Annotated in this window: 49 protein-coding genes (1 of these 49 running past the window's edge); 29 read left to right on the top strand and 20 right to left on the bottom strand. The window is 65.0% G+C overall.

The features are described from left to right. Window positions 1-185 precede the first annotated feature (185 nt). Together BDD21_RS12860 and BDD21_RS12855 are read left to right on the top strand one after the other, a co-directional pair. Entirely contained in the window at window positions 186-674 is a 489-nt protein-coding gene (locus BDD21_RS12860) for a peptidylprolyl isomerase (RefSeq protein WP_120797503.1), read from the top strand. Between the two features lie 20 nt (window positions 675-694). Beyond that, on the top strand, window positions 695-1456 hold the full coding sequence (locus tag BDD21_RS12855; protein ID WP_120797502.1) for a UDP-2,3-diacylglucosamine diphosphatase: 762 nt from the start codon (window positions 695-697) through the stop codon (window positions 1454-1456). 215 nt (window positions 1457-1671) lie between these two features. Here BDD21_RS12855 and BDD21_RS12850 read toward each other — a convergent pair whose 3' ends face one another. The 5 genes from BDD21_RS12850 to BDD21_RS12830 form a co-directional block, all read right to left on the bottom strand. Further along, window positions 1672-1971 (bottom strand): hypothetical protein, encoded by a 300-nt coding sequence (locus tag BDD21_RS12850; protein WP_245969577.1) that lies wholly within the window; start codon window positions 1969-1971, stop codon window positions 1672-1674. Between the two features lie 22 nt (window positions 1972-1993). Next, on the bottom strand, window positions 1994-2464 hold the full coding sequence (locus tag BDD21_RS12845) for a rhodanese-like domain-containing protein (protein WP_120797501.1): 471 nt from the start codon (window positions 2462-2464) through the stop codon (window positions 1994-1996). Window positions 2465-2545: 81 nt separating this feature from the next. Next, window positions 2546-3208, bottom strand: a complete 663-nt coding sequence (locus BDD21_RS12840; RefSeq protein WP_120797500.1) for a response regulator — start codon at window positions 3206-3208, stop codon at window positions 2546-2548. After that, window positions 3208-4824 (bottom strand): histidine kinase, encoded by a 1617-nt coding sequence (locus BDD21_RS12835; RefSeq protein WP_245969576.1) that lies wholly within the window; start codon window positions 4822-4824, stop codon window positions 3208-3210. Before BDD21_RS12835 ends, BDD21_RS12840 begins: the two co-directional genes overlap by 1 nt. After that, window positions 4821-6692, bottom strand: coding sequence for an ABCB family ABC transporter ATP-binding protein/permease (locus BDD21_RS12830; RefSeq protein ID WP_120797499.1), 1872 nt, complete (start codon window positions 6690-6692; stop codon window positions 4821-4823). The genes BDD21_RS12835 and BDD21_RS12830 overlap by 4 nt, the downstream gene beginning before the upstream one ends. A gap of 102 nt (window positions 6693-6794) precedes the next feature. Between BDD21_RS12830 and BDD21_RS12825 the strand changes: the two genes are divergently transcribed. The 4 genes from BDD21_RS12825 to BDD21_RS12810 all read left to right on the top strand — a co-directional run bounded on the left by BDD21_RS12825 (window position 6795) and on the right by BDD21_RS12810 (window position 12394). Further along, a complete protein-coding gene (locus BDD21_RS12825) occupies window positions 6795-7181 on the top strand; it encodes a S24 family peptidase (protein WP_120797498.1) in 387 nt (128 codons plus the stop codon). After that, complete coding sequence (locus BDD21_RS12820; protein ID WP_245969575.1) at window positions 7181-8320, top strand: efflux RND transporter periplasmic adaptor subunit; 1140 nt, start codon at window positions 7181-7183, stop codon at window positions 8318-8320. The genes BDD21_RS12825 and BDD21_RS12820 overlap by 1 nt, the downstream gene beginning before the upstream one ends. Next, entirely contained in the window at window positions 8317-8949 is a 633-nt protein-coding gene (locus BDD21_RS12815) for a hypothetical protein (RefSeq protein ID WP_120797497.1), read from the top strand. The genes BDD21_RS12820 and BDD21_RS12815 overlap by 4 nt, the downstream gene beginning before the upstream one ends. Before the next feature lie 313 nt (window positions 8950-9262). Next, on the top strand, window positions 9263-12394 hold the full coding sequence (locus BDD21_RS12810) for an efflux RND transporter permease subunit (RefSeq protein WP_120797496.1): 3132 nt from the start codon (window positions 9263-9265) through the stop codon (window positions 12392-12394). A gap of 490 nt (window positions 12395-12884) precedes the next feature. Here BDD21_RS12810 and BDD21_RS12805 read toward each other — a convergent pair whose 3' ends face one another. Continuing rightward, the gene (locus BDD21_RS12805; protein WP_120799909.1) at window positions 12885-13724 is read right to left on the bottom strand and encodes a c-type cytochrome; all 840 of its coding nucleotides are present in this window, start codon (window positions 13722-13724) and stop codon (window positions 12885-12887) included. Window positions 13725-13902: 178 nt separating this feature from the next. Next, window positions 13903-14367, bottom strand: coding sequence for a CBS domain-containing protein (locus BDD21_RS12800; RefSeq protein ID WP_120797495.1), 465 nt, complete (start codon window positions 14365-14367; stop codon window positions 13903-13905). A gap of 394 nt (window positions 14368-14761) precedes the next feature. On the opposite strand from BDD21_RS12800, the gene BDD21_RS12795 reads away from it, so the two are divergent. Both BDD21_RS12795 and BDD21_RS12790 read left to right on the top strand, forming a co-directional pair. Beyond that, complete coding sequence (locus BDD21_RS12795) at window positions 14762-18847, top strand: ribonucleoside-diphosphate reductase subunit alpha (protein ID WP_211335043.1); 4086 nt, start codon at window positions 14762-14764, stop codon at window positions 18845-18847. Between the two features lie 232 nt (window positions 18848-19079). Continuing rightward, a complete protein-coding gene (locus tag BDD21_RS12790; protein ID WP_120797494.1) occupies window positions 19080-20486 on the top strand; it encodes an MBL fold metallo-hydrolase RNA specificity domain-containing protein in 1407 nt (468 codons plus the stop codon). A 93-nt stretch (window positions 20487-20579) separates the two neighbouring features. Here the strand turns inward: BDD21_RS12790 and gmd are convergent, their stop codons facing one another. Together gmd and BDD21_RS12780 are read right to left on the bottom strand one after the other, a co-directional pair. Continuing rightward, the gene (gene gmd, locus BDD21_RS12785; RefSeq protein WP_120797493.1) at window positions 20580-21671 is read right to left on the bottom strand and encodes a GDP-mannose 4,6-dehydratase; all 1092 of its coding nucleotides are present in this window, start codon (window positions 21669-21671) and stop codon (window positions 20580-20582) included. 370 nt (window positions 21672-22041) lie between these two features. Further along, window positions 22042-22968, bottom strand: coding sequence for a GDP-L-fucose synthase family protein (locus tag BDD21_RS12780; RefSeq protein ID WP_245969914.1), 927 nt, complete (start codon window positions 22966-22968; stop codon window positions 22042-22044). Window positions 22969-23310: 342 nt separating this feature from the next. Here BDD21_RS12780 and BDD21_RS12775 point away from each other — a divergent pair, with 342 nt between their 5' ends. Continuing rightward, a complete protein-coding gene (locus tag BDD21_RS12775) occupies window positions 23311-23670 on the top strand; it encodes a TusE/DsrC/DsvC family sulfur relay protein (protein WP_120799907.1) in 360 nt (119 codons plus the stop codon). A 350-nt stretch (window positions 23671-24020) separates the two neighbouring features. After that, window positions 24021-24983, top strand: a complete 963-nt coding sequence (locus BDD21_RS12770; protein ID WP_245969574.1) for a serine hydrolase — start codon at window positions 24021-24023, stop codon at window positions 24981-24983. A gap of 263 nt (window positions 24984-25246) precedes the next feature. Here the strand turns inward: BDD21_RS12770 and BDD21_RS12765 are convergent, their stop codons facing one another. Both BDD21_RS12765 and recG read right to left on the bottom strand, forming a co-directional pair. Next, window positions 25247-25648: a hypothetical protein gene (locus tag BDD21_RS12765; RefSeq protein WP_120797490.1), complete on the bottom strand. Its 402-nt coding sequence runs from the start codon at window positions 25646-25648 to the stop codon at window positions 25247-25249. Between the two features lie 225 nt (window positions 25649-25873). Next, window positions 25874-27997 (bottom strand): ATP-dependent DNA helicase RecG, encoded by a 2124-nt coding sequence (gene recG, locus BDD21_RS12760; RefSeq protein ID WP_120797489.1) that lies wholly within the window; start codon window positions 27995-27997, stop codon window positions 25874-25876. A 165-nt stretch (window positions 27998-28162) separates the two neighbouring features. Here recG and BDD21_RS12755 point away from each other — a divergent pair, with 165 nt between their 5' ends. Next, the gene (locus BDD21_RS12755) at window positions 28163-28579 is read left to right on the top strand and encodes a secondary thiamine-phosphate synthase enzyme YjbQ (RefSeq protein ID WP_120797488.1); all 417 of its coding nucleotides are present in this window, start codon (window positions 28163-28165) and stop codon (window positions 28577-28579) included. 151 nt (window positions 28580-28730) lie between these two features. Here BDD21_RS12755 and mltB read toward each other — a convergent pair whose 3' ends face one another. Together mltB and BDD21_RS12745 are read right to left on the bottom strand one after the other, a co-directional pair. Further along, a complete protein-coding gene (mltB, locus tag BDD21_RS12750) occupies window positions 28731-29792 on the bottom strand; it encodes a lytic murein transglycosylase B (RefSeq protein ID WP_120797487.1) in 1062 nt (353 codons plus the stop codon). Window positions 29793-30075: 283 nt separating this feature from the next. Beyond that, window positions 30076-30462: a RidA family protein gene (locus BDD21_RS12745; protein WP_120797486.1), complete on the bottom strand. Its 387-nt coding sequence runs from the start codon at window positions 30460-30462 to the stop codon at window positions 30076-30078. A 322-nt stretch (window positions 30463-30784) separates the two neighbouring features. Here BDD21_RS12745 and BDD21_RS12740 point away from each other — a divergent pair, with 322 nt between their 5' ends. Continuing rightward, complete coding sequence (locus tag BDD21_RS12740) at window positions 30785-31669, top strand: phosphoribosylaminoimidazolesuccinocarboxamide synthase (protein ID WP_120797485.1); 885 nt, start codon at window positions 30785-30787, stop codon at window positions 31667-31669. 102 nt (window positions 31670-31771) lie between these two features. On the opposite strand, the gene narL is transcribed toward BDD21_RS12740, so the two are convergent. Both narL and BDD21_RS12730 read right to left on the bottom strand, forming a co-directional pair. Continuing rightward, the gene (narL, locus tag BDD21_RS12735; protein WP_120797484.1) at window positions 31772-32428 is read right to left on the bottom strand and encodes a two-component system response regulator NarL; all 657 of its coding nucleotides are present in this window, start codon (window positions 32426-32428) and stop codon (window positions 31772-31774) included. After that, window positions 32425-34371, bottom strand: a complete 1947-nt coding sequence (locus tag BDD21_RS12730) for an ATP-binding protein (RefSeq protein WP_147431070.1) — start codon at window positions 34369-34371, stop codon at window positions 32425-32427. The genes narL and BDD21_RS12730 overlap by 4 nt, the downstream gene beginning before the upstream one ends. A gap of 229 nt (window positions 34372-34600) precedes the next feature. On the opposite strand from BDD21_RS12730, the gene BDD21_RS12725 reads away from it, so the two are divergent. The 4 genes from BDD21_RS12725 to BDD21_RS12710 all read left to right on the top strand — a co-directional run bounded on the left by BDD21_RS12725 (window position 34601) and on the right by BDD21_RS12710 (window position 37845). Continuing rightward, a complete protein-coding gene (locus BDD21_RS12725; RefSeq protein WP_120797482.1) occupies window positions 34601-35356 on the top strand; it encodes a Crp/Fnr family transcriptional regulator in 756 nt (251 codons plus the stop codon). A gap of 161 nt (window positions 35357-35517) precedes the next feature. Continuing rightward, the gene (locus BDD21_RS12720; RefSeq protein WP_120799906.1) at window positions 35518-36096 is read left to right on the top strand and encodes a DUF302 domain-containing protein; all 579 of its coding nucleotides are present in this window, start codon (window positions 35518-35520) and stop codon (window positions 36094-36096) included. A 148-nt stretch (window positions 36097-36244) separates the two neighbouring features. Continuing rightward, window positions 36245-37201 (top strand): permease, encoded by a 957-nt coding sequence (locus tag BDD21_RS12715; protein WP_120797481.1) that lies wholly within the window; start codon window positions 36245-36247, stop codon window positions 37199-37201. A 407-nt stretch (window positions 37202-37608) separates the two neighbouring features. Continuing rightward, window positions 37609-37845, top strand: coding sequence for a thioredoxin family protein (locus BDD21_RS12710; RefSeq protein WP_120797480.1), 237 nt, complete (start codon window positions 37609-37611; stop codon window positions 37843-37845). 149 nt (window positions 37846-37994) lie between these two features. Here the strand turns inward: BDD21_RS12710 and topA are convergent, their stop codons facing one another. From topA to BDD21_RS12690, 4 genes are all read right to left on the bottom strand, one after another. Next, entirely contained in the window at window positions 37995-40304 is a 2310-nt protein-coding gene (gene topA, locus BDD21_RS12705) for a type I DNA topoisomerase (protein ID WP_120797479.1), read from the bottom strand. A gap of 377 nt (window positions 40305-40681) precedes the next feature. Next, window positions 40682-41158, bottom strand: a complete 477-nt coding sequence (locus BDD21_RS12700; protein ID WP_120797478.1) for a Smg family protein — start codon at window positions 41156-41158, stop codon at window positions 40682-40684. Window positions 41159-41245: 87 nt separating this feature from the next. Beyond that, complete coding sequence (gene dprA, locus BDD21_RS12695; RefSeq protein WP_120797477.1) at window positions 41246-42400, bottom strand: DNA-processing protein DprA; 1155 nt, start codon at window positions 42398-42400, stop codon at window positions 41246-41248. A 16-nt stretch (window positions 42401-42416) separates the two neighbouring features. Next, window positions 42417-43640, bottom strand: a complete 1224-nt coding sequence (locus BDD21_RS12690) for a LysM peptidoglycan-binding domain-containing protein (RefSeq protein ID WP_120797476.1) — start codon at window positions 43638-43640, stop codon at window positions 42417-42419. 234 nt (window positions 43641-43874) lie between these two features. On the opposite strand from BDD21_RS12690, the gene def reads away from it, so the two are divergent. The 10 genes from def to BDD21_RS12635 all read left to right on the top strand — a co-directional run bounded on the left by def (window position 43875) and on the right by BDD21_RS12635 (window position 54405). After that, window positions 43875-44411 (top strand): peptide deformylase, encoded by a 537-nt coding sequence (gene def, locus BDD21_RS12685; RefSeq protein ID WP_120797475.1) that lies wholly within the window; start codon window positions 43875-43877, stop codon window positions 44409-44411. Window positions 44412-44607: 196 nt separating this feature from the next. Continuing rightward, window positions 44608-45573 carry a methionyl-tRNA formyltransferase gene (gene fmt / locus BDD21_RS12680; protein ID WP_120797474.1) on the top strand — a complete coding sequence of 322 codons (966 nt, stop codon included), beginning with the start codon at window positions 44608-44610 and terminating at the stop codon, window positions 45571-45573. Next, window positions 45566-46933 carry a 16S rRNA (cytosine(967)-C(5))-methyltransferase RsmB gene (gene rsmB, locus BDD21_RS12675; RefSeq protein ID WP_120797473.1) on the top strand — a complete coding sequence of 456 codons (1368 nt, stop codon included), beginning with the start codon at window positions 45566-45568 and terminating at the stop codon, window positions 46931-46933. Before fmt ends, rsmB begins: the two co-directional genes overlap by 8 nt. Continuing rightward, complete coding sequence (locus tag BDD21_RS12670) at window positions 46930-47520, top strand: DUF4390 domain-containing protein (RefSeq protein WP_120797472.1); 591 nt, start codon at window positions 46930-46932, stop codon at window positions 47518-47520. Before rsmB ends, BDD21_RS12670 begins: the two co-directional genes overlap by 4 nt. Then, window positions 47502-49703: a sensor histidine kinase gene (locus tag BDD21_RS12665; RefSeq protein WP_120797471.1), complete on the top strand. Its 2202-nt coding sequence runs from the start codon at window positions 47502-47504 to the stop codon at window positions 49701-49703. The genes BDD21_RS12670 and BDD21_RS12665 overlap by 19 nt, the downstream gene beginning before the upstream one ends. Further along, the gene (locus BDD21_RS12660; RefSeq protein ID WP_120797470.1) at window positions 49700-51070 is read left to right on the top strand and encodes a sigma-54-dependent transcriptional regulator; all 1371 of its coding nucleotides are present in this window, start codon (window positions 49700-49702) and stop codon (window positions 51068-51070) included. Before BDD21_RS12665 ends, BDD21_RS12660 begins: the two co-directional genes overlap by 4 nt. 190 nt (window positions 51071-51260) lie before the next feature. Then, the gene (gene trkA, locus BDD21_RS12650) at window positions 51261-52634 is read left to right on the top strand and encodes a Trk system potassium transporter TrkA (protein ID WP_120797468.1); all 1374 of its coding nucleotides are present in this window, start codon (window positions 51261-51263) and stop codon (window positions 52632-52634) included. 131 nt (window positions 52635-52765) lie between these two features. Beyond that, window positions 52766-53335, top strand: coding sequence for an ankyrin repeat domain-containing protein (locus BDD21_RS12645; RefSeq protein WP_120797467.1), 570 nt, complete (start codon window positions 52766-52768; stop codon window positions 53333-53335). A 123-nt stretch (window positions 53336-53458) separates the two neighbouring features. Next, window positions 53459-53776 (top strand): BolA family protein, encoded by a 318-nt coding sequence (locus BDD21_RS12640; protein ID WP_120799905.1) that lies wholly within the window; start codon window positions 53459-53461, stop codon window positions 53774-53776. Between the two features lie 179 nt (window positions 53777-53955). Beyond that, on the top strand, window positions 53956-54405 hold the full coding sequence (locus tag BDD21_RS12635) for a hypothetical protein (RefSeq protein ID WP_245969573.1): 450 nt from the start codon (window positions 53956-53958) through the stop codon (window positions 54403-54405). Window positions 54406-54526: 121 nt separating this feature from the next. Here the strand turns inward: BDD21_RS12635 and BDD21_RS12630 are convergent, their stop codons facing one another. Beyond that, on the bottom strand, window positions 54527-55885 hold the full coding sequence (locus BDD21_RS12630; protein WP_120799904.1) for an alanine/glycine:cation symporter family protein: 1359 nt from the start codon (window positions 55883-55885) through the stop codon (window positions 54527-54529). 262 nt (window positions 55886-56147) lie between these two features. Here BDD21_RS12630 and BDD21_RS12625 point away from each other — a divergent pair, with 262 nt between their 5' ends. The 3 genes from BDD21_RS12625 to BDD21_RS12615 form a co-directional block, all read left to right on the top strand. Next, entirely contained in the window at window positions 56148-56822 is a 675-nt protein-coding gene (locus tag BDD21_RS12625; protein ID WP_120797465.1) for an inner membrane-spanning protein YciB, read from the top strand. A 1-nt stretch (window position 56823) separates the two neighbouring features. Next, entirely contained in the window at window positions 56824-57126 is a 303-nt protein-coding gene (locus BDD21_RS12620) for a YciI family protein (protein ID WP_120797464.1), read from the top strand. Between the two features lie 119 nt (window positions 57127-57245). Then, on the top strand, window positions 57246-57671 hold the 5' portion of the coding sequence (locus BDD21_RS12615) for a peptidylprolyl isomerase (RefSeq protein WP_120799903.1). 456 nt of this gene lie beyond the right edge of the window; the window shows 426 of its 882 coding nt (coding positions 1-426); it begins with the start codon at window positions 57246-57248; its stop codon lies beyond the right edge, outside the window.

The following is a 57671-nucleotide window of genomic DNA, read 5'->3' as shown; positions in this document are numbered from 1 at the left end:
TCCAGGCCCTTCGTGGGAACGCGGTTTAAAATTTGATCTTTTTGAATACCTTAAACCGCGCCGGCTCCGACATGTGTCGGAGCCGGCGCGGCCGAGCCAATCCAACAAACGACGCATACCGCGCCGGGCGCGGTTTAAACCCGCGTGCGCCGCCGGCGCGCCAGTACAGCCTGCGGAGATCCCCGATGATCAAGCTCACCACCACCCTCGGCGACATCCTGATCCAGCTGGATGCCGAGAAGGCGCCCAAGACCTGCGCGAACTTCGAGCAGTACGTCCGCGACGGTCACTACGACGGAACGCTGTTTCACCGCGTCATCGACGGTTTCATGATCCAGGGCGGCGGCATGACGCCGGACTTCACGCCCAAGCCGACACGCGCTCCGGTGGAGAACGAGGCGAAGAACGGACTGAAGAACCTCAACGGCACGCTCGCCATGGCGCGCACCATGGACCCGCACTCGGCCACGTCGCAGTTCTTCATCAATGTCGCGGACAACGGCTTCCTGGATTATCCGGGGCAGGACGGCTGGGGATACTGTGTCTTCGGATACGTCGTCGAGGGGATGGATGTCGTGAACGCCATCCGCGGCGTTCAGACCGGCTCCCGTCACGGGCACCAGGACGTGCCGGTGCAGGATGTTGTCCTCGAGCAGGCGGTCGTCGCCGACTAACGCGCCGAGGCGGGACACGCGTGCCGACCGAAGACGTCAGCGTCTTCGTCTCCGACCTGCATCTGTCGCCGGATCGACCGGCGACGGTGGATCTCTTCATCGCCTTCCTCGCCGGGCGCGCCCGCGAGGCGGATCAACTCTATCTCCTGGGCGACATCTTCGACGCCTGGATCGGCGACGACGACGACGGCACGCCCAACGCCGAGGTGAAGGCCGCACTCGCCGCCGTCACGGCCTCCGGGGTCCGCTGTCATCTGATGCACGGCAACCGCGACTTCCTGATTGGTCGGGCCTTCTGCCGCGAGACCGGATGCCGGCTCCTGCGCGACCCGACCCTCGCCCGGTTCGACGGCGAGCCCACGCTGCTCATGCACGGCGATCTGCTCTGCACCGACGACGTCGCCTATCAGCGATTTCGGCGCCGCATCCGCAACCCGCTGGTGCAGCGCCTCTTCCTCTGGCGATCACTCGCGGCGCGTCGCCAGGTCGCCGCCGACTACCGCCGCAAAAGCGGAGCCGCGACCGCCGAGAAGGCCCTGGACATCATGGACGTCAACCAAGAGACGGTCGCACACTATCTGCGCCGTTACGGCGCCGCGCGCCTGATCCACGGGCACACCCATCGTCCGGGCGATCATCGCCTGCAGATCGACGGCCGAGAGGCCGTGCGCTCGGTGTTGGCCGAATGGCACCCGGATCAAGGCGAGATGCTGGTCCACGGACCCTCGGGTTGGCACCGAGAGGCCGTACAGTCTTCAGTCGACAACCTCTACAGGCTGTAGACGCGTAGGTCGTGGTGACGATCGGAGGCACAACTGACAACAGCTCTCGTTGTCGTTGTCGTTGTCGTTGTCGTATTCGTGGTTGTCCGGAATCCGATTACGATTACGATTACGATTACGACAACGACAACGACAACGATTAGGGTTGTCGCTTTTGCCGAGACGGGCGAGGCACGACCCACGCCCGACACGTCCGGCAGGCACGCAAAGCTCGATCAAAGGGGGTCGGTTAGGGGATCACGCCCGATCGCCTCGGTCACGCGCGCGTCGGCGGTCGCGAAGGAATAGCCGCATTCCTGCGGCGTCATCTGTTCGGCGGCCACCCTCGGATATTTCCGGCAGCTCGGCGGGCGCATCGCGTAGACCGCGCAGCGGCTCAGACCTTGGTCGTCGAAGCGCAGGAAGGGACAGGGATAGGGCAGCTTGCAGCAGGCGCCGCAACGGTTGCATGCGCCCGTGCGATCGGGATCGACCGGCAGAAGCGAAGTCAACAAGCGCTTGGTTTTATTGAGCATTCGACATGGTTTTCCGAAAGAGTCATCGATCTGCCGGCCGCATCTGCTCCGGTCTGAGGCGCGGTGTAAAATAGCGATCTGCGTCGTCCAGGTCGACCGATTCCCCTGCCGCGTCGACCAGCGGTTGCTCGTAATCCTTCCATCCGCGCAGGCCCGTCTGCAGCGAGGAAACCTCTTGGTAGCCGAGCAGATTCATCGCATGGGCGGCCATGATGCTGCGGTATCCGGAGCGACAGACCACCACGACCTCCCGGTCGCGCGCACGCACCAGCTCCGGGACGGTCTCCTCGTAGTCCCATTCGCAGGCGGACTCAAGGATACCGCGCGGGACGTTGAGCGACCCATCGATATGCATCGCCGCGAACTCGTCCGGCTCGCGCACATCCACCAGCAGCAGATCCGGGTTCGCCGCAAGCCGCTCCTCGAGATCCCAGGGCATGATCTCCTTCACATCGCTCAAACAGTCTTTGATGAGCTCTAAAAAGTTCTTCATCGCTTTAAACCATATACAGAGCGAGATGCTCATTTTCGAGTGGGTTCGACGTTGGGCGCATCCACGGCCCCCGCCTCGGACTCATCCGAGATCGCGGCTCGCTCTGCGCTCGCACAGACCGCGCTCCACTGCAATCACGGCCGCCTCCACGCGCGAGTGCACGTCGAGCTTACGCAGGATCGCCTTCACATGGAGTTTGACCGTCCCGTCGGAAATATTCAGACGACGGGCGATCGCCTTGTTGCTCTGACCCTCGGCGAGATGACAGAGGATCTCGTGCTCGCGGGGCGTCAGATCGGCGATCCGACCCTCGGCCGCCGTACCCGCCGCCTCGCCTTGGACGGCCTTGGCCAGGACGATGGCCAGCTCGGGCGCCACCACCGTACGGCCTTGGACGATCTCGCCCAGCGCCGCAATGAGCGCATCCGGCTCCATGTCCTTGAGCAGATAACCCTGCGCGCCGCTCTGCAGCGACTCGATCACGTCGCGCTCCTCGGCGCTCGTCGTAAGCATCGCGATCGGCATGGTCGGGTGGGCCGCACGCAAGCGGCGGAGCATCTCCAGGCCATCGAGCTGCGGCATGCGCATGTCCAACAAGACCACGTCGGGCAGGGTCTCGGCAACCCGCTTCAGCCCCATCGCGGTATCGCCCACGGCCGCAACCACCTGGATGCCTCGGCGCTCCAACAACTCCTGAAGCCCGAACCGGAACAGGGCATGATCGTCGATCAACAGAACGCGCATCAGGCCGCCACCGATCCTTGGCGCGTGGTGCGCCGATTGCCGTCGAAGATGACCTCCACCCGCGTACCCTCCCCCGCCTCGCTCTCGATGCGCAGCTCCGCACCGATACGCCGCGCACGCTCCTCCATGATGGTCAGGCCGATGTGCTCGCCGGGATTGGATCCCGCCGCCGGGGTGCTGAAGCCGACCCCGTCGTCCTCGATCAACAACACATGTTGGCCGTTGGACTCCCGAGCCAGCATCACCCTCACGGTGTGCGCCTTGGAATGTTTGCGGATATTGGCCAGCGATTCCTGGACAATCCGCAAGATCTGCAGCTCCTCGCTGGCCGAGAGCTCGAACGGACGACAGTCGTTCTGAAAGAGCACGTGTGCGCCTGTCTCCTGGCCGAATCGGTGGGTGAGTTTCTCGAGCGCCGGCACCAGACCGCGTCGGTCCAAAGGGGCACGGAAGCTCGCCAGCAGCTCGCGCAGCTCGGTGTGGGCCTCGTCGAGCCCGTTGCGGATGCGGCTCAGATCATTGCGCGCCTCGAGCGAGATCGCACTGCCGCGCAGCGAGTCGGTCAGCATGCGGCACTGAAAGCGCAGGCTCGCCAGGGTCTGGGCGAGCGAGTCGTGCAGCTCGTGCGCCAAGGAGTTGCGCTCCTCGACGATCGAAAGGCGCCGCGCGTCGGCGTCCGAGCGCAGCTTGGCGATGGCGACCCCGAGGTGATGCCCCACGGTGGCGAGCAGATCCAGAATGTCCTCGCGGGCCTTCAGCCCGGGCCGGTCGACGAAGACGGTGTAGACGCCGAGCAGCTCGTCGCGATGCTCCAACGGCACGGTGACGACCTCCATCTCGCTGCTGGCGAACATCCGCCGGCCGTAAATCCTGGAGCAATAGCGCGCGTCGTTCCCGCAGAGGATCTCGCCCGGTGTGAGGACGCTCCCGCACAGACACAGATCCACCGGGCCGATGTCCTGCTCGCGCACCAGGTCGTCGTCCAGACCGATCGCCCCGACCAAACGCCGCGAGCCGTCGGGCATGACCAGACGCACGGTGGCGGCCCGGCCGTTGATCATTTCCTTCAAGACCCGTAGGAAGCGCAGCAAAAGCTCGTCGACACTCTCGGCCTGATGGATGCCTGCAGCCACGTCGTAGAGGATCTTCAGCGAGGCCGTCTTCTGGGCCAGCCGCATGGTCTGGCGTGCGACGCGGTTGTCCATCTCCTCGTAGAGGTCGGTGAGCTCCTCGTTGAGGCTGCGGATGTCGCGCGCCACCTGAGCCAGAACACCGGCATCGTCCAACGCATCGCTCGCGCCCGGCTCGCCTTGACAGACCCGCGAGAGCGAGTGTTCCAGGCGCACCAGAGGCAGCAGCAGTTGGCTACGCAACCGGCTCCAAATGAACAGGCCGGCGAGCGAGGCGCCGACGAGCGCGGCCATCGCGAGCGGTGCCGTCCAGCCCAGATGCGGCCGCGCACCCTGCAGGGTCAACAATGCGATTGCCGCGGCAAGCGCCGCCCCGAGCACGACCAAGGGCATGGCGAGCCCGGCCGCGCGCAGGACCTCGCGAACCCGCGACGCCTCGATCTCCTCGCCCCGCTCGGCGACGATCCGCGCTTGACTCAGGCTCACGGCGACACCTTCGGGGCCGGAGGCGTCGCGACGCGCACGTCCGTCGTATCGACCGGGTCCGGACCCGTGATCGGCACCGGCGCATCCGGCCCCTCGCGCTGCTGCAGATCCCACATGGCGGCATAGTGCCCGCCGGCCTCCAGGAGCGCGCGATGCGTGCCCTGCTCGCGGATGCGACCCTGCTCCAAGACGAGGATCAGGTCCGCGTCCACGACGGTCGACAGACGATGGGCGATGACCAGGGTGGTATGGTTCTCCGCGACCTCGGCCAGCGTCTGCTGAATCGCCTGCTCGGTGTGGCTGTCGAGCGAGGAGGTCGCCTCGTCGAAGACCAGGATCCGCGGCTGCTTCAAGATCGCCCGCGCGATCGCCACACGTTGCTTCTCCCCGCCCGAGAGTTTCAGGCCGCGCTCCCCGACCATGGTCTCCCAAGCGTCGGGCAGACTCTCGATAAAGGTCCGGATGTGCGCCATCTCGGCGCAGCGCTCGACCTCGGCGCGGGTCGCCTCGGGCCGTCCGTAGGCCAGGTTGTAATAGATGGTGTCGTTGAACAGGACGGTGTCCTGGGGGACGATGCCGATCGCCGCGCGCAGGCTCTCCTGGGTGACCTCGCGCAGGTCCTGTCCGTCGATCAGGATCCGCCCGCCCGTGACGTCGTAGAAGCGAAACAGCAGACGCGCCAGGGTCGATTTGCCGGCGCCGCTGTGACCGACGACGGCGAGGGTCTGGCCGGGTGCGATCCGGAAATCGACGTCCCGCAGGATCGCCCGTTCGTGCTGATAGTGAAAGTCGACGTGCTCGAAGCGGATCTCGCCCTCGCGCAGGCGCAATGCCTTGGTGTCCGGGGTGTCCTGGATCTCGGGTCGACGCTCGAGCAGCTTGAAGACCAGATCCATGTCGGCGAGCGCATACTTGATCTGCCGATAGACGATCCCGAGGAAGCCCAGCGGGATGAACAACTGGAGCATCAACGCGTTGACCAGGACCAGGTCGCCGACACTCATCTCGCCCTGCACGACACCGTTGGCCGCGAAGGCCATGATCAGGGTGACGCCGATCGCGATGATCGCGCCCTGACCGAAATTCAGCAGTGACATGGAGGTCTGACTCTTGACCGCCATCTCCTCCCACTCCGCGAGGGTGCCGTCGTAGCGGTCGAGCTCCATGCGCTCGTTGCCGAAATATTTGACCGTCTCGTAGTTGATGAGGCTGTCGAAGGCCTGATTATTGGCCTCCGAGTCCAAGCGGTTCATGCGATGCCGGTAGTCCATACGCCATTCGGTGATGGCGAAGGTGAAGGTGAAGTAGACCGCGACGGTCCCGAAGACGACCAGGGCGAAGGCCGGGCTGTACTGCTTCAAGAGGATCACCGCCACCAGGGTGAACTCCACCAGCACCGGCAGGACGCTGAAGGCGACATAGTTCAGAATGGTCGAGACCGATCGGGTGCCGCGCTCGAGGTCGCGGCTGATCGCGCCGCTCTGACGCCCCAGGTGATAGCGCAGCGAGAGCCGATGCAGATGGTCGAGCACCTTGGTCGAGAGCCGGCGCATGGCGCGATAACGCACCCGGGCGAAGACCACGTCGCGCAGCTCGTTGAAGAGCGAGGAGCTGAGCTTGAGCGCCCCGTAGACGACCAGAAGCGAGACGGGCAACACCAGCACCTGATGCGGCGTGGCCTCGAAGGCATCCACGATATCGCGCAGCACCAAGGGGACGCCGACATTGGCCACCTTCGCCGCGATCAGACACACCAACGCCAGCATGGCACGCCCGCGGAACTCCCACAGATAAGGCAGCATTCCGCGGAGGTTGTGCCAATCGCGTCGGTCGGAATGGATGCGCTCGGTGGCGGCGATTCGGTTCATGCAATGTCGCTCTGGACGCGATTTAAAGGTGTCGCCCGATCGTTACCCGGTCGGCTCGCCGCGACGAGCCGCCCGACCAACCTATAGAAATGAGGACGCATCATGGCAGATCCCACGATGGACAGCACGGGTTGCAGCATGCACGAGCCCTACGCCTTGCAGGTGCTCGGCGACCAGATGGAGCCGGAGTTCCCCGATCGCTGTGTGGTGATCGTCGAGCCGACGGACAACCGTCAAAACAACAGCTTCGTGTTCGCCGAGGTCGAGGGCGTGCGCTGGTTTCGCAAGTATGTCCGCGAGGACAACGGCACCGAGCGGCTCGTCGCGGTGAACCGCATCTATCCCGACATCGATCTCAACGGACTGGACTGGCACGTCCTGGGCGTCATCATCCAACGCAACATCCGCCGTAAGATCAAACACTACGACTACTCCCAAGAGCCCGAGACCTCCCCGACGGTGGCCATGAAGGATCTGACCGGCCGGTGATGACCCACGACCCCGTACCCAAGCCGATTCGCGCCCCCGGCGCGCCCGACACAACCGAGCCCGTCCGCCCCCGCCGCGCGGGGCCGCGGATGCCGCTTTTGCTCGCTGCTGCGCCGATCGCAATCCTGGCTGCGACCCTGATCGCCTGCTCCCCCGGGGGGGACCCGCCGTCGAGCGCGAGCCGCGAGCGCGGTGCGCTCGATCACCTGGTGGCCACGGTCGTCGTGGAACGCGCCGCGACGACCAGCACCCACGAGCGTCCGGGCTCGCTGCGTCATCGCCGCCAGGTGCGCCTCTTCAGCCAAGAAGAAGGACGCATCACCGCGCTGGACGTCTTCGAGGGCGACATGGTCCGAGAGGGCGAGGTCCTGATCGCGCTCGAAGACGACATCCTGCAGGCCGAGCTCGACAAGGCGCGTGCGACCCTGGCGCAGGCCGAGCTCGACGTGGGGCGACTCGAGGATCTCGTCCGCAAGCGCGCCGCCTCGGACGCCGAGCTGTCGCAGGCCCGCACCGCCGTCGCCGTGGCGCGAGGCGATGTTCGACTCCTCGAGACCCGGCTGGACTTTACCCGGATGACGTCACCGTTCGACGGCGTCGTGACCGAACGGCTGGTCGAGCCGGGTGATTTCGTCTCGAGGAATACCCACCTTCTCACGATTGCCGATCCGGAGTCCTTGGTTGCGGAGGTCTTTGCCTCCGAGCTGATCCTGCCGCGGATGACTGTCGGCGACCCGGCACAATTGCGCATCGACGCCCTCGGCGTGGCGAGTTTCCCGGCACGGATTCTGCGCATTCACCCGAGTTTGGAGCAGACCAGCCGACAGGGCATCGTGGAGCTGACGCTCGAGGATCCGCCGCCCGGCGTGAAGGCCGGACAGTTCGTGCGGGTCACGCTCGAGACCGCCGCGGTGGAGCGTCTGCTGATCCCCTTTCGTGCCCTGCGACGCGATCGCGACGGCGAGCTCGTCTGGCTGATCACGGACGAGGGCCAAGCCTCCCGCAGAAAGGTCAGGAGCGGGCTGCAGATCGCCGATCGCATCGAGATCCTCGAGGGTCTCGCACCGGGCGATCAAATCATCACGCGTGGATTCCTCGGCCTGGCCGAGGGTAAAACAGTCAAGGTGGTCCCGGAATGAATCTCGAACACCTCTACACGGCCGTCGAGCTGGTGCGCAGCGGCTGTTATCGCGAGAACCCGCGCGAGGCGACACGTCTGCGCACCTACCCGATCATGCTGACGAGCGCCGCCGCGCCGGCAGCGAGCCCGACTGAGGCATTTCTGCGTGCGGCCTGTCTCGCCTACGCCTGGATGCCCCAGCGGATGCGCATCGAACAGAGCCATCTGGCCCCCGCCGTCGATGCCTTCGAGGCCGCACGCGCCGCCCCGCTGGCCGGCTCGGATGCCGAGCGCGCCGCCCTGCGAGAGCGCGGCATCGACGCCATCGCCGCCAGCTTAAGCTCGGTCGTCGGGGCCTCGATGGTGCTTCACCTCGCCGCACCCGGCGTCTTCCCGATCTGGGATGAGCGCATCGAGCGCTTTCGCCTGGAAGAAGAGCCATCGCCCTACCACATGGGCCAGGCCCGTCACTATCTGGCCTTTATGGACGACATTCGCGACCTCACGGCTCACCCGCTCTTCCTCACCTTTCACAACGATTTCTGCACCGCCTACCAGGCACGCCTGCAACGCTTGCGCATCTCGCCGTATCCGCTGACCGAGACCAAGGTCGTGGAAGCGGCGATCACGGAGCTCACGGGCGAATAAGTCACGTGTCAGAGACGTTGAGCACCGAATCCAATCGTTGTCGTTGTCGTTGTCGTTGTCGTTGTCGTTGTCGTTGTCGTTGTCGTTGTCGGATTCCGGACGACAACGAAAAATGCTGCAACGGTTTGCTCAAGACTGATGGCGCAGCACATCCGATCGGACGGAAACAACGTCGGCGTCACTTCCGGCCGATCGTCTACGCAGTTGGGATGTCGATTCCCGGACATCGCCTTAATCGACAACGACAACGACAACGACAACGGGCTGTAGCACAACCAACCGTCGGCGGGTAGCGTTTTCCGGAAATCACCTTATGTCCGCCAATATCTCCACCTGGTCGGTCCGCCATCCCATCGGCGTCGTTGCGCTGACGCTCGCGGTGATGGTGCTCGGCGGGGTCTCACTCACCCGGCTCAACATCGATCTGCTGCCGAGCATCATCTACCCGGACATCCAGGTGCGCGTGCTGGATCCCGGCGTCCCCGCCGAGGTCATGGAGAACGAAGTGACCCGCGAGCTCGAGGAGCAGCTCGCGATCACCGAAGGTGTCATCGCCATTCAGTCGCGCACCACAGAGGGGCGCAGCGCGATCGACCTGTCCTTCCGCTACGGCGAGGACATCGATCAAGCCTTGCGCGACGCCAGCTCCCGCCTAGACCGCGCCAAGCGCTTCCTCCCGGACACCGACGATCCTCCCATCATCTTCAAGCGCGACCCCTTTCAGCTGCCCGTCGCCGAGTATGTCGTCGGCTCGACCCTGCGCGACCCCGTAGAGCTGCGTACCTGGGCGGACTACACCCTGGGTCGCTCGCTGGTGACGCTCCCGGGCGTGGCATCCGTCGAGATCGGCGGCGGGCTCGAGCGCGAGGTCCAGGTGGTGGCCAACCAGTTCCGGTTGGCCGGACTGGGGATCGACATCCTGGATCTGGAGACGCGCCTGCGTTCGGCCAATCAGGATGTCGCCGCCGGACGGCTGCGCATGCCGGACGGCGAGATCGGGGGCCGCACCGAAGGACGCTTCAGGAACGTCCAGGAGATCATCGACCTGCCGCTCAAGCCCGAGGCCGGCGACAACCCCATGGCCCAGATGCGCATCGGCGAGATCGCGCAGGTGATCGACGGGGCGAGCGAGGAGCGTCTGCGGATCCGCCTCGACGACCGGCCCGGGATCAAGCTCGCGATCCAAAAACAGCCGCTCTCCAACACCGTCGCCGTGGTCGATACCGTGGATCGGGAGTTCGCGCGTCTCAAGGCGCAGGGCCAGCTCCCCGAAGACATTCAGATCCAGCGCGTCGACGACCAGGCGCGCTATATCCGTCACTCGCTCAACAATGCCGTCACCGCCGCACTCAGCGGCGCCCTGCTTGCGATGGCCGTGGTCTACATCTTTCTCGGGAGCCTGCGGCGGACCCTGATCATCGGCGCGGCCATCCCGATCGCCGTCCTGGTGACCTTCATCCTCATGGCCGCCAACGGTCTGACCTTCAACATCATGACGCTCGGGGGGCTCGCGCTCGGGATCGGCATGCTGGTGGACAGCACCATCGTGATGCTCGAGAACATCTATCGCCATCAGCGCATGGGCCAAACCACGGTCGTCGCGGCGGACGCCGCCAGCCGCGAGGTCACGGGCGCCATCATTGCCTCGACCTCGACCAACCTGGCCGCCGTCCTGCCGTTCCTCTTTATCGGCGGGCTCGTCGGACTGCTCTTTCAGGAGCTGATCTTCACCATCTCGGCGGCCATCCTCGCCTCCATGGTGGTCGCCTTGACCCTGGTCCCGGCGCTCGCGGGCCGGGTGCCGGCGGGCCGGGAGGGGGCGTTGCGGGCACTGGTCAATCGCGTGATGAAGGCCCTGCAGGACGGCTATGCCCGGGTGCTCGATCGGCTTCTGCGGTTCCGCTGGCTGGTCATCCTGGCGTTCGTCGCCGGGCTGGTCTGGACGGCGCCTTGGCTGATCAACGCCAAGCAGGAGTTTCTGCCCGCGCTCGACGAGGGCGACGTGCGCATCACCCTGACCGCGGACGCCGGCATCGACCTCGAGGAGATGGACCGCCTGACCCGCCGGATCGAGGGGCTCGTCTCCGAGCAGCCCGAGGTCGAGGCGATCTTCACCACGGTCGGCGGCTTCGTGTTCGGGCGCTCGTCCTTCGAGAGCGCCAATCGCGCAAGCCTGCAGGTCTTGCTCAAGCCGGCGGCGCAGCGCGATGTCGGCAGCAGGGAGTGGATCGCGCGCGTGAGCGGGCTGATCCGCGCGCTCGAGATCCCGGGCTTGCGGGCCTCGCTCGTCACGCGCGGGATCCGCGGGATCCGGTTCAGCCAAGGCGACGACGACGTCAGTCTGCGCATCGCCGGCGAGAACCTAGACACACTCGCGGATCTTGCCGATCGGGTCGTCGAGGCGCTCGCCACGGTGGAGGGTCTCGGCAACCTCCAGCACAGCAGTCAGGACGTCACGCGCGAGATCTCCATCCGGCTCGATCCGCAGCGCGCCGCAAGCTTCGGTCTGGCCATCGAGGACATCGGTGCCGTGCTGCGGTTCGCCTTGGAGGGCCGCATCGTCACCGAGCTGATCGACGGCGACCGCGCGGTCGATCTGCTGCTGCGACTGGATCGCATGGACATCGCCGCGCCGGGCGATCTGGACTCCATCGTGCTCTTCAGCAAGACCGAGCCGCGACGCCCCCTGCGACTCGGCGACGTCGCGACCGTGGAGATCCTGGCCCAGCCCTCGACCATCCTGCGCGACCGCCAGCAACGCACCGTCGAGATCACCGCCTCGGTCGGCGAGGGGCTGGCGCTTCAAGAGGCGATCGAGTCGGCGCTCGCCGCGGCGGCGCAGGTCCCGCTCCCCGCGGGGTATCGCCTCTACGAGGCCGGGGGGCTCGAGACCCTCAAGCAGGGTCAGGACATGAGCCGGATCCTGCTCGGGCTTGCGCTCTTTCTGGTCTTGGTCGCGATGGCGGTCCAATACGAGTCGGTGCGCAATCCGGTCATCATCCTGATCTCCGTGCCCTTCGCCTTGATCGGCGTGGTGCTCGGTCTGCAATGGACCGGGCTGCCGGTCTCCATGCCGGTCTGGCTCGGGCTCATCATGTTGGCCGGGATCGTCGTCAACAACGCGATCGTGCTGGTGGAGTTCATCGAGCTGCAGCGCCGCGCCGGTCTGGATGCGCGCACGGCCATCCTGGAGGCGGCACGTCTGCGTCTGCGCCCCATCCTCATGACCACGCTCACCACCGTCGTGGGCATGCTCCCGCTCGCGCTTGCGCTCGGGGAGGGCTCGGAGATGCTGCAACCGCTCGCCGTCACCATCGTCGCGGGGCTATCCTTCTCGACACTGGTCTCGCTCGTGCTGGTGCCCGTGGTCTATCGGGTCCTGGCAGCCCGGACAACGGAGGAGACCACGACGGGCTCGGCAGAACTTAAACCGCGTCCGGAGTGAGATGTTCGTTTTCGAGTGAGATCGACATTTGGCGCATCCACAATCCTTTGCGGGGACGCGGTTTAAGTTGATTTCCGGAAAAGGATCTACCGGCAGAGCCGCAAGCAGGAAAAGTGGTCGAACGCTCTACTCGTTGTCGTTGTCAGCCTCGATCATCGTTTCGGCCACATCGGCAGTGTCCAGGTCGCCGCTTGGGTACGCCGACTTTAGTCGGCCCCCCGAGCACGCCCGCACGGCGGACTGAAGTCCGCCTCCCCGGGGGCCGACTGAAGTCGGCGTACCCGGGTGTGGGGCCGAAGTCTTGCGTCCGGTCGGGGAACCCAAGAGGCATGGACGAGAGGATGACCAAAGCCTCGTTGTCGTTGTCGTTGTCGTTGTCGTTGTCGTTGTCGTTGTCGTTGTCGTTGTCGTTGTCGTTGTCGTTGTCGTTGTCGTTGTCGTTGTCGATTACGACGACGATTTGGCTCCGGGTGGGCGAATCAATTCGCCCCTACCGAGCGGGCGGGACGGAGGGATAGGCGGGCGGCTCCGGCAACGCGGGGGCGTCCATCAACCCCGCGGGCATCGGGGGCATGGGCGGCACACCCATCGGGTCGCGCACGTAGGACGGGAAATCCGGATTGGTCCAGCCCGCCTCGGCCAGCTTGCTCTCGGGCGGACGTAGGCGCGCGGTGTAATCGAGCACGGCCGCCTGGTGACGCGGCGTGAAGCCGTCGATCTGCTTGACCATCTTGGGGTCTGAGTTCTTGCGTCGCCCCATGCGGATCGCATCGAACTGGCGCATCAGATAGAGGTAGTGCTGGCCCGCGATCGCGGGGATGTGCTCCGCCTCGTTGCCCTCCCCGTGATCGCCGTGGCATTTCGTACAGTGCTCCGCGTAGACCTCCTGTCCCAACGCCAAATCCTCCCCCGACCCGACCCCATTGTCGGGCGTCATGGGAAGCTGCGCCACATAGGCCGCCACGTCGGCGACGCTCTGAGGACCGCCGAGGATGCGCGGGACCGAGAAGGGATACATGAGCGGGTTGTCGCGATTGCGCGCCCGGATATCGGCGAGCTGTTTGATGATGACGGTGCGCAGCTGTCCGGCAATCTGCGGATAGGTCCCGTCGGGCGCGCCCCAGCCTTCCGGACGATGACAGACCGCGCAGGTCAGATAGACCTTGCGCCCGTTCTCCAGATCGGGCGTCAGCGTCATCACCTGCTCGTATTCGAGCCGAGCGGTTTCGGCCGGGGTTTCGGCCGGCGCGGGTTCTTGGGCATAGGCCGCTGTCGAGACGAGGCCCGACAGGGCGATTGACAGACCGATCGCAAATACGGGTCCAAACATCTTGACCTCCAATCCTAGACCAGGGCCGGGATCCGAGCGTTGGTTTGCCGACCCCGTGGCGCGACGGGGATGCTCCGCACGCCACGGGGTCGGCAAACCGTCACGAGCCCGGCCTGAGCAGTGAAAAAACGGACCGCGCCACCGCGGTCCGGCAAGGCGATGCCCGATCGACGGGGACTCAGAGACCTTTCAACCCGCTCGTCACATTGGCCTGGAAGATGGCCTTGTGCACGTCGCCGATGCTGAGCATACCGACCAGCCGCCCCTCGTCCGCGACCGGGATGCGCCGGAAGTTATGCCTCACCATCACGGTCGCCGCGCGCAGCACGTGCATCTCGGGATCGACCGTCACCGGATTGGGTGTCATCAGCTCCCGGGTCTTCAGGCCCAGGATCTCCGAGTAGCGCGCCATCTCCTTGTCGAGGTCGACCGAATGCATCCCCTCGGCGATGAGCTTGTCGAGCTTCGGAAAGAGGCTATGCAGAAGATCCTTCTCGGCGATGATCCCGATCAACTTCTCGTTGTCGTCGACCACGGGCAGACCGTGAAAGCGATAGAGACACATCAAGGACGCCACCTCGACGATCCGGGTATCGGGATTCACCGAGCGGACCGATCGACTCATCACATCTTTGACTTTCATCTAGGCCATCCTCCGTTGTGTTGTTGTCGGCCGCATTCGCGAGACAGAGGCGCACGTCTCGCAACGGCCGTCCGCGCATTATAGACGAGCATCCGTGACGTCCGCTCGTCGCGCCCCGCCGAGCCTCCGCCGACACCCGTCAGCCCTCCTCCGAACCCCCGTCAGGCTTGGCTCCACCGCTTTTATCCACAGGTCGCCCACAGCCTGATCCACCGCTTTTACACAAGATCTTGTGGTTGACGGATCTCCTAAACAACATATATTGTGCCTGCTATCTAGTGCAGCTCGGCAGATGTGTCGAGCCCGCACCGCTCCGCTAGCGCCCGCTCGGCCGCCGAGACCAGGGACCATCCACTACACCTTCCCGCCGTCACACCGCATCCCAGGAGGAGCCATGTCCACCGAGAGCCCGTCGTTGGTCGAATCCACGTCCGTCGAAGACGCCGTCGCCCGCCCCGGACAGGCCGCGAAGGTGGCCCCGAGCCCGGCCCGGCACAGCGACTCGGCTCCCGAGATCACCGCCCACACCCCGGGCAAGGTCCAGGTCATTCGGCGCAACGGCAAGGTCACCCACTTCGACCCGAACAAGATCATGGTCGCCATGACCAAGGCCTTCCTCGCCGTGGAAGGCGGTTCGGCGGCGGCCTCCAGCCGCGTCCACGACCGGGTGCGCGAGCTGGCCGAGCAGGTCAGCTCCGCCCTCACACGGCGCCTGCCCGGCGGAGGCACCGTTCATATCGAAGACATCCAGGATCAGGTCGAGCTGGCCTTGATGCGGGCCGGCGAGCACAAGGTCGCACGCGACTACGTCCTTTACCGCGAGGCCCGCGCCCGCGAGCGTGCCGAGCGCGCGGCGGCGAGCGCGCCGGCCGAGGCCGCGCACCCGCTCTCCGTGACCCTCCCCGACGGCAGCACCCGCCCGCTGGATGTCGCGCGCCTGACCCGTCTGCTCGACGAGGCCTGTCGCGATCTCGAAGCCGTCGATGCGCAGGCGATCCTGACCGACACCCTGCGCAACCTCTTCGACGGCGTGCGCGAGGCCGACGTCGGACAGGCCCTGGTGATGTCCGCCCGCGCCAGGATCGAGAAGGATCCTCAGTACAGCCAGGTCGCTGCCCGGCTGCTGCTCGACGTGCTGCGCCGCGAGGCGTTGGGCTTCCTCGGGCTGGCCGTCGGGGTTGAAACCCAGGCGGATCTGGCCGAGCGCTACAGCGACTATCTCGCGGCCTACATCAAGCGCGCCGCTGACCTGGAGCATCTCGACCCGCAGCTCGCCCGCTACGACCTCGTTCGCCTCGGCGCCGCACTCAAACCCGAGCGCGATCTGCAGTTCACCTATCTCGGCCTGCAGACACTCTACGACCGCTATTTCATCCACACCGCCGACGGCATCCGCTTCGAGCTGCCTCAAGCCTTCTTCATGCGCGTCGCCATGGGGCTCGCCATCAACGAGATCGACCGCGAGACCCGCGCCATCGAGTTCTACGAACTGCTCTCGAGCTTCGACTTCATGAGCTCGACCCCGACGCTGTTCAACTCCGGCACGCTGCGCCCCCAGCTCAGCTCCTGCTACCTGACCACCGTCCCGGATGATCTCGACGGCATCTACGGTGCCATCAAGGACAACGCGCTCCTGTCGAAATTCGCCGGCGGCCTGGGCAACGACTGGACCCGCGTGCGCGGCATGGGCGCGCACATCAAGGGGACCAACGGCAAGAGCCAGGGCGTGGTGCCCTTTCTGAAGGTGGCGAACGATACGGCGGTGGCGGTCAACCAGTGCTTCGCACCGGAGACCACCGTCTTCACCGCCGACGGCCCCAAGCCGATCGCGGACGTGCGGGTCGGCGATCTGGTGCTGGGTCAGCGCGGACGCTATCGCGAGGTCACGGAGCACTTCGTCTACGACCAGAAGGATGCTCCCATGGTTCGGGTGGCGGTCAAGCATTCGGTCAATGATCTGGACGTCACTGCCGGTCATCCCTTCTGGGCCATCCAGGGCGTGCCGATGGAGCAGTCCATCGAGCGCACGCTCGGCCAGATCGAGCAGGCCCGTTTCCGGCCCGCGTGGGTCGAGGCCGGCCAGCTGACGCGCGGAGACTATGTGGCGCAGGTCATCCCCGCCGAAGTCGTTCCGGTCCCCGAGCTCACCCAAGCGGATGCACGGTTCTACGGCATTCTGCTCGGCGACGGACACCTCACCCGCGGCTGCGAATTCGGTGTCTCGGGCAACCCGAGCCGGGATACTGGTCATCTCCGGTTCGTCCGCGACTATCTCACCGAGCGCGGCATCCACTTTTGGGAGAACGGGCGGGGCAATGAATACATCCAGATTAAGTGGGCTGTCGGACGGGGCCTGGCCCGCTGCGCGACCACCGGCCGCTTTGTCGGACTCGACACGGCTCATCTGCCCTTCAGCTACGAAGACCTCTACGACGCAAGCGCCAAAAAACGCATCGCCCGACGCTTCAGCCACCTGCCGCACGATCAGGCGCTGGCGCTCGTCCGGGGACTTCTGGAAACCGACGGTGGGGTGAGCCGCGGCAAAGAGATTTATTTCACCAACACCTCCGCCGCGCTCGCCGAGGGCTTGCGTTATCAGCTGCTGCGACTCGGCATCCCTTGCGCCGGTCAGTATCGCGAGCGCGACAATGCCCACACGGGCACACGCGGTGACGGCACGGTGGTCTCCTTCACCGGCATCACCCGCGCCTTCGATCTGCGTATACCGGCCGTGCCCGAGATCGCCGAGCTGGTCGGCGTCCCGGCACTCACCAAGCGGAACTGGTTCCGCTTGGGCAACTGGATCTTTACACGGGTCAAATCGGTCACGCCCATCGCGCCGGTCGCCAAGGTCCACGACCTCAAGGTCGAGGGCGACGAGACCTACATGACCGCCGCAGCGCTGGTCCACAACGGCGGGAAGCGCAAGGGTGCCGTCTGCGCCTACCTCGAAACCTGGCACGTCGACATCGAAGAATTCCTCGACCTGCGCAAGAACACCGGCGACGACCGCCGCCGCACCCACGACATGAACACCGCCAACTGGGTGCCGGATCTCTTCATGAAACGGGTCGCCGAGGATCAGCACTGGACCCTCTTCTCGCCCGACGAGACACCGGATCTGCACGACCTGACCGGACTGGCGTTCGAGCAGGCCTATGTCGGCTACGAGGAGCGTGCCGCGCGCGGCGAGCTCAAGGTCTCCAAACGGATCAAGGCCGTGGATCTCTGGCGCAAGATGCTCGCCATGCTCTTCGAGACCGGACACCCCTGGATCGCCTTCAAGGATCCGTGCAACCTGCGCTACACCAATCAGCATGTCGGGACCGTGCACAGCTCTAACTTGTGCACGGAGATTACTTTACACACCAATGACTTGGAGATCGCCGTCTGCAATCTCGGCAGCGTCAATCTGGCCGCGCACGTGACCGAGAAGGGGCTCGACACCAAGCGTCTGCAGAAGACGGTCAGCACTGCCATGCGGATGCTCGACAACGTGATCGACTACAACTTCTACAACGTCCCGCAGGCGCGCAACTCCAACCTGCGGCACCGTCCGGTCGGACTCGGCATCATGGGATTCCAAGATGCGCTTTATCAGTTGCGCATCCCCTACGCGAGCCTGGAGGCCGTGCAGTTCGCCGACCACAGCATGGAGGCCTTCAGCTATTACGCGATCCGCGCCAGCACGGATCTCGCCGAAGAGCGCGGGCGTTATCAGAGTTTCGCGGGCTCGCTCTGGAGCCGAGGGATCCTTCCGGTGGACAGCATCAAGCTGCTCGCCGAGGCGCGCGGCAGCTATCTGCAGATGGACACCGGCACCACGCTGGATTGGAACGCCTTGCGCGAGCGCGTACGCAGCGTCGGCATGCGCAACTCCAACTGCATGGCCATCGCACCGACCGCGACCATCAGCAACATCGTCGGGGTCAGCCAGTCGATCGAGCCGACCTACCAGAACCTCTTCGTCAAATCCAACCTCTCGGGCGAGTTCACCGTCGTCAATCCCTACCTGGTGGTCGATCTGAAGGAACGCGGTCTTTGGGATTCGGTGATGGTCAATGATCTCAAATACTACGACGGCTCGATCCAGCAGATCGACCGCATTCCGGACGATCTGAAGGAACTCTACGCCACAGCCTTCGAGGTCGACGCCCGCTGGCTGGTCGAGGCCGGCAGCCGCCGCCAGAAGTGGCTCGACCAGGCTCAAAGCCTCAACCTTTATATGCGCGAGCCCAGCGGCAAGAAGCTCGACAACCTCTACAAGCTGGCCTGGGTGCGGGGTCTGAAGACGACCTACTACCTGCGCTCCATGGGAGCGACCCACGTGGAGAAATCCACGATGGACGACGCCGCAAAGGCCAACCGCCTCAGCGCGGTCGGGGGCAACTATCTCACGATGGACAAGGCAAAAGGCAACGGCGCCGCCGCGCCCGCAGCCTGCTCCATCCTCGACCCCGAGTGCGAAGCCTGCCAGTAGGGGCGATTTCAATCGCCCCGTGTTCGCGGACCGACACTTGTTGCTACTCGCTCCCACGCTCCGCGTGGGAGTGTAGCCGCGACGCTCCGCGTCGCGACCCCGCAGGCCGGGAAACCGGATCCGATCGAGACGCCCACGCATTCAAGACGCGTCGGATGCGGAGCGTCCACACCACACTCCCACGCAAAGCACGGGAGCGAGCTCACGCCCCAACACGGACGATGGAGACGACATGACCAACGCAACACCGATCGCACACCACGGCGCCGTCGACGGCGTCACCGGCTCCTGCCACGAGCTCATGCTCGGCGATGGCCGCTCGGTCCTGATCGACTGCGGGCTCTTCCAAGGTGCGGAGACCGCCTCCGACGGCTCCGGTGCCGACCGCCCGAGCATCGGCTTCGCGGTCGATCCGATCCAGGCGCTGATCCTGACGCACGTGCACATCGACCACGTCGGGCGCCTGCCCCACCTCCTGGCAGCCGGCTTTCGCGGACCCATCCTCTGCAGCCAAGCCTCGGCGGAACTTCTCCCGCTGGTCTTGGAAGATGCACTGAAGGTCGGCGTCACCCGCGATGCCGCCCTCATCGAGGCCGTCCTGCGCGGGCTGCGGGCACGCCTGGTCCCGTTGCGGTACGGGGACTGGCACCCCTTGATCACAGGCGATCCCGCGCTGCGCATCCGTCTGCAGCAAGCCGGTCACATCCTCGGCTCCGCCTATGTCGAATGCGACCTGACCCGCGCCGGGACCACCACACGCGTGCTCTTCTCGGGAGACCTCGGTGCGCCGCACACCCCGCTTCTGCCGGATCCGACCCCACCGGAATCCGCCGATGTCGTCGTGCTGGAGAGCACCTACGGCGACCGCATCCACGAGGACCGCAGCTCACGTCATCAGCGCCTGCGGGCCATGGTCGAGCACGCCTTCGAAGACGGCGGCACCCTTTTGATCCCGGCCTTCAGCATCGGACGCACCCAAGAGCTGCTCTACGAGCTGGAAACCTTGGTGCACGAGAACCGCGGCACCAAAGGTACCGGAGACAAGTGGCAATGGGGGGATCTCGCGGTGGTGCTGGACTCACCGCTGGCGGCGGATCTGACCGCCGGCTATCGTCGGCTGCGCACACACTGGGACCGCGAGGCCAAGGCCCGCCTTGCGTCCGGGCGCCACCCGCTGGCCTTCGATCGGATGCTCACGGTCGACGATCACGCCGCACATCTGCGCATGGTCGAGTATCTGGCCCGCGAGCATCGTCCCGCCATCGTGATCGCCGCGAGCGGCATGTGCGCCGGCGGGCGGATCGTCAATTACCTCAAGGCCATGCTCGGCGACCCGCGCCACGACGTGCTCTTCGTCGGCTACCAGGCCGCCGGCACACCGGGCCGGGACATCCAACGCTACGGACCCCGCGGCGGTTATGTCCAGCTCGACGGCCGCCGCTACGACATCCGCGCCCGCATCCACACCATCGGCGGCTACTCCGCCCATGCCGATCAAGCCGACCTGCTCGATTTCATCGGGGCCATGTCCCCTCCACCACGGGAGGTGATCCTGGTCCACGGCGAGCAGGGTGCAAAGACCGCTTTACAAGAGGCATTGCTGCAGCGCTTTCCCGGGACCGAGGTCAGCATTCCCTGAGCAGGCTTCGGCGATGACACGAGCGCGACAGGATGTCGTCGCGAAGGCCGGAGTCAGTCATTCGGATTGATCGGGGGGCGAGAGAGGGCGGACTTACTCGTGCCGTTCGGCCACGTTGAAGCCTTCGCGTCGGCACAGGGCGTCTTTTTCGGCTTCTTTGAGGTCTTCGCGCATCATCTCGGCGACAAGGGCTTCGAAGCTGATCTCGGGGGACCAGCCGAGGCGCTCGCGGGCCTTGGTGGCGTCGCCGAGGAGGGTTTCGACCTCGGTCGGGCGGAAGTAGCGCGGATCCACGGCGACGATGCAGGCGCCGGTGGCCTCGTCGAAGCCTTGTTCGAGCTGGCCGGCGCCCTCCCAGCGCATCCGGATACCGACCTCGGCGGCGGCGGCGGCGACGAAGTCGCGCACGGAGTATTGATGACCGGTGGCGATCACGAAGTCCTCGGGGGCGTCCTGCTGGAGCATCATCCATTGCATGCGGACATAGTCCTTGGCGTGGCCCCAGTCGCGCCGGGCATCCAGGTTGCCGAGATAGATCCGATCCTGCAGGCCGAGTTTGATGCGGGCGAGCCCACGGGTGATCTTGCGGGTGACGAAGGTCTCGCCGCGCCGCGGGCTCTCGTGGTTGAAGAGGATGCCGTTGCAGGCGTAGATGCCGTAGGCCTCGCGGTAGTTGACGGTGATCCAGTAGGCGTAGAGCTTGGCGACGGCGTAGGGTGAGCGCGGGGAGAAGGGCGTGGTCTCGCTCTGGGGCACCTCTTGGACCTTACCGTACAGCTCGGAGGTGGATGCCTGGTAAAACCTGGTCTTGCGCTCGAGGCCCAGGATGCGGATCGCCTCGAGCAGGCGTAGGGTTCCGATGCCGTCGGAGTCGGCGGTGTACTCGGGCTCCTCGAAGGAGACGGCGACATGGCTCTGTGCGGCGAGGTTGTAGAGCTCGTCGGGTTGGACCTGCTGCATGATGCGGATCAGGCTCGAGGAGTCGGTCATGTCGCCGTGATGCAGGATGAAACGCCGTTCGCTCTGCTGCGGATCTTGATAGAGATGGTCGATGCGATCCGTATTGAAGAGCGAGGTACGCCGCTTGATGCCGTGCACCTCGTAGCCCTTGGAGAGCAGCAGCTCCGCCAGGTAGGCCCCGTCCTGTCCCGTGATGCCGGTAATCAGCGCCTTCTTGATGGTCATGTCCTTACCCCGATGTCGATATGCAATCTGTTGTGTTGCCGTTGCGTCGGCCTTGGACGATGCACGCCGAAACAATCGGCCCCGCCCGATCGTAAGGCGATTTCCGAGAATAGGCATCCCGACTGAGCATGCCTGAAAGGCATTTTGCTCCTTACACCCTAAGTCTTGAGCAAACCGTCGCAGAATTTTCGTTGTCGTTGTCGTTGTCGTAATCGGATTCCGGACGAACACGACAACGACAACGACAACGACAACGAGTAGAGTTTTCGTCCACTTTTTTGAATATCTTAAACCGCGCCGACTCCAGCGGTCGTCAAGTCTGCCGGGGCCGATCCCATTCAAAAAAATCGCATACCGCTCTGGGCGCGGTTTAAGTCCTGAGCGCATCCAGATGCTCGAGGAACCAAGCGTAGGTCTGTGCCAACCCATCCGGAAGACGGGTACGCGCGCTCCAGCCGAGTGCAGCGAGACGGCCGACGTCGAGGAGCTTGCGCGGGGTGCCGTCGGGTTTGTCGGTGTCGAAGCGGATCTCGCCGCTGAAGCCGACGACGTCGCGAATGGTCTCGGCGAGCTCGCGGATGCTCACGTCTTCCCCCACGCCTGCGTTGACATGGGAGCACATGGGCCGGGTGTGCGCCCGGTAGGTCTCGGGCGCGAGCCCCATGAGGTGTATGCAGGCGTCGGCGAGGTCGTCGACATGCAGGAATTCCCGACGCGGCGTGCCGGTGCCCCAGACGGTCACCGCGGGTGCGCCTTGGGTCTTGGCCTCGTGGAACTTGCGCATCAACGCCGGGATGACGTGGCTGTTCTCCAGATCGAAGTTGTCGCCGGGGCCGTAGAGGTTGGTCGGCATCAGACTGCGGAAGTCCGTCCCGTATTGCCGGTTGTAGGACTCGCAGAGCTTGATCCCGGCGATCTTGGCGATGGCATAGGGCTCGTTGGTGGACTCGAGCGTCCCGGTCAAGAGCGCCTCTTCGGTGATCGGCTGCGGGGCGAGGCGCGGATAGATGCAGGAGCTGCCGAGAAAGAGCAGGCGCTCTACACCGTTGCGCCAAGCGGCATGGATGATGTTGGCCTCGATCATCAGATTTTGATGGATGAACTCGGCCGGGAAGCTGTTGTTGGCCTGGATACCGCCGACCTTGGCCGCCGCCAGATAGACCCGGGACGGCCGCGTCTCGGCAAAGAAGGCATCGACCGCCCGGGTATCCGTCAGATCCAGCTCCCGGTGGGTGCGCGCGAGGATGTCAGAGACGCCCGCGGCCTCCAACCGACGCACGATGGCGGCACCCACCATGCCGCGATGTCCGGCGACATAGACCCCCGACCCGACCTTGTCCTGCTCGCTCACGCCGATCTCCGTTGTGCATGCTGTGTGTTCGGGAGTGCATAGGGTAGCGCCGTCGTGGGTCGACTCACCAGTCTTGTAAGCCGAGAATCGACGAATCGCCTGCCTGCGCGCCCCGACACCCCGGAGAAGCGGTTGACGGAACATCGCTCAGGTTCGACACTCATGCCCTACCGTGCGCGACATCGGAACGGCCTCTCGGCTGCCCGGGTCGCAGCATCGGGCACAGTGCTGCCGACGGCTGCAGCGCTGCAACGACGATCGATCATTCATTCTCAGGAGGTAACGATCGTGGCACAAAGCATGGGTGAGATCATGAATCCGGGCTCCGTCGTGCGCGACGCGGAGTTTCCGGACGCCCCGGACGACTGGACGCGCGAGCAGGCGATCGCTGCGGCTCAGACCGACGCGGTGACGTTGAGCGACGATCACTGGGACATGATCAAGGCGTTGCAGGACTATTTCGCGCGTCACGAGAAACCCAACGTGCGGGATCTTCACGACGCGCTGGAAGAGGCGTTCCATGGCCGCGGGGGCCTGAAGTACCTCTATGGGATCTTCCCGGGCGGCCCGGTCGCGCAAGGCTGTCGGTTTGCCGGACTCCAGGCCCCGTCGGGCGCGGTGGACAAGTCGTTCGGAAGCGTCCAGTAAGGAGCCTCCAGTCAGGGGTTTTCGAATCGCGGTGCGCGCTCGCGCCCTGCCGCTGCGGTGTCGGTCGCCCGGCCGACATCGCAAAAGAGGCCGACGGAGTCGATCCGAACTCTCATCAATAACGGGCGCAATCCGTCTGACATATCGGGTCTTTTCGTCGGCGTTTTCTTGCCAATCCGGCAGGACCCGCCTATCCTTGCGCTCGAACTGCTACCGCCTTTCGCTTGGGGACGTCCGAGGCTGAAGCGTGTTCCGGACGCGTCGCGACGCCGGCCGGGGATGCTCCGAATCACTGCTCACCCGGACCGGCGGGCGGCCGCAGGCCGAATCCGGATCACGGGGGGGAACCGATGATGTACGAGCGCAATCACGTCGACGAACAGCCGATCGCCGAAGACGGGCACCCGCTTCGTCCCGATCGACGCAACTTTCTTGCGGCGCTTGCCGCGACCTCTGCGGGACTCTTGGTCGGAGGGGTGCCCGGCCTTGCCGAGGCGGCCTCGAACCGATCATCCCTGCAGCGCCAAGTCGTCGAGATGGTGACGAGCATGCGCCGCCAGGGCCTGCTTCAGCCCAACGAGAAGACGTCTTGGTCGGTGTACGATTTCACCGCCCGCAAAAAGGTCGTCTCGATCAACGAGGGCGTGCCGCGACAGGCCGCGAGCATGATCAAGCCGCTCGTCGCGCAGGCCTATTTCTTCCAGATGGACGGCAACCGCAGCCAGGTGCGCTACACCGACGAGGTGCGCACGACCATGGAGCGGATGCTCCAGCGCAGCAGCAACCCGGACACCAACAAGATCATGGATCTGGTCAGCGAGCACCAGTCCCGCCGCGGCCCGCCGGATGTCGAGCTGGTTCTGAAACAGCGCGCACCCGCCATTTTCCAGGAGACCCGCATCGTCGAGAGGATCCCGACGACCGGCCAGACCTATCGCAACCAGGCATCGGCGCACGACTACAGCCGGTTTCTGATCTCGGTCTGGGAAGGCCGCATGCCCAACAGCAAAGAGCTGCTGCGCATGATGGCATTGCCGGGCGGCGACCGCTTGTCCAAGGGCGTGGCCGGCTTACCTCCGGCGGCTAAGGTCTACAACAAGACCGGCTCCACGGCGATGCTCTGCGGGGACATGGGCGTGATCGAAATCCCGGATCAGCGCGGTCGCAATCACGCCTACACGGTCGTCGGGATCATCGAGCGACCGAGCCGGGCCGAAAACTACGGCGCTTGGATCCGCAGTCGGGGGGACATCATCCGGCGCGTGTCGAACCTGATCTATCAGGACATGAAGAACAATTACCGGCTGGTCTGACGACAGCGCGGAGCCGAAACCAAGAAATCCGGGAGAAAGGGCTGCTCGTTGTCGTTCTCGTTGTCGTGGTCGTCCGGAATCCGATTCCGATTCCGATTCCGATTACGACAACGACAACGACAACGACAACGACAACGAAAAATTTTGCGACGGGTTGTTCAAGGCTTGCAGCTTAAGGGACGACGACCGCGTCCCCGCTAACGGCCGCGGATGCACTAAACGTCGCACTCACTCGAAAGTGAGCATCTCGTTCCGGACGCAGTTTAGATCCGCTTCAGGAACCGCCCGCAGATCGGCCCCAGAGGCCCTTCCTCCATACGGCCGCACAACTGGGGAGTCAGAAGCAGCAGACCGACGGCTGTCACGAGCGGCATCAGAAACAGCGACAGGCCGTCCGGATCGCCGAGAATGGCGCGCTGAATCAGAACGGTCAGCAGCTGTATCCAGACCACCCCGAGGATGGTGCGCAGCCGTGTCGGACCACGCAGAAACCACACGATCACCGACAGGATGAGGTAGGGGATCATCCAAGCGGCCAGCATCAAAGGCTCAAGCCGATAGGCGCCGTTGAAGTGAGGCACCACGGCGATCAAAAACGACAAGGCAAACCCCACCACCAAGGTCAAAAAGACCCAAATCTCTTGGCTTTCACCTTCGCGATACATCGAAACACCCCGGCTTAGAATGATCTCGGAGCGTCGATGATATACCGATGGCGCGCCTTGGTCGTCACTGCGGGCACAGGGCCACGTGGCGCGGTGCGCCAGGGGCATGCGTGACACCGCGGAGCGGTGTCACGCGTTTCCGTGGAGTTGGGTGGCCGGCGGGATGAGGGAGACCCTTCGAGATCCTGTTTCGGATGGTTGAGGCGCTCCCGAGAGCCCGAGGGCTTACACGCTCCCGTATAACTCGCGGGATCCGAGCCAGCGTTGGATCAGGGGCTCGACACGGTCGGGATAGCGCGCCAGGATCAGGTCGGCAGCCCGTTGGGCGTCGGCGACCAGATGCTGGTCGCGCAGGGGGTCGGCGACGCGAAATTGCACGGTGCCGGTCTGGCGCGTACCCAGAACCTCCCCCGCTCCGCGCATGGCCAAATCGCGCTCGGCGATCTCGAAGCCGCTCTCGGCGGCGCGGATGATGCCCAGACGCTCGCGCGCCGCGAGCGACAGGGGCGGATGGAAGAGCAGCACGCAGTGGCTCTGGACGGACCCGCGCCCGACCCGTCCACGCAGTTGATGCAGCTGTGCAAGACCGAGCCGCTCGGGGTTCTCGATGATCATGAGGCTGGCGTTCGGGACATCGACGCCGACCTCCACCACCGTGGTTGCGACCAAGAGGTCTAGGTCGCCCGAGGCGAAGGCGGCCATCACCGTCTCGCGCTCAGGCCCCTTGATGCGCCCGTGCACCAGACCGATGCGGATGCCGGGAAGGCTCTCGGCCAACTGACGCGCCGTCTCTTCGGCGGCCTGGCATTCCAACGCCTCGGATTCCTCGATCAGGGTGCAGACCCAGTAGGCTTGTCGGCCCTGCGCACAGGCCTGCTCCACGCGCGCGATCACCTCCTCGCGACGGGTGTCGGGGACCGCCACCGTGACGATCGGCGTGCGCCCGGGCGGAAGCTCGTCGATGACCGACAGATCAAGATCCGCATAGACGGTCATGGCGAGCGAGCGCGGGATGGGCGTAGCGGTCATGATCAACTGATGCGGTACACCGCCGGCACCGCCGCCCTTCGCACGCAGGCGCATGCGCTGATGCACGCCGAATCGGTGTTGCTCGTCGATGATGACGAGACCCAGCTCGGAGAAGACCACATCCTCCTGAAAGAGCGCGTGGGTACCCATCACCATACGCGCCCGGCCGCTGGCGATGGCCTTGAGCAACCCGGCACGCTCGCGGCCCTTGTGTCGCCCGACCAGCCAGACGGGCTCGATGTCGAGCGGGGCGAGCCAACCCGCGAAGCCGCGTCGATGCTGCTCGGACAAGAGCTCGGTCGGCGCCATCAAGGCCACCTGGGCACCGGACTCGATCGCTTGGAGCGCAGCCAGTGCGGCGACCAGGGTCTTGCCGGCGCCCACGTCGCCCTGGAGCAGACGCTGCATCGGGCGATCGCCCTGCAGATCGGCGGCGATCTCGGCGACGACGCGCTCCTGCGCCGCGGTCATCCGAAACGGCAGGGCGTCGAGCAGTTGCCGGCGCAGGGTGCCGTCGCCGGCGAGTACAGGCGCTAGGATCGCCCGCTGGGCGGCGCGCAGACGTCGCAGACTGACCTGATGGGCGACCAGCTCCTCGAAGGCCAAGCGGTGAAAGGCCGGATGACGGCGCTCGATCAGATCGTCGGGGTCGGCCTCCACCGGCGGACGGTGCAAATAGACGAGCGCCTCGACCAGGCTCGGCAGACCCAGGGGGAGCAGGACCTCCTCGGGCAGGCACTCGCGCGGCGCCTGTTCGGCCAAGAGCGCCAGCGCCTGATCGGTCAGACCGCGCCAAGAGGATTGCTGCAGGCCCTCGGTCGAGGGATAAAGCGGGGTCAAGCGCGCGTCGATCGCGCCCGCCTCTTCGGACTGGATGCGATACTCGGGGTGGACCATCTCCAAGGCGCTTGGTCCTTGGCGAACCTCGCCGTAACAGCGCAGCCGAACACCGGGCTTGAGCGCGTCGATCTGCTGCCGGGAGTAGTGGAAAAAGCGCAACAGGAGCCCGCCGAACGTGCCGTCCGACACCCAGACCTTCAAAGAGCGGCGTCGCCCGCCCGAGAGGTCGACCTCCTGGATCTCGCCCTCGATCAGGGCCTCGTCGCCCGGTCGCAGCCCGCTGATGTGGACCAAGCGCGTGCGGTCTTGATAGCGGTGCGGCAGATGGAAGAGGAGATCCTGGACCGTGCGCACACCGAGCTTGCCGAGACGCTCCGCCACGCGCGGACCGACCCGTTTGAGCCGCTCCACGGGGATGCTGTCGAGCGAAGGGGTCGGAAGCGATGGATTCGCAGAGGATCCCGAGGGGGTATCGGTCACGGTTTGGGGGTGTCCTCCGGGGTGCGAGTACGTCCGCTGCCAGTCATGCCCTTCTCGCGCGCATTTAAACCGCGCCAGCTCTAGCGGCCGTCAAGTCTGCCGGGACCGATCCATCCAAAAACATCGCATACCGCGCCGGGCGCGGTTTAAGTCCTACGAGGCGCTATGATCCATCAAGAATCACTTTCGGTCACCACCCAAGGCCGCGGCACCTACGATATCACCCGGACCGTCCAGCAGCAGGTTCGGGCCTCCGGAGTCCGGATCGGACTCTGTCACGTCTTCGTCCATCACACCAGCGCGTCGCTGATCCTCTGCGAGAACGCGGACCCGACGGTGCGAAGCGACCTGGATGCCTTCATGGCCCGATTGGTCCCGGACGGCGATCGGCTCTTCGAGCACAGCGACGAGGGTCCGGACGATATGCCCGCCCACATCCGGGCGATCCTCACGCAGGTCGAGCTGACGTTGCCGATCCGCGCAGGGGTTTGCGACCTCGGGACCTGGCAAGGACTCTATCTCTACGAGCACCGCACGCACGGCCATCGGCGCCGGATCACCTTGACCATTCAGGGCGAATGAGGCCGGTTAAACCGCGCCCCCGCTAAGGGCCGTGGATGCACCACACGTGGCACTCACTCGACAATCAGCATCCCGATCGGGACGCGGTTTAGGCGCTTTGGATCCGTGACGCCGAGTCGAGACCCGGGAGACGAGGCCCGCACATCCCGCGCTACCTGCCCTTGCGCTCCGCGATTGCGCGGGCGAGCTGATGCACGGCCATGGCGTAGTAGCTGCTGTGGTTGTAGCGGGTAATGGTGTAGAAATTCTGCGACCCCAGCCAGTAGGCGTAGCCGGTGCCGACATCGAACTCCAGCAAACTCACCTGGGAGGCGCCGCCGAGGGAGCCGGCCGGGGTGATTCCACGGCCTGCCAGCTCGCTTAAGCTGTAACGCGAACCGAAGCCCGACTTCATCGCGCGCGCAGTCGCCGGGTTTTGCACGTTCGCGCGCACGGCCACCGGCACGCCGGACTGCCAACCGTGTGCTTTGAAGTAGTTGGCGACGCTGCCGATGGCGTCCGTCGGATTCCAGAGATCGCGATCGCCGTCGCCGTCGAAGTCCACGGCATAGTCACGGAAGCTCGAGGGCATGAACTGCCCGAGGCCCATCGCACCGGCATAAGATCCGCGCGGACCGAAGGGGTCGATACCCTCCTCCTTGGTCATGACCAGGAAGGACGCCAGCTCGCCGGAGAAATAATCCGCGCGGCGCGGATACGCGAAGGCCAGGGTCGCCAAGGCGTCGACGATACGGGTCTTGCCCAGATAGCCGCCGTAGCGGGTCTCGACCCCGATGATGGCGACGATGTACTCGGGCGGAACCCCGTAACGCGCGCTGGCCCGGTTGAGCGCGGCCTCGTTTTGCTGCCAGAACCGCACGCCGTTGGCGATGTTGTCCGGGGTCAGAAACTTGGCACGATAGCGTGTCCAGGCCCCGGTCGGCCCGGTGCTGGGGCGCGGGGCCTGGCGATTCATCGCGTCGATGATCCACTGCTCGCGCTTGGCGCCGGAGAGGACGGCTGCGACCTGATTCGGCGCAAAGCCCTGTTGCTGCATGCTGCGGATGAAGGGCTCGACACCCGGATACCCGGCGAAATCGCCGGTTACCGTTGCGGAGCCGGAGGTCGGAAAAGGGGATCCTTCCGCGATCTCGCCGGGGCGAGTGGACTGGGAGCCGCAGCCCGCAACCAGGGTCAAGCACAGCAGGGCGGCGATCGAGCAAACAACACGCATGGGCAATCCAGGGCAAAAATTCGATGACGGTTATAGTAAAGCAGTTTTTCAGTAAAGCAATTCAACCGATGAATTTGGCTCGCGATTGCGTCGTTAAACCGCGCCCGGTGCGGTCTGCGATGTTTTTGGATGGGGTCGTCCACGGCAGACTTGACGAGCGCTGGAGTCGGCGCGGTTTAAGAGATTAAAAGATTTATCATTTTAAACCGCGTCCTCGCGAAGGGCCGTAGATGCATCACACGTCGAGCTCACTCGAAAATGCGCATCTCGCTCTGGACGCGGTTTAATCACCCAAGACCATGATCGCGTCCATCTCGACTCGCGCCCCTTTGGGCAGTGCCGCGACGCCGATCGCCGCCCGCGCCGGATAGGGCTCCTCGAAGTATCCGGCCATGACCTGATTGACCGACGGGAAATGGGCCAGATCGGTGAGAAAGACGTTGAGCTTCACGACATCCGCCAGACTGCCGTTCGCCGCATGCGCCACCGCCCGAAGGTTGTCGAAGACGCGCCGAATCTCCGCCTCGATGTCGCCCGAGACCAGCTCCATAGTCTCGGGCACGAGCGGGATCTGGCCGGACAGATAGACGGTGTTGCCGACGCGAACCGCTTGAGAGTAAGTCCCGATCGCCTCGGGGGCCTGATCGGTCTTGACGATGCTCTTTGCCATGCTGTGGTGACTCCGTTACGTATGGTTATTCGACGCCATCGGCATGAGCCTAATCCAGCACGGGTCTCACGCCAAGACGATCGGGTCACGGATGAAGGCCGTAGCTCGGGCCGAGAGCGATCACCGCCCCAGAATTTTTCGTTGTCCTTGTCCTTGTCGTTGTCGTTGTCGTAATCGTAATCGTAATCGGATCCCGGTCGACCACGACCACGACCACGACCACGGACAAAACAACACCGTCGTCCCCACACCCAGACAGGTTGGCATGCGTCCTTGCGCAACGGGCTATACTCTCGCGCTTGGAAATTCCGGATCACACGCCATGAACGCACTCCATCAGTCCAACCTCGCCAAGCTGCGCCTGATCGGACGCGGCAAGGTCCGCGATCTCTACGAGATCGACAGCGAGCATCTCTTGATGGTCGCGAGCGACCGTCTCTCCGCGTTTGACGTGGTGCTTCCGCAGCCGATCCCCGGCAAAGGCGAGGTCTTGACGCGGGTCTCGCGCTTTTGGTTCGCGCGCACGGCGCAGCTGGTGCCGAATCATCTCGCCGAGATCCCGGTCTCTGCCGTGGTCGAGGACCCCGAGGAACTCGCGCAGCTCGGCGATCGGGCGATGGTGGTGCGCCGCCTGACGCCGCTGCCGGTCGAGGCGATCGTGCGCGGCTATCTGATCGGCTCGGGTTGGAAGGACTATCGGCAAAGCGGTGCGGTCTGCGGCATCGCGCTCCCGCCCGGTCTGCGTCAGGCCGACCGGCTGCCCGAGCCCATCTACACGCCGTCGACCAAGGCCGAGATCGGCGGACATGACGAGAACGTCGACTTCGCCCACACCGAACGGTTGCTCGGCCCCGGGCTGGCGGCGCAGGTGCGCGACATCAGCATCGCCGTGTATCGGGATTGCGCGGAGTACGCCTTGGCACGCGGGATCATCATCGCCGACACCAAATTCGAATTCGGCCTCGACAGCGAGGGGCGGCTGCATCTGATCGACGAGGTGCTGACACCGGACTCCTCGCGTTTTTGGCCGGCCGATCAATACCGGCCCGGCACCAGCCCGCCGAGCTTCGACAAGCAGTTCGTACGCGATTATCTGGAAACGCTCGACTGGGACAAGACCCCGCCCGGGCCGATGCTGCCGCAGGAGATCATCGACCGGACCGCCGCCAAATACCGCGAGGCCGAGGAGCGGTTGACGCGCCCCTGATCCGCACGCGACGTAGGGGCGACGTAGGGGCGACTTCAGTCGCCCACACCCCGTCGACCAAACGCCCCGGGGCGGCTGAAGCCGCCCTTTGGATGTTGCGGTTCAGAGATCGTCGGGCGCGGTTTGTCGGACGGCCCAGACGGCGGCTTCGACGCGGGTTTTGAGCTTGAGTTTCTTGAGAATGTGTTTGACATGGACCTTGACGGTCCCGAGTGACAGGTCAAGCTCGCGGGCGATCAGCTTGTTGCTGAATCCCTCGGCGAGCAGCGCGAGCACTTGGCGCTCGCGCGGGGTGAGGCCGGCGTCGCCCGGCCGAACCGGACCGCTGTCGTCGCGGAGCGCCCGCGCAATCAACTCGGTCAGGCGTTGGCTGATGACCAGGCGACCCCGGCCTGCGGCGAGGAGCTGCTCGAGGATATCCTCGGGCTCCATGTCCTTGAGCAGATAGCCGTCGGCACCCGCCCGCAGGGCGGCGACGACATCTTCCTCGCTGTCGGAGACGGTGAGCATCACGACCCGCGCATCCAGATCGGCGCGGCGCAGACGTTCCAGGGTCTGGATGCCGTTCATGCCCTTCATGTTGAGGTCGAGCAGGATGAGGTCCGGGCGGCACCCCACGGCGACGCGCATGCCCTCCTCCCCGTCGCCGGCCTCCCCGACCAGGATCAGCTCGGGTGCCATCGCGATCAGGTCGGACACGCCCTTTCGAAAAAGCGGATGGTCGTCGATGATGACGACGGCGGTTCGGGTGTCGGTCATGATGATACCTGCATCGCGCCGGTGTCTCGGGTTCGCCGACTCGGGAAGGTCAGACGCACGCGTGTCCCGCCGTGCGGGCCTGGCGCGATCTCGATGTCGCCGCCGAGGCCGGCGGCACGCTCGCGCATGATGCTCAGGCCGTAGTGACCGCGCGGGACGGCGTGCGGGTCGATGCCGCGACCGTCGTCGTCGAGGGTGACGCGGATCCCGGCGTCGCCGGCCGCCAAGCGCAGCAAGGCATGGGGCGCCCCGGCGTGACGGATAACGTTCGACAGGGCCTCGCGGACGATCTGCAGCACATGAACCTCCTCGTTCGGACTCAGCAACAAGGCGGGGAGCCGGTTGTCCAGGCGAATCTCGGTGGTCCCGTGTTCGCGAAACTCGGCCACCGTCGCCTCCAGCGCCGCATTGAGGCCGCGATCGTCCATCTTGAGCCGAAAGGTGGTCAGAAGCTCGCGCAACTGACGATAGGCGTTGTTGGCGCCCTCGCGCAACTCGGCGAGCACGTCACGCGCGCGCTCGGGCTCCGCACCGGCGCGGAGGAGTGCATCCAAGCGTGACGCCTGGATCTTGAGGTAGGAAAGCGACTGCGCCAAGGAGTCGTGCAGCTCGCGTGCGATGACGCCGCGCTCCTCGAACAGCGCGAGACGCCTCGCGTCGCGCTGGCGCCGATGCAGACTGAGTGCGGTGCCGATCAGCGTGGCGAGCGAGGACAGGAGCCGTCCTTGCCAGCGCGGGAGCGATTGATCGCGATCCAGCTCCACGACCAATACACCGAAGGGCCGATCCTGATCCGCCACGGTGAAGGACACCGGGGCCCGACGCTCGCCTCGCCCGAGCGTGCGCAGCAATGGATGATAGGGCTCGGCCTCGCGGCAGACCGTGCATGCCTCGCTCAAGCAGGCAAAGCGTTGCTCGCCCTCTGCTCTCGCGGTCATACAGGCAGGGGCGTCCTTTCGATGGGGATCGAGATCTGAGCGCAGATCCGGCGCGTCCTCCAAGCAGAGTGTAACGGCCCGAAGCCGCAGCTTGACCCGGATCTCCTGCAGGACGCGCTCGAACGTGGGTGTGGAGATCGACGACTCGTGCAGCGCCTGGCCCACGCCGTAGAGCAGCTCCAGGGTGTGATTGGTGCGTTCGAGATCGCGCGTCTTCTCGGCGACCCGACCTTCCAGATCCGCGTAGAGATGCGACAGGTCTGCGGCCATGCGGTTCATGGCCTCGCCGAGCCGACCCAGCTCGTCGCTGCCGGTGAATCGGGTGCGTCGCGTGAAATCGCCGCGCCGCGACCGATCCGCACACTCCAGGAGCTCGGCGAGCGGTTGGATCACCCGGCCGATAACCAGAACCATGGTCACGAGCACCACGATCACCGTCAGGATCAAGGCGACCGCCTGAACGACGCACAGCATGGCCAAACGCGCCTCCGTGATCCGTTCCAGCTCCCCGACCAGCGCGTCGATCTGCTCGACGAAGCCGTCGACATCCGCCAGATAGGCCATCGTCGGGGGATCCCCGGAGCCGCCCCGATCGAACGCCCGCAACCGCGCGATGTCCGCCGACACCAGCGGGCGCATGCGCCCGTTCCAATCGGAGCGGATACGCTCGTAGCCGGCGCGAATCTCCTCGCCGGCACGCCGCGGGATAATATCGGCAAGGCGCGGACTGGCCAGACGCTGCTCGAGTTCCTCGGCCAGTGCCGCGACCCGATCGGCGCGCAGATCGGCCGGGCCGCGCGCATCGGCCAACGCCATCCCGATGCGATACGACTGCATGCGCAGCGAACCGGACTGGTTCACGGCCGCGGCAAGCCCCTCGGTGGCCCGGCCCACGCTGCCGCTGAGCACCATGCTGAGGATCGCCAGAACGACGACGACCGCCATCAACAGACCCACGCTGAGCAGGATCGAATGATGGAACGAACGCGGAAGAAAAGAACTCATATCGATCACCCCCGCATTCCAGCCCAGACGCGCCCACCGCGAAAGGGGATACCTCCAAAGACTCCGGACCGACTCGAAGCCGGCACGGCAAGGTCTCGGATCGGAACAACCACAAGGAATCTCAATGTCTTGACACGCTACCACCCCTACCCCTCGGGAGGTATTTCAGGGCAGACCCGTCAGTAGTTCCACGTCTTGTTGTGAATCCCTCGGTCGATAGACTTCAGCTATGAACGACATCGACCGCGCCTTCAATTTCCTGCCGTTCCTGCGCGACGTTCCTGCCTTTGCCGCACTCGGCGACGAGCCGGCCCGCTTCATCGCCGGCGGCAGTCAACTGCGCGTGGCGACACGGGGCCAGATCGTCTGCGAGAAGGGTAGCCGTCCGAGCGGTTTCCAGTGTCTTCTGGAGGGGCGGATCAAGCTCGCCGCACTCTCGCCGCTGGGGGCCGAGCGGGTGCTGGACATCCTCCAACCCGGCCGCGTCTTCGGAGTCGCGGCCATCCTGCTCGACGCGCCTTGCCCGGTCTTCGCCGAGTCGATCTGCGACAGCCGGATTCTCGTCGTCGGTCGCGACCGTATCCATGCGGCTATCGCCGAATGGCCCGAGGTCGCGGCCGTTATGCTCAAGCTGGTTGCCGAGGATGTCCATCGGCTCGTCCACGACCTGGAGGCATGCTGCCTGATGAGCGCGCGTCAGCGTCTGGCGGACTTCCTGCTCCAGCAGGGCCGCTGCAGCTCGGACGCTGTTGATCGCGCGGTTGTCGTCCTGCCGGCGGCCAAGGCGCTGGTTGCCTCCAACCTCAACATTACCGCCGAGACCTTCTCGCGCGAGCTTCATGAGCTGGCCCATCGCGGTCTCGTCGAGATCGAGCGACGGACGATTCTGATCCCCTCGCTGGATCGCCTGGCGGCCTTCGTGTTCGACGACCCGATGACCGGGCGGGAACCGGCCCAACTCAGCGCGGTGCCTGTGCCGAGCTGACATCGCCCGCGATCGGACGGCGAGCGGATCGCGGCGTCGCCCGAGACGCAAGGGATGGGTACAATCCCCGAGTCATGCCTCGACGGCGTGCGCAACCGCGCCGCAACATCACGGATCGAGCCGCTCGAGAGGCGGCCGACATCATCACAGGGGGATTTGCCGTGAAGATCGTTCGCAACCTGCTGGCCGTCATCGGCTTCTTGACCATTCTCGGCATCGGCGTTCTCTATTGGCGGGTCGCCCCGATCCTCGACGAATTCGACCCCGGGTTTACGGGCGTCTACGGCGAGTTCGCCTCGCGCCTGCTCACGACCGGCGATCCCGGCGTGGCCATGATGTGGGCGATCCCGGTCGAGGACGGGCTGAGCCCGGACGACGTCATCGAGTCCATGAAGAGCATCGCGGTCTCGCGCAACCTGCTCTTTGTCGGCGAATCGCCTTTCTACAAGCAGATCGAGGCGATCACGGGCGAGCCCTATCGCTACGTCAACTTCATCTCCTTTTGCGATGCGCAGGTCGGTCGACAGATGCTGGAGTATCGCAACGAGTACAGCGGCTTCATGCCCTGCCGCATCGCCCTGGTCGAGGACAAGGAGGGACGTCTGACGCTCTACAGCATGAACCTCGACATGATGATCCACGGCGGCCGGGAGCTTCCCGAGGAGCTCAAGGCATCCTCGCTGAAGGTCCGCGACACCATCCGGGCGATCATGGAGGGCGGTGCGGCCGGAGAGCTGTAATTTCCGGAGCCCGAATCACGAAGGCTGGAACCCCGGAGGCACGATGCGGAGAGCTGTTTTACGGCGGCTTGTGATATCGCGCAATTCAGATATACGGAAGATCGTATATAGTAGGCGCCATTGATCAAGGCCGCGGAGGCGCACTCAGGTGTTCGATACACTCGGCGATCTCGTTGTCTACCGTGTGCTGGGCATCGACCCGGCGAGCCATCTCGGGGCGGCGCTGCACTTCTTCGTCATGGACACGGCGAAGATCTTCTTCATGCTGGTCATCATCATCTATGTCATGGGGCTGTTCCGGGCGCTCCTCTCGCCCGAGCGCGTTCGCGCGTATGTGCGCGGTAAACCCAAATGGGCGGCGCGCTCGACCGCGGTCGGTCTGGGCGCGGTCACGCCGTTCTGCTCCTGCTCCTCGGTTCCGCTCTTCATCGGCTTCGTCGAGGCCGGCATCCCGCTCGGGGTCACCTTCTCGTTCCTGATCGCCAGCCCGATGATCAACGAGGTCGCGGTGGTCATCTTGCTCGGGCTCCTGGGTTGGGAGCTGACCTTCATGTATGTCGCCGCCGGGTTGACGGTCGCCTATGTCGGCGGTGTCGTCATGGAGCGCTTCAAGCCCGAGCGCTGGGTCGAACCCTACGTCTGGCAGATCCACATGGGCGAGCTGAAGATGCCCGAGCCGGACACTTCACTGATCGGTCGCCATCGCTATGCCGTGAGCGAGGTCCGCGAGATCCTGCGGCGTCTCTGGAAATGGGTGCTGCTGGGCATCGGCGTCGGCGCGCTCTTCCATGGCTATGTCCCGGAGGAATGGGTCGTCGAGCACCTGGGCGGCACCGACAACTGGCTGGCGGTCCCGGGGGCCGTGCTGCTCGGCATCCCGCTCTATTCCAACGCGACCGGGGTGATCCCGGTGGCCGAGGCCATGCTTGGGAAAGGGGTCGCGATCGGCACCACGCTGGCCTTCATGATGAGCATCGCCGCACTCTCGTTGCCCGAGATGATCATCCTGCGCAAGGTGATCCGCTGGCCCGGACTGGCACTCTATGCGAGCGTGCTGGCAGTCGCCTTCATCCTGGTGGGCTACGGCTTCAACCTGCTGGCGTAGAATGGAGACACGATGACCTTTGTCACGCGTCGGAAATAAGTCAAGCACCGAACCCAATCGTTGTCGTTGTCGTTGCCGTTGCCGTTGCCGTTGCCGTTGCCGTTGCCGTTGCCGTTGCCGTTGCCGTTGCCGTTGCCGTTGTCGTTGTCGTTGTCGTTGTCGTAATCGACAACAATTGTAGCGCTGTAGCTCGATCAAGCCCCGTAGGGTGGGCAAGCGCAGCGCAGTCCACCAGCGTCGGCGCGGGATTCGGCGGACTTCGCTCCCGCTCATCCACCCTACCGGGCAGGCTTATGACCGACGTCTCGATTACGATTACGATTACGACAACGACAACGACAACGACAACGACAAGGGTGGCGAAGGGACTTTTCCCGGAATCGGGACCAAGCTATACGAGAGCCGATATGAAAGAAGTCAAGATCTTGGGGTCAGGTTGTGCGAACTGTAAAGCCACCTACAAGGTGGTCGAAGAGGCCGCGAAGGCGAAGGGTGCCGAGATCGCCTTGGAGAAGGTCGAGGATCTCGGCCGCATCATGGGCTACGGGATCATGTCGACACCCGGCGTCGTCATCGATGGCCAGGTGGTGCATGCCGGCGGGGTTCCGGATCGCAAGACGGTGGAGGGATGGTTCAGCGGATGAGGTTCTGCGCCGGCCTCCAGCGGCCTCGGCGCAGGCAACGCCCGGAACCAGCCTCGAAGCCCGATCAAGACCGCCGCGGGTTGTGCTGACGACAGGACGCACGACACTGCGCCGGCGGTGTGTCGTGCCTCGCTCCGGCTCGGCGCCCCCTACGCCGACTCGGCCGTGTCCTCGGCCGGATCCTCCACAATCGCCTCGCGGAAACCGCACTCCTTTTGCGGGCACACCTTGGATGCGCCTTTGGTCTTTGTGGTCTTGATCGTCAAGACCGCCCAGCCGCACTTGGGGCAGGGCTCGGCGATCGGCTCGTCCCAGACGGCGTAGTCGCACTTGGGATAGGTCGAGCAGGAATAGAAGATCTTACCCTTGCGTGACTTTTTCTTCTGCAGCGTCCCCTTGGTGCATTTCGGGCAGGTGACGCCCGTATCCTCGGGCTTCTCCAGAGGCTCGATGTGTTTGCAGGTCGGGTAGGCGCTGCAGCCGATGAACTTGCCGTAACGCCCGCGCTTGATCTCGAGCGCGGAGTTGCAGAGCGGGCAGGTGCGGCCCTCGATCAGTTCCGGGGCATCCGCCTCGGCCTTGTCGGGGTTCAGATCGCGCGTGTAGTCGCACTCGGGATAGTGGGTGCAGCCGATGAAGCGCCCGTTGCGACCGAGCCGGATCGACAACTGACCGCCGCACTTGGGACAGGTCTCGTCGATGCGCTCCTGGGTGACATCGCTGCGCTTGACCGACGCCTCGGTGTGATCGACTCGCTCCTTGAAGGGCTTCCAGAATTGCTCGAGCAAGGGGATCCACTCGCCCTCGCCGCGCGAGACGGCATCCAGGTCGTCCTCGAGACGTGCGGTGAAATCGTAATCCACGTAGGACGTGAAGTATTCGGTCAGGAACCGGTTCACCACCCGCCCGACGTCGGTCGGCAGGAAGCGCTTGGTCTCCAGAACGACGTATTCGCGATCCTGAAGCGTGGAGATAATGGAGGCGTAGGTCGACGGACGGCCGATGCCGTATTCCTCCAGCGCCTTAACCAAGGACGCCTCGGAGTAACGCGGCGGCGGCTCGGTGAAATGCTGCTCGGGGCGGATGGCCAGCAGCTCCACCCGATCTCCGGCCTGCATCTCGGGGAGCATGCGCTCCTCGTCGTCGTCGGCGCTCTTGGCATCGTCGCGCCCTTCCAGATAGACGCTCATGAATCCTGGCTCGGCGACCGTGGAGCCGGTCGCACGGAAGAGATTGCCCTCTCCGGCGCTCAGCGAGATCGCGACCTGGTTGATGAGCGCATGGGCCATCTGGCAGGCCAGGGTCCGCTTCCAGATCAGCTCGTAGAGCTTGAACTGATCGGCGCTGAGATGGGCGCGGATCTCCTTGGGGACTTGATAGACCGAGGTGGGGCGAATCGCCTCGTGGGCCTCTTGGGCGTTCTTGGCCTTGGTCTTGTAGAACCTCGGTTGCTCGGGCAGATGATCGGCGCTGTAGCGTTCCGTGACATAGGCGCGAATCTCGTCCAACGCCTCTTGGGCGAGATTCACCGAGTCGGTGCGCATGTAGCTGATGAGCCCGATCGGCCCGCCGCCGACATCCACACCCTCGTAGAGCTGCTGGGCCACGCGCATGGTGCGCTGGGCCGTGAAGCCGAGCTTGCGCGCGGCCTCCTGCTGGAGTGTGGAGGTGATGAAAGGCGGCGCGGGGTTGCGCTTGCGCTGCTTGCGCTCGACCTCCTCCACCTTGAGCGTGCCGGCGGCGGCCCGCTCGAGTGTCTCGTGAATGGTCGCGGCGCGCTCTCCGTCGACGACGGTGAACTGCTCGACCTTTTCGCCTTCGAATTCGACCAGCTTCGCGGTGAAGCGACGTGCGTCTTTGGCGGCATCCGCCTCGATCGACCAATACTCTTGGCGGACGAACGCCTCGATCTCGTCCTCGCGTTCGCAGATCAGACGCAGGGCCGGGCTCTGCACACGCCCGGCGGAGAGACCGCGCCGGATCTTCTTCCACAGCAGCGGCGAGAGATTGAAGCCGACCAGATAATCCAGCGCACGACGCGCCTGCTGGGCGTTGACCAAGTCGTAGGATAGCTCGCGCGGGTTGGCGACCGCCTCCTGCACCGCCCGCTTGGTGATCTCGTTGAAGACGACCCGGAACACCGGGCGCTTGCCGATCTGGCGGCGGCTCTTCAGCAGCTCGTAGAGATGCCAGGAGATCGCCTCGCCTTCGCGGTCCGGGTCGGTCGCGAGATAGAGTGCGTCGGCCCCCTTGAGCTTCTTGGCGATCGCCTGAACGTGCTTCTCGTTGCGATCGATGATCTGGTACTTCATCGCGAAGCCGTTCTCGGTATCGACCGCGCCCTCCTTGGGCACCAGGTCACGGACATGGCCATAGGAGGCGATCACCTCGAAGTCGGGTCCGAGGTACTTCTCGATGGTCTTGGCCTTGGCCGGAGATTCGACGATAACGAGATTCATGATGTCTGCAAGCGATACGGAAGCGAACGATTCGGGGTCTCTAGGGTAAACCCGGTTCGCATCGGCGCGTCAAGGGGAGTCGAAGAGATGGTCGGCGCCGAGAGCGGCCGTCCCACATGATTTCGGCAACGGAGGTTGTGCCGATCTTTGCGAGGCACAACCAGCCACGGCGCTTTTTGCCATGGTTGTCGATTACGACAACGACAACGACAACGACAACGATTGGATTCGGCGCTCGATTTCGTTTCTGATGGGTTACTGAGAAATCATCGTCTTATAAAAACTTGAAACGCGTCGACTCCAACGCCTGCTTGATCGTGAGACGCCGCGCCGACTCGACAAGGCAGCAGGTCATGCCTGACGCGGTTCGATGCGATTCAATGGAGGTAGACCGGCTCGTCGTTGTACACCAGATCCTCCATCTGCGAGAAGGCATCTTCGCGACCGGGGCGATTCATCAGGACCAGCAGGACGACCCACTTGACCTCGTCGAGCCCGACCAAGGCGTGATCGATCGCGAGCAGGCGGTCGATCACCAGCTCGCGGCTGACGGGGTCCAGAATCCCGTTCTGCTCCAAAAACAGCAGCAGGCCGCGTGCCTCGACATCCAGCTTGCTCGACTCAACCTCGTTGTAGACACGGATGGAGCCGAGGGTATGGGCGTGATACTGCGGCACATCCACACCCGCCGCCAGCTCGTCGAGCCACAGCAATGCCTTTTCGATCTCGGTCGGGGTGAAGCCGGCCTGAGCGAGCTCGTCCTCCAGCGCACCTTGATCGGCCGGGGGCTGACCCTCGCCGTCCATGTAGTTCTCGTAGAGATAGATCAGCACATCGACCATGTTTTCGTACATCAGCCAACCTCGTGGGCGGCGTCAGCCCGAGAGCTGACGGGAGCGGACGTCACCTGTGCTCCGTTCGGGACACCCGGACGTCTCCGCTTAAGAACCGAGCCGGCAAAAGCGGCCTCCAGGGGCCGATGATACATGACCCTCCAGCTCCAGGACCAACAACATGGACGAGACCTCCCGGGCCGAGCGGCCGCTGCTGGCGATCAGCTCGTCGGGCGCCACGGGATCGAATCCCATCGCATCGAGTAAGGCGCGATAGTCCGCATCGAGCGCCGCGGCCCCGCCTCGAACGGCCGCTGAGGAGGCCTCGTCGGATGCCGCAGACACCTCGCCGGGCCAGGCCGCGAGCAGGTTGCGCAGCATCGGGGCCAGCTCGAGGAGGATCTCGCCGGGATCCTCGACCAGCTTGGCGCCGTCGCGAATCAGGGCGTGGCTGCCGCGCGACAGGGGATTGCGGATGGAGCCGGGTACGGCGAAGACGTCGCGGCCTTGCTCGAGCGCGAAGCGTGCCGTGATCAAGGAGCCGCTCTTGAGCGCCGCCTCGGTGACCAGGACACCGACGGAGAGTCCGCTGATGATCCGGTTGCGCCGCGGAAAATTCCGCGCCGACGGCCCCTGACCGGGCGGAAACTCGCTGACCAGCGCACCGCGCTCGGCGACGCGTCGGGCCAGATCGCGATGGGTCGCGGGGTAGACCAGATCCGGACCCGTGCCGAGAACGGCGATGGTCCGTCCCGTCTCCAGCGCGCCGGCGTGCGCGGCACCATCGACACCGAGCGCCAAGCCGCTGGTGATCAGCAGGCCGTCGGCGGCGAGCCGCCGGGCAAAGTCGCGGGTGATCTCGAGGCCCGACGGGGTTGGATTGCGGCTGCCGACCACCGCGATCTGCGGCTCGCCGAGCAGCTCGGGATCGCCGCGCACGTACAGCAGCAGCGGGGGATCCGGGATCTCGGCGAGCAGAGACGGATAGCGCGGATCGGCGCGCGTCAGCACGAAGGCGTCGGGTTGCTCGGCCCAGGCGAGGATGCGCTCGAGCGCCGCGACGTCGGGCTGTTTGAGCGCGGCGATCGCCTCGGACGCGATCCCGGCTGCAGCGAGATCCTGTCGCGATGCCTCCGCGACCGCCCGCGGCGTGCCGTAGCGTTCGAGCAATCGGGTCGCCGTGCGCGATCCGATACCCGGGGCGGAGATGAGGACGATCCAGTCCGCAACCGAGTCCGCAACCGAGTCCGAGGAGGCGGTCAAGAGGCGCTCGAACCCGTCATCGGGTTGGAGGAGGGGCGACCCGATCGCCGACGCTCATGGCCCGGTCGGCATTGAGCACGAGCGCGAAGCTCACGCGATCGAAGCTTCGGAAGACCATCAGCAGACCGGCGCGTTGCATCGGGCGGATATAGGTCGCGCGATCGCGACCGATGTCTGCGTGCAAAGGGATGGGTGCGCTCGAGCCCGTCGGACTCTCGCTCCAGCCCTTCACCGAATACTCGTTGCCGAGCCAGAAGGCACCGGTCAGGGGTCCATCGCTCTTCCAGTTCCAATTCACGCCGCCGTCGCGGACCCTGTCGCGCACCTCCTCCCCGCCGCGAAAGACCTCCAAGACGTGGCCGGGCTGCAGCCGGTCGTGCGATCCTCGGTTGATGGTCACGATGTCGTACTGACCGATCTGGGAGATTCCGTTCATCACCGAGAGGATCTGTCCGCGCATGCCGGCCGGCGCCGGACGCGGGAAGAAGTTCTCCAGAGGCGCCTCGAGCGAGGCCGGGATGACGCGATCGCCGATCGCAACCTCGCGGTCGGATCGCATGACCCGCAGGATCGCGGGATCCCCGACGCGCTCGAGCACGGCATTGGCCACGAAGGTGGCCTCGTAGCCGAGGATGCGGTTGGTGTCCGGGTCGCGCAGCGCATCGCCGGGGCGCAGGATCTCGAACTCGCTGACCGCGGTCGTATCGATGCGACGCACGAAGACGTCGTCCGACGGCGCGGCGACGGTGCGATCGTCGGCAAAACCCACGACATAGGGTGCGCGTTTGATCGCGTCGGACTCCGCCACCCAGGGCTGAGTCAGGAAGGGCGCGATCGAGGCGACGGGGATCATCGGCACCGGTGCCTCGAGTGCGCTGACCCGCACCCGCGGACTCAAACGCACGACGCGCATCTCGCCGCTCGCGCCGGCGGCGGTGTCGCGCACGACCCGCGGCCGGCCGTCGACATGAACCAGACGCAGCCGTTCTCCCGGGTAGATGAGATCGGGATTGCCCTGATCGTCGTTGGCCTGCCAGATCTCGGGCCAAAGCCAGGGGTCGCGCAGATAACGCCCGGCGATCGACCAGAGCGTATCGCCGGGGCGCACCTCGTAGACCTCGGGTGCACCCTCGGCAAGCTCGAGCGCACGCACGGCCGTTGCCGGGGTCATCGCGACCAAACCGACCAGGACGCCGAAAAACAGGTTTCCGAGGGTATAGCGAAGGGTCAAAACACGCATCGGACCTCCCGGATGCTCGAAACGGATTCACCCGGCCCCATTTCGAGGTGTAGTATTCATGGGATACTAGCGCATGCGGCCCGACCCCATCTACTCGGCTCCCGACTCGACACCTCTCTTGCCGGTCGCTCGAGGGACGAGATCCCCCGAAATCCACGAGAGACGTATTCACGCAACGTCGAGATCCGGCGAGAGCCGAGATCCCCGAGAACAGATTTTCCAGACGACATCCCGATGGCAAAGCTCGATATCCTGACCTTCCCGGACCCAAGACTCCGCCGCAAGGCGATTCCGGTCGCACGCGTCGATGCCGACATCGTGCGGCTGGTCGACGACATGCTCGAGACCATGTATGCCGCACCCGGCATCGGCTTGGCCGCCATCCAGGTCAATGTGCCGCGCCGGGTCGTGGTGATCGACGTCTCGGAGAACCACGATACGCCGATCTGCTTGATCAATCCGGAGATCCTCGCGCGCGAGGGCGAAGAGCAGATGGACGAAGGCTGCCTCTCCGTGCCCGGCTTCTTCGAGACGGTCAAGCGCGCGGAGCGGGTTCGGGTCCAGGCGCTGAATCGCGAAGGCGAGTCCTTCACGCTCGACGCCGACGGCCTGCTTGCGGTCTGTATCCAACACGAGATCGATCATCTCGACGGCAAGCTCTTCGTCGACCACATCTCGATGCTCAAGCGCCAACGCATTCGCCGCAAGCTCGAAAAGGAGCAGCGCCAAGCCGCAAGCGACGCGCCCGAGCAACGTCGAGGTGTGTTGTGACCCGGATCGCAACGGTAGCCGGGCCAAGTGCCGCAGGTTGGACAAGCGCCGTAGGGTGGACAAGCGACGCGCAGTCCACCGCCGTCGGCGCGGGATTCGGTGGACTGCGCTCTCGCGCGTCCACACTACCAAGCGCGTCCACCCGACCGTCCGGTCTTAAGGCGCAGGCCGCCGCTCCGAAAGGCGATCGGGCGCGATGACCCCCCTGAGCATCATCTTCGCAGGAACGCCCGACTTCGCCGTTCCGACCCTTGCCGCGCTCCTCGACGCGCCGGTTGCGGATCCGCGACGCCCGCCGCTGGAGGTCGTTGCCGTCTACACCCAACCGGACCGACCGGCCGGACGTGGTCGACAGCTTCAGGCAAGCCCGGTGAAGGCGCTCGCCCTGAAGCGCGGCCTGCCGGTGATCCAGCCCGAGAGCCTCAAGAAGGATCCCGACGCGGTCGCGCGTCTTGGCGCCTTCGAGGCCGATTTGATGGTGGTCGTGGCCTACGGGCTGCTTCTGCCGGTGTCCGTGTTGGAAGCACCCCGCTTGGGCTGCGTGAACGTCCATGCCTCGCTCCTGCCGCGTTGGCGCGGCGCGGCGCCGATTCAGCGCGCGTTGCTGGCCGGCGACACCGAGACCGGTGTCTGCATCATGCAGATGGAGGCCGGGCTGGATACCGGCCCCGTCTATCACCGCGTGACCACACCGATCGGAGCGCGCGACACCGGCGCGGATCTGCATGAGCGACTCGCCGCGCTGGGCGCGGGTGCGCTGATCGATGCCTTGCCCGGCATCGCCGACGGATCGCTGATTCCCGAGCCGCAAGCCGAGGATGAGGTCACCTACGCACACAAACTGACAAAGGACGAGGCCATCATCGACTGGCACCAACCCGCCGAGATCATCGGACGCATGATCCGCGCCTACAACCCTTGGCCTGTCGCGCAGACGCGCCTCGACACCGAGACCCTGCGGGTCTGGGACGCCGAGATCGACCCCGACCGTGAAACACAGGCCGCGCCCGGGAGCGTGATCGGCGCCGGCAAATCGGGCATCGAGGTCGCCGCCGGCCGAGGGATCGTACGCATCGTCCGTCTCCAGCCACCCGGCAAACGGGCGATGGCGGCCGCCGATTTCCTCAACGCACGTTCGATGGACGGCGTTCGGCTTGGCTGAGCGCCGGCCGCAGGCCCCCGCCGGCGCGACAGGCCCGGCAAGACATCCCGTCGGCGCTGAATCCCGTGCGGCCGCCGCACTCGCACTCTTCGGCGTGCGCGGTCGTGGTCAGTCGCTCACGCGCGTGCTCGAGAACACCCGACTCGCCTCGCAGGCGCCCGCCGAGCGCGCCCTCACCCAAGAGATGGTCTACGGCGCGCTGCGCACCCTGCCGCGCCTGGAGGCACTGGTCGCGCGTCTGCTCAATCACCCGGTCAAGCCCGCGGACAAGGATCTCGAATCGCTGATCCTGATCGGCCTGTATCAGCTCATCGCGATGGACACGCCGGACCACGCCGCGGTCGCCGCCACGGTCGAGGCCAGTCGACTCATCGGCAAGCCCGACAAGGCGGCCTTGGTGAACGCACTGCTGCGTCGCTTTCTGCGCGAGCGCGAGACCCTCCTGGCCGAGGTCGATCAAGAGCCGGCCGTGCGTTGGCTCTTTCCCGAGTGGCTGCTCGATCGCCTGCGCGAGAACTGGCCGGAGGATTGGGAGCAGATCGTGCGGACCAGCAATGGCCGGGCGCCCATGAGTCTGCGCGTGAACCGCACCCGGACCGACCGGCGCGCCTATCTCGGCACGCTCGCTGCCGCCGGCATCACGGCGCGGCCCATCCCGGGCTGCGACATGGGCCTGACGCTCGATCAGCCGCGCCCGACCCATGAGCTGCCCGGCTTCGCGGAAGGCCTGGTTTCGGTGCAGGACGGCGGCGCCCAGCTGGCGGCCGATCTGCTGGATGCGCAGCCGGGACAGCGCGTCCTGGACGCCTGCGCAGCACCCGGCGGCAAGACCGCCGGCATCCTGGAACGTGCCGAGAACCGGCTCGATCTGCTGGCGATCGACAACGCCCCGACACGGCTCAAACCGATCCGCGACACGCTCGCGCGCCTGGGCCTGAGCGCCGAGGTCGCACTCGGCGACGCGGCCGAGCCCAGAGGCAGTTGGACCGCCCGGCCCTTCGATCGCATCCTGCTCGATGTCCCCTGCTCGGCCACCGGCGTGATCCGTCGCCATCCCGACATCAAATGGCTGCGACGCAACGCGGACATCCCGGCGTTGTGCGCCTTGCAGGATCGGATCCTGGAGGCAGCCTGGCCGTTGCTCGCCCCGGGCGGGCGGCTGCTGTATGCGACCTGCTCCCTGATCGCGGACGAGAACCAGCACCGCATCGCCGCCTTCCTGCAGCGCCATCCGGATGCGCGCGAGTGTGCGATCACGGCGACCCGGGGCCGCGCGCTCTCGCACGGCGTCCAGCTGCTTCCGCAGGACGGGGCGAACGACGGCTTCTATTTCGCGTTGATCGAACGACCGGTGTCATGACCCGGCAGCCCGCTGACCACTCGGGGAGATTGTTTCTGGCTGCGTTGCTTCTCGTGCCCGTGCTCTTGCTGGTGAGCGTCGAGGCGGGCGCGGCCAAGGACGGACTGCAGGTCGAGCAGGTCGAGACGCGACTCGTCGACGACATGTTTTTCATGAACGCCTTGCTGGACTACCGTTTCAGCGCCGAGGCGCTCGAAGCGCTCGAGAACGGCGTGCCGCTGACCATCCTGGTGCAGATTCAGGTCCGCCGGGTCGGGGCCTGGCTCTGGGAGGACAGCCGGGTCGATCTGCAGCTGCGCTACGCCATCCGCTACAAGCCGCTCTCGGAGCGCTACGAGGTCTACCGACTGCCCGGCACCGAGGGCCGCAGCTTCGTCAGCCGTGATGCGGCGATTCGCGCGCTCGGCGAGATCGCCGATCTGTCGTTGATCGGCGCGTCGAGTCTCGACGAGGACACGCACTACGAGGTCCACATCCGGGCCTCGCTCGACATCGAAGAGCTGCCGCTTCCGCTGCGTCCGATGGCTTACCTGAAACCGTCCTGGAAACTCTCCAGCGGGTGGAGCAAGTGGCCTTTAACGCCTTAGCACGTCTGCGCGGACTCGGCACCTTGCCGGTCGCGGCATTGATCCTGGCGCTCTTCGTCGTTCTGGTGCTGATGCGCGATGCGGTGGAGAACTCCGAGACCCTGAGCCGCGCCTTCGTGCCGCTGCTCTCGGTGGTGTTGGCCGGTCTGGGCGCGCTCGCCATCCTGGTCATCGTCAACATCGTGAAGCTGGTTCGCCGCTATCGCCGGCAGGCCGCCGGCTCACGCCTGACCGGGCGGATCCTGGTGCTCTTCGTGCTGGTCTCGCTGCTGCCCGTGGGCGTGGTCTATTACTTCTCCCTCGGGTTCCTGCTGCGCGGGATCGACAGCTGGTTTGACGTGGAAATCGGCCAGGCCATGCAGGACGCGCTGGTCTTGAATCAGGCCTCGCTCGATCTCAACCAGCGGGTCCTTGCGCGGTACACCGAGCAGCTCATCGCCGGGATCGAAGATCGCTCCTCGACCGCCATCGCGCTCAGTCTGAACAATCTGCGGCGTCAGGCCGGTGCCATCGAGCTGACCGTCTACGCCGACGGCGGTCAGGTGCTCGGCAACGCCAACGAGGATCCGACCCAGTTGGTTCCGAATCAGGCCGAGCGCGAGATCCAGCAAAGCGTGCGCGCCGGCAACAACTATGTCGGTCTGGAAAGCGACCTCAACGGCGAGCTGATCGTGCGGGTATTGGTGCAGGATCCGCGCGGACGGGGGATGCAGATGCAGGCGATCTTCCCGACCTCGGCGCGCATCACCGAGCTGTCCGAACGCCTGGAGGACGCCTACAATCGCTACACAGAGCTGGCGTATCTGCGCCAGTCATTGAAGCTGAGCTTCTCCCTGACCCTGTCGTTGGTGCTCCTGTTCGGCGTGATGGCCGCGGTGATCGCCGCCTTTCATATCGCTCGACGTCTCGTCGCGCCGGTGGCGGACATCGCCCGCGGCACCAGCGCGATCGCAGAGGGCGACTACGAGCAACAGCTCCCGCTGCCCAAGCACGACGACGAACTCGCCTTCCTGGTCGCCTCCTTCAATGCGATGACGCGACGGATCGCCCGGGCACGGGATGCCGCGAACCGCAGCCAACAGGCGGTGGAGACCCAACGCAACTATCTGGAAACGGTCCTGGGGCGACTGTCGTCCGGGGTCATCGCCTTGGATGCCGATCAGCGGCTGCGGACATCCAACCCCGCGGCGCGTCAGATCCTGTCGCTCACCTTCGCCGAGGACGAGCAGCCGGAGCTCTCGCGCGTGGAGCGCGAGCTGCCCTGGCTCACACCCTGGACCGAGACCGTGCGCGGCCATATCCTCGCCGGGGTGGATTGGCGCGCAGAGATCGAGCTCGATCGCGGCGAGACGCGACAGACCCTGATGTGCCGCGGCAGCCCCTTGCCGCTCTCGGACAACGAGCAGCGGGGTCACGTGGTGGTCTTCGACGACATCACCTCCCTGATCACCGCACAGCGCAACGCGGCCTGGGGCGAGGTGGCCCGGCGGCTGGCCCACGAGATCAAGAACCCCTTGACGCCGATCCAGCTCTCTGCGGAGCGCCTGCGCCATAAGCTGCTCGCCAAGGCCGACGAGGCGGATGCAAAGATCATCGATCGCTCGACCCGGACGATCGTCCAGCAGGTCGAGGCGATGAAGGCCATGGTGAACGACTTCTCCGACTATGCCCGGACACCGCATATCCGCGCCGAGCCCCTGGAGCTCGACCGGCTCGCCCAAGAGGTGCTCGACCTGTATCGCAGCGCCGGCACGAGCGCGCTCGAGGTCGCTTTGGGTGCGCCGGGGGTCGAGGTCCGCGGCGACCCGTTGCGCTTGCGTCAAGTGGTTCATAATCTGATCAAGAACGCGCAGGAGGCGATGGACGGACGCCCCGACGCACGCATCGCCGTGACGACGCGCGTCGTACGCGTGAACGGCACACCGCTCGTCGAGTTGGAGGTGGCCGACAACGGGCCCGGGTTCGAGGAGCGCCTCTTCGAACGCCTCTTCGAGCCCTACGTCACCACAAAATCAAAAGGAACCGGTCTCGGCTTGGCCATCGTCAAGAAGATCGTCGAAGAGCACCGCGGTATCATCAAGGTCGAGAATACAGGTCAAGGCGCGTTGATTCGGATCCGCCTGCCGATCCGGCAGGGGACCAAGCACGCGACCCAAGGCCGAGAACAGGACGAAAAGCTATGAGTGCAACGCACGTCTTGGTCGTCGACGACGAGCCCGACATCCGCGGTCTCGTGCAGGAGATCCTGGAGGACGAGGGCTATGCGGTGGCGAGCGCGGAGAACGGCGAATCCGCCCGGCATGCGCTGCGCGAGCGCCGTCCGGATCTGATCCTGCTCGACATCTGGATGCCCGATCTGGACGGCATCACGCTGCTGCGCGAGTGGTCGGAGGAGGAAGACGGTCTGCCCTGCCCGGTCATCATGATGTCCGGTCACGGCACCGTGGAGACGGCCGTAGAGGCGACCCGGCTCGGCGCCTACGACTTTCTCGAAAAACCGCTCTCGATGGCCAAGCTGCTGCTCACCGTGGAGCGGGCACTCGAGGCCGACAAGCTCCAGAAGGAGAACATCGGTCTCAAACGCCGCGCGCCCCAGGTGCACGAGCCGGTCGGGCGCAGCGCGACCCTGCAACGGCTGCGCGAGCAGGTCAAACGCATCGCCCAGCACGACACCTGGGTGCTGATCACCGGGGACGCCGGCAGCGGTCGGGAGACCTTCGCGCGTTATCTGCATTCACAGAGCGCACGCCGCGAGCGCCCCTTTGTCGATCTGAGCGTCTCCACACTCGCCGGGGGCAATGCCGCACGCGAGCTCTTCGGGACCGAAGACGGCGAGCACACCCATTACGGGAATCTGGAAAAGGCCGCGGGCGGGACCTTGCTGCTCGACGAGGTCGCCGACATGGAGCTGGATGCGCAAGCCAAGCTGCTCGGTGCGCTCGACACCGGATCCTTCATCCGCGTCGGCGGCGCCGAGCCGGTGCGCATCGACGTGCGGATCATCGCCGCGACCCAGCGCAATCTCGAAGAGGAGGTGCGTGCCGGGCGGTTCCGCGAGGATCTCTTCTACCACCTGAACGTCGTCCCGCTGAACATCCCGCCGCTGCGCGACCACGCCGAGGATGTCACCGATCTGCTGAACTTCTATCTCGACTATTTTGCGACCCACGAGAAGCTGCCCTACCGCCGTTTCAGCGTGGGTGCGCAAAATTATCTGCGCAACTACACCTGGCCCGGCAACGTGCGCGAGCTCAAGAACCTGGTTCAGCGGGTGCTGATCTTGGGCGCCGGCGACGAGATCAGTCAGAAAGAGGTCGAATCCGCACTCGGCGCACCGCCGCCTTCACAAGGGCAGGCACTGGAGGGGCTGGTCTCCTTCGATCAGCCGCTGCGTCAGGCGCGCGAGCAGTTCGAAAAGGCCTACCTCGACTATCAGCTCGAAAAGCACACCGGCAACGTCAGCAAGATGGCGAAGGAGGCCGGGATGGAGCGCACGCATCTGTACCGCAAGCTCCGTTCGCTGGGGATCGAAATCAAGGAGCGGCGTTGAAGTGCGTCAGGCGGGGCATGTCGAGGTCGGCACCTGCAACATCGATCCGGCGTACCTGCAGACCTTGGCACTGACGCACTTCAAGTATTTAATTTTTATTATTTTAAACCGCGTCGCGCCAATCGCTGCGTGGAGCGACGAGACCGCAAGCCCCCACTCCACAACACCGAAAACTCCGGACGCGGTTTAAATGAAGATCATCATCTTAGGCGCCGGACAAGTCGGGACCTCGGTGGCCGCCAATCTGGTCAGCGAGGCGAACGACATTACCGTCGTCGATCACAATCCGGATCTGCTCAGAGAGCTGCAGGACCGTTTCGATCTGCGCACCATCCTCGGCCACGGCGCGCACCCCGACGTGCTGCGTCGCGCGGGCGCGGAAGACGCCGACATGATCATCGCGGTCACCAACAGCGACGAGACCAATATGGTCGCCTGCCAGGTCGCCTACACCCTCTTCCATACGCCGACCAAGATCGCGCGGGTGCGGGCGCAGAGCTTTCTCGATCAACCCAAGCTGTTCGGGACCGATGCCCTGCCGATCGATTTTCCGATCAGCCCGGAGGCATTGGTCACCGAGTACATCCTGCGTCTGGTCGAGAATCCGGGCACCTTGCAGGTGCTCGACTTCGCCGGCGGGCGGATCCGTCTGGTCGCGGTCAGGGCCTATTACGGCGGGCCTTTGGTCGGGCACGAGCTGCGCACACTCCACGAGCACATGCCAAGGGTCGAGGCCAGGGTCGCGGCCATCTACCGACAGGATCGCGCCATCGAGCCCCAAGGCGATACCGTCATCGAGGCCGACGACGAGATCTTCTTCGTCGCCGCCCCCAAGCACATCCGTTCGGTCATGAGCGAGCTGCGGCGTTTGGATCGCCCCTACAAGCGCCTGATCATCGCCGGCGGCGGCAATATCGGCACCCGGCTCGCCGAGGCGCTGGAGCTCAACTACCGGGTGAAGATCATCGAGCGGGATCTGAAACGCTGCAAGCGCATCGCGGAGAATCTCGAGAAGACGATCGTGCTGCACGGCGACGCGGCGGATCGCGATCTGCTCCTGGAAGAGAATATCGAGAACACCGATGTCTTCTGCGCCGTCACCGACGACGACGAGGCGAATATCCTCTCGGCGATGCTCGCAAAGCGGCTGGGTGCCCGCAAGGTCATGGCCTTGATCAACCGGCCGTCCTATGTGGAACTGGTGCAATCCGGGGCCATCGACATCGCCATCTCGCCGCAGCAGGCAACCATCGGAAGCCTGCTCAAGCATATCCGGCGCGGCGACGTGGTCGTCGTGCATTCTCTGCGGCGCGGTGCGGCGGAGGCGATCGAGGCCATCGCCCACGGCGACGAGTCCTCCAGCAAGGTGATCGGGCGCAGCATCGAGAACATCCGGCTCCCGCGGGGTACCAGTATCGGCGCCATCGTCCGTGGCGACGAGGTGCTGATGGCGCACCACGACACCGTCATCGCCGCGGAAGACCACGTCATCCTCTTCCTTCAGGACAAGGCGCGGATCCCGGAGGTCGAGCGGCTGTTCCAGGTCGGGGTCACCTTCCTGTAAGGCGCCTAACTGCGTCGCATCTCGCGCATCCGTGCGATTCAACCGCGCCGACCGGCGCGATCCCCGAGTCTGTCTCTCGGGTTGCCGATTCGCATTGGCCGACCGGTTCCGGGTCCGGAGAATGGGCGGCCATGAATATCCTCCTCCGTATCCTCGCCCTCGTCGCGATCGCGATCCTCGTCGCCTTCGCCGTCATTCACCGATCGGACTCGACGCCGGACGCAACGGGCACAGCACTCCTCGATGTGGCCGAGCAAGGCGACCTCTCCGCCCTGAACGCACTCTTGAAGCCGTCGACGAAGGTCGACGTGCGCGACAGCTGCGACTGGACGCCGCTCATGAAGGCCGCACTCTACGGGCACGCCGATGTCGTGGAGCGCCTCCTCGAGGCCGGTGCCGACATCGACGCCCAAGACAAGGGCGGTTATACGGCCATGATGCTCGCGGCCTCGAACAATCACGCGACGATCGTGGATCGACTCTTGAGCAAAGGCGCCATGATCGATCACCAAGAGCAGACCGAAGGCTGGACGGCCTTGCTCTGGACCGCCGGCAAAGGCCACGCCGAGACCGTCGAGGTTCTGCTGCGCCGGGGTGCCGATCGGACCCTGAAGGACTTCGGGGGCAACACCGCCGAGGACCACGCCCGCGAGGCCGGATATGAGGCCGTCGCGGAGCAGCTCGCCGAACGGAGCCGCTAGGCCGCGTCCTGCATCGCCTGCGGTGATCGCTGATCGCAGCGGACACGGCGCTTGCGCAGACAAGGGTTGGCCCATAGTTCCGAAAGACATGCCCGGATGGGCAAGCCGAGCCGAAACACCCCGATGAACAGAAAAGCCCGTATCGAAGACACGTTGAAACACACCTTCGACCCCATGCATCTCGAGGTGGTCGACGAAAGTCACATGCACTCGGTCCCTGCCGGTGCCGAATCCCACTTCAAGATCCTGGTGGTCAGCGAGACCTTTGCCGACAAGACCCTGGTCGCCCGGCATCGTCTCCTTAATCGCGCCCTCAGCGGCGAACTCGAAGGCGGACTCCATGCCATCGCCCTTCATACTTGGACCCCGGACGAATGGTTCGCCAAAGGCGGCGTTGCACCCGAGTCACCGCCCTGCCAGGGAGGCTCGAAAGCCGGTTGACCGCAGAATCAGGCGCCCGGCCCCTGAAAACCCCATTACCAGATAAAAAAAGTATATTATTGGCGCACGCAGTGTGAACTCCTGTGCCATGCTTAAGGCAAGCCGGATGAGTTGAGGTCGGTTCGGGTTCGCAGCGTCAGCAAGGCTGTTGCTGATTGCCGGCTTCGGGGCGAGCACCCGTGCGGCAGCACAACGAAAATAAAAGCATGTCGCCCGGGTCCGCATTGGATCAGGCACGCTCTCGCAGGGTCCTGCCGCGAAGTGGCCTGAGGACTGAATGTGAGTCGATCGACATGAAGACATCGAACCTCTTCAACGCTCGCGCGTTGACCCGCCCATTGCTCGTCGCCTTCTCGTGCGCGAGTGTCGCCGCAGCGGCTGCGGACGTTTCGGACATCGAGCTGCGTCGCCTGTTCGAGCCGAGCACCAGCGAGCGTGCCGCCGAGGCCGAAGGCAAGATCTATATTTACGAGGGGCTGCGCGACATCGACGTCCAGCGGGCGATGGACGAACAATTCGGTCGCGTCGAGAACATGATGTTCATCGGCACGATCAAGACGGATGAAACGGGCAAGACAGCGCGTGACTCGAAGACAGGCGTAGCCGTGACGTCAGATGACGGCTGCTGAACCTGCGCTCGGTATACTCCGGGCAAGCGGCCGCGGTGCCTGGATGGTCGCCGTGGTGACTCGGACGCGGCCGACCATTCAAGGTCGGCCGCCCACCCGAAACGGCGCCCTTCGCCGGTACTCAGGTCACAACGCGCCGATTGATCGGATCCGCGAAATAGTCGTGCGTCATCCGAAAGACCACCGGACTGAGCAGGAGCAGTGCGACTAGATTGGGGATCGCCATCAGAGCGTTGAGTGTGTCGGCGACCAGCCAGATGAAGTCGAGTTCAAGCGTTGCCCCGACCGGAATGACCGCGACCCAGACCAACCGAAAGGGAACGATGGCATGGATGCCGAACAGGTATTCCATGCAGCGCTCGCCGTAGACGCTCCAGCCCAGGATGGTGGTGAAGGCAAAGAGCGCCAGCCCGAAGGTGACGATATACCCGCCGACCGACGGCAGGCCGGCGCTGAAGGCTGCGGCGGACAAGCCCGCCCCGGTCTCGCCGCTCATCCACTCGCCCGTCACCATAATCACGAGCCCCGTGATGGTGCAGATGATGATGGTGTCGATGAAGGTGCCGAGCATGGCGACCGTGCCTTGCTGGATCGGATCGTTGCTCTGTGCCGCCGCATGTGCAATCGGCGCGCTGCCGAGCCCTGCCTCGTTGGAGAAGATACCCCGGGCCACGCCCATCTGGATGCCCAGCATCAGGGTCGCACCGGCGAATCCACCCGCGGCCGCCGTCGGCGAAAAGGCATGCAGCACGATCTGGTAGATGGCCTCGGGAATCTTCTCGATGTTGAAGGCCAGAACCACCAAACCGCCGACGACATAGGCGATCGCCATGAAGGGCACCAGCTTCCCGGCGACTTGGGCGATCCAGCGAATTCCACCGATCAGGACCAACCCGACCATCACGGCCATCGCGATGCCCGACCAGAGCTCCGGAATCGCGAACTTGCCGCTGAGGGCGTGGGACACGGAATTGGCCTGGACCATGTTGCCGATCCCGAACCCGGCGAGCCCACCGAAGATCGCGAAGGCGGTGCCGAGCCAGAGCCAGCGACGGCCCAGACCGTTCTTGATGTAGTACATGGGGCCGCCGACATAGTTGCCCTTTTCGTCCACCTCACGGTACTTCACCGCGAGCACGCCCTCGGCATATTTGGTGGCCATGCCGACGAGTGCGGTGCACCACATCCAGAACAAGGCGCCGGGACCGCCGATGGCGATGGCCGTGGCAACGCCGGCGATGTTGCCCGTTCCGATGGTCGCCGCGAGCGACGTCATCAAGGCATTGAACGGCGTGATGTTGCCCTGTCCCTGTGCATGCCGTCCGGCCCACAGCATGCGGAAGCCGAACCCGAGCTTCAGCAGCGGCATCAAGCGCAAGCCGATCATCAGGAAGAGACCGGTTCCCAGGATGAGAACCAGCATGGGAGGGCCCCAGACGAGCCCGTTGATCGTGCCGACCCAACTCTCGATCGTCTCCACGTGACGCATCCCCCTTGAAGTGAGAACAAAAACCGGACGCAACTATACACGTCAACCCGGTCGAACGCCTTTGCCCTGCCCGCCCGATCCCCGTATCCTATCGCGCACGACTGCGGGATCGAGCAGCGCCTCCGTCTCGGCGACCGTCGCCCCCGGCGACAGGCTTGAAACCGCCGCCGCTTCACGCTGTCGAACCGCGCGGTTCCCGCCCGAACACATCATCCCGACTCACCACGCATGCCATATCGGCGACCCCGGCCTCATGAAACTCTTTGTCGACTTCTTTCCGATTCTCCTGTTCTTCGCCGCCTATAAACTCGAAGGCATCTACGTCGCGACCGGCGTCGCCATCCTCGCCTCGGCCATCCTGGTCGGCTGGTCGTGGATGCGGCGGCGGCATGTGGAGACCATGCCGCTGGTCACGCTCGGGTTGCTGGTGCTGTTCGGCGGGCTGACGATCGCCCTGCGCGACCCGATCTTCGTCATGTGGAAACCGACGATCGTCAATTGGCTGTTCGGCGCAGCCTTTCTCGGCAGCCAGTTCATCGGAAAGCGAACACTCATCGAGCGGATGATGGGAAAGGCCGTCGAGCTCCCCTCCGCGGTTTGGACACGCCTGAACATGATGTGGATCGGTTTCTTCATCGTCACCGGCCTCGTGAATCTCTTCGTCGTCTATATCGGCAGCGGGTTCTTCGGTGCCCAACAAGCCCTGATCCTCGCCTCGGGTCTGCAGGATATCGACCTTTCGGCCTGCACCGAGCGCTTCAGCGGCGAGCTGCTCTCGCTCTGCAACGATACCCATGCGCGCGAGGACATCTGGGTGAACTTCAAGCTCTTCGGTATGATGGGGATGACGCTCGTGTTCGTCATTGCGCAGGCCTTCTACCTGTCCCGCCACATGACGGACGAACCCCGGACACTGGAGACCGACTGACGTGCTGTACGCCATCATCGCCGTGGATCACGACAAGAGTCTCGCGGCACGCCTGAGCGCGCGGCCGGACCATCTGGCGCGCCTGCAAGCCCTGCAGGACGAGGGTCGCCTGGTCATCGCCGGACCACATCCGGCGATCGACAGCCCGGATCCGGGTGAGGCCGGTTTCTCCGGATCCCTCATCGTCGCCGAATTCCCCGATCTGGCCGCGGCCGAGCAATGGGCGGCCGCGGATCCGTACAAGGCTGCCGGCGTCTACCGAGAGGTTCGGGTCAAGCCCTTCAAGCGGGTGTTTCCGACCTGAAGCCCGAACCCGGACGCCGCTCGCCGGGGCGGACGATTCCCCTCATCCGCCGTCTCTCCCCATTGCAATTGCCGGCATCCTTGGATGCCAATGAATCCCAACATACGGAAATCATCATCATGAAGACGACTCGCATTCCCCTCCTCCTGTGTGCCCTGTTGGCCGCAGGTGTCGCCGTGGCGCAGGACGCCAAGGACGCCGAGGTCCAACCGCAGGGCGACGACGTCCTGATTGCAACGGTCAACGGCACACCCTACGGGCTCGAACTGTTCCGTCTCTTCTTCCTGGAGCGCCTGCAGCAAAGTCAAGGCCAGAATTCGCCCGAACTCCAAGAGCAAGCCTTCAACGACTTCATGAGTCTTGTGGTTGCCTCGCAGGAGGCCGCGCGGCGCAATCTCGAGAAAGACCCGGACGTCGGTGTCGCCATCGAGCTGCAACGCATGAAGATCCTCTCCAACGCGGCTCTGGCCTCGATGGCCGAGGAGATCGAGCCGACCGAAGACGAGCTGAAGAAGGCCTACGACGAGATCAAGGCCAGCGCCAGC

It is taken from the genome of Thiocapsa rosea (assembly GCF_003634315.1).
Classification (GTDB): Bacteria; Pseudomonadota; Gammaproteobacteria; order Chromatiales; family Chromatiaceae; genus Thiocapsa; species Thiocapsa rosea.
This window is presented reverse-complemented; position numbering and strand designations above follow the sequence as displayed.

Coding starts and splice junctions, on each gene's coding strand:
- BDD21_RS12755 (WP_120797488.1), top strand. CDS start 28,163: ATGATCCATCAAGAATCACTTTCGGTCACCACCCAAGGCCGCGGCACC.
- BDD21_RS12730 (WP_147431070.1), bottom strand. CDS start 34,371: ATGAGTTCTTTTCTTCCGCGTTCGTTCCATCATTCGATCCTGCTCAGC.
- BDD21_RS12830 (WP_120797499.1), bottom strand. CDS start 6,692: ATGAACCGAATCGCCGCCACCGAGCGCATCCATTCCGACCGACGCGAT.
- mltB (WP_120797487.1), bottom strand. CDS start 29,792: ATGCGTGTTGTTTGCTCGATCGCCGCCCTGCTGTGCTTGACCCTGGTT.
- BDD21_RS12820 (WP_245969575.1), top strand. CDS start 7,181: ATGACCCACGACCCCGTACCCAAGCCGATTCGCGCCCCCGGCGCGCCC.
- topA (WP_120797479.1), bottom strand. CDS start 40,304: ATGAATCTCGTTATCGTCGAATCTCCGGCCAAGGCCAAGACCATCGAG.
- BDD21_RS12805 (WP_120799909.1), bottom strand. CDS start 13,724: ATGTTTGGACCCGTATTTGCGATCGGTCTGTCAATCGCCCTGTCGGGC.
- BDD21_RS12660 (WP_120797470.1), top strand. CDS start 49,700: ATGAGTGCAACGCACGTCTTGGTCGTCGACGACGAGCCCGACATCCGC.
- BDD21_RS12740 (WP_120797485.1), top strand. CDS start 30,785: ATGAACGCACTCCATCAGTCCAACCTCGCCAAGCTGCGCCTGATCGGA.
- BDD21_RS12815 (WP_120797497.1), top strand. CDS start 8,317: ATGAATCTCGAACACCTCTACACGGCCGTCGAGCTGGTGCGCAGCGGC.
- BDD21_RS12840 (WP_120797500.1), bottom strand. CDS start 3,208: ATGCGCGTTCTGTTGATCGACGATCATGCCCTGTTCCGGTTCGGGCTT.
- BDD21_RS12790 (WP_120797494.1), top strand. CDS start 19,080: ATGACCAACGCAACACCGATCGCACACCACGGCGCCGTCGACGGCGTC.
- gmd (WP_120797493.1), bottom strand. CDS start 21,671: ATGACCATCAAGAAGGCGCTGATTACCGGCATCACGGGACAGGACGGG.
- BDD21_RS12765 (WP_120797490.1), bottom strand. CDS start 25,648: ATGTATCGCGAAGGTGAAAGCCAAGAGATTTGGGTCTTTTTGACCTTG.
- BDD21_RS12645 (WP_120797467.1), top strand. CDS start 52,766: ATGAATATCCTCCTCCGTATCCTCGCCCTCGTCGCGATCGCGATCCTC.
- BDD21_RS12710 (WP_120797480.1), top strand. CDS start 37,609: ATGAAAGAAGTCAAGATCTTGGGGTCAGGTTGTGCGAACTGTAAAGCC.
- BDD21_RS12640 (WP_120799905.1), top strand. CDS start 53,459: ATGAACAGAAAAGCCCGTATCGAAGACACGTTGAAACACACCTTCGAC.
- BDD21_RS12700 (WP_120797478.1), bottom strand. CDS start 41,158: ATGTACGAAAACATGGTCGATGTGCTGATCTATCTCTACGAGAACTAC.
- BDD21_RS12745 (WP_120797486.1), bottom strand. CDS start 30,462: ATGGCAAAGAGCATCGTCAAGACCGATCAGGCCCCCGAGGCGATCGGG.
- BDD21_RS12795 (WP_211335043.1), top strand. CDS start 14,762: ATGTCCACCGAGAGCCCGTCGTTGGTCGAATCCACGTCCGTCGAAGAC.
- trkA (WP_120797468.1), top strand. CDS start 51,261: ATGAAGATCATCATCTTAGGCGCCGGACAAGTCGGGACCTCGGTGGCC.
- BDD21_RS12850 (WP_245969577.1), bottom strand. CDS start 1,971: ATGCTCAATAAAACCAAGCGCTTGTTGACTTCGCTTCTGCCGGTCGAT.
- def (WP_120797475.1), top strand. CDS start 43,875: ATGGCAAAGCTCGATATCCTGACCTTCCCGGACCCAAGACTCCGCCGC.
- BDD21_RS12780 (WP_245969914.1), bottom strand. CDS start 22,968: ATGGTGGGTGCCGCCATCGTGCGTCGGTTGGAGGCCGCGGGCGTCTCT.
- fmt (WP_120797474.1), top strand. CDS start 44,608: ATGACCCCCCTGAGCATCATCTTCGCAGGAACGCCCGACTTCGCCGTT.
- BDD21_RS12810 (WP_120797496.1), top strand. CDS start 9,263: ATGTCCGCCAATATCTCCACCTGGTCGGTCCGCCATCCCATCGGCGTC.
- BDD21_RS12690 (WP_120797476.1), bottom strand. CDS start 43,640: ATGCGTGTTTTGACCCTTCGCTATACCCTCGGAAACCTGTTTTTCGGC.
- BDD21_RS12825 (WP_120797498.1), top strand. CDS start 6,795: ATGGCAGATCCCACGATGGACAGCACGGGTTGCAGCATGCACGAGCCC.
- BDD21_RS12670 (WP_120797472.1), top strand. CDS start 46,930: ATGACCCGGCAGCCCGCTGACCACTCGGGGAGATTGTTTCTGGCTGCG.
- BDD21_RS12770 (WP_245969574.1), top strand. CDS start 24,021: ATGATGTACGAGCGCAATCACGTCGACGAACAGCCGATCGCCGAAGAC.
- BDD21_RS12800 (WP_120797495.1), bottom strand. CDS start 14,367: ATGAAAGTCAAAGATGTGATGAGTCGATCGGTCCGCTCGGTGAATCCC.
- BDD21_RS12860 (WP_120797503.1), top strand. CDS start 186: ATGATCAAGCTCACCACCACCCTCGGCGACATCCTGATCCAGCTGGAT.
- BDD21_RS12625 (WP_120797465.1), top strand. CDS start 56,148: ATGAAACTCTTTGTCGACTTCTTTCCGATTCTCCTGTTCTTCGCCGCC.
- narL (WP_120797484.1), bottom strand. CDS start 32,428: ATGACCGACACCCGAACCGCCGTCGTCATCATCGACGACCATCCGCTT.
- BDD21_RS12845 (WP_120797501.1), bottom strand. CDS start 2,464: ATGAAGAACTTTTTAGAGCTCATCAAAGACTGTTTGAGCGATGTGAAG.
- BDD21_RS12725 (WP_120797482.1), top strand. CDS start 34,601: ATGAACGACATCGACCGCGCCTTCAATTTCCTGCCGTTCCTGCGCGAC.